General features: G+C 70.9%; 58 protein-coding genes, 2 tRNA genes and 1 pseudogene (1 of these 61 cut by a window edge). 23 read left to right on the top strand and 38 right to left on the bottom strand.

Features of this window, described 5'->3' with window-relative positions:
• Both GWK15_RS01650 and GWK15_RS01645 read right to left on the bottom strand, forming a co-directional pair.
• Positions 1-112, bottom strand: the beginning of a protein-coding gene (locus GWK15_RS01650; protein WP_168038421.1) for a Hint domain-containing protein. It extends 527 nt beyond the left edge of the window; only the first 112 of its 639 coding nucleotides appear in the window; it begins with the start codon at positions 110-112; the stop codon falls past the left edge of the window.
• 32 nt (positions 113-144) lie between these two features.
• Positions 145-1,242, bottom strand: coding sequence for a CapA family protein (locus GWK15_RS01645; protein ID WP_168038419.1), 1,098 nt, complete (start codon positions 1,240-1,242; stop codon positions 145-147).
• Between the two features lie 117 nt (positions 1,243-1,359).
• Between GWK15_RS01645 and GWK15_RS01640 the strand changes: the two genes are divergently transcribed.
• The gene (locus tag GWK15_RS01640) at positions 1,360-2,151 is read left to right on the top strand and encodes a class I SAM-dependent methyltransferase (protein ID WP_168038417.1); all 792 of its coding nucleotides are present in this window, start codon (positions 1,360-1,362) and stop codon (positions 2,149-2,151) included.
• Positions 2,152-2,160: 9 nt separating this feature from the next.
• Here GWK15_RS01640 and GWK15_RS01635 read toward each other — a convergent pair whose 3' ends face one another.
• Positions 2,161-3,588 carry a carbohydrate porin gene (locus tag GWK15_RS01635; protein ID WP_168038415.1) on the bottom strand — a complete coding sequence of 476 codons (1,428 nt, stop codon included), beginning with the start codon at positions 3,586-3,588 and terminating at the stop codon, positions 2,161-2,163.
• Positions 3,589-3,794: 206 nt separating this feature from the next.
• Here GWK15_RS01635 and GWK15_RS01630 point away from each other — a divergent pair, with 206 nt between their 5' ends.
• Positions 3,795-4,256 carry a hypothetical protein gene (locus GWK15_RS01630; RefSeq protein WP_168038413.1) on the top strand — a complete coding sequence of 154 codons (462 nt, stop codon included), beginning with the start codon at positions 3,795-3,797 and terminating at the stop codon, positions 4,254-4,256.
• A 92-nt stretch (positions 4,257-4,348) separates the two neighbouring features.
• Here the strand turns inward: GWK15_RS01630 and GWK15_RS01625 are convergent.
• The 5 genes from GWK15_RS01625 to GWK15_RS01605 form a co-directional block, all read right to left on the bottom strand.
• Positions 4,349-4,425 (bottom strand) — tRNA-Arg (locus GWK15_RS01625).
• 30 nt (positions 4,426-4,455) lie between these two features.
• The gene (locus tag GWK15_RS01620) at positions 4,456-4,779 is read right to left on the bottom strand and encodes an ETC complex I subunit (protein WP_168038411.1); all 324 of its coding nucleotides are present in this window, start codon (positions 4,777-4,779) and stop codon (positions 4,456-4,458) included.
• 23 nt (positions 4,780-4,802) lie between these two features.
• Positions 4,803-4,877, bottom strand: a tRNA-Pro gene (locus GWK15_RS01615).
• Positions 4,878-5,069: 192 nt separating this feature from the next.
• The gene (locus GWK15_RS01610) at positions 5,070-5,549 is read right to left on the bottom strand and encodes a DUF192 domain-containing protein (protein WP_168038409.1); all 480 of its coding nucleotides are present in this window, start codon (positions 5,547-5,549) and stop codon (positions 5,070-5,072) included.
• A gap of 8 nt (positions 5,550-5,557) precedes the next feature.
• A complete protein-coding gene (locus tag GWK15_RS01605) occupies positions 5,558-6,685 on the bottom strand; it encodes an acetoin utilization protein AcuC (RefSeq protein WP_168038407.1) in 1,128 nt (375 codons plus the stop codon).
• 156 nt (positions 6,686-6,841) lie between these two features.
• On the opposite strand from GWK15_RS01605, the gene GWK15_RS01600 reads away from it, so the two are divergent.
• Positions 6,842-8,257, top strand: coding sequence for an ATP-binding protein (locus tag GWK15_RS01600; protein ID WP_168038405.1), 1,416 nt, complete (start codon positions 6,842-6,844; stop codon positions 8,255-8,257).
• Positions 8,258-8,302: 45 nt separating this feature from the next.
• Here the strand turns inward: GWK15_RS01600 and GWK15_RS01595 are convergent, their stop codons facing one another.
• From GWK15_RS01595 to GWK15_RS01585, 3 genes are all read right to left on the bottom strand, one after another.
• On the bottom strand, positions 8,303-9,397 hold the full coding sequence (locus GWK15_RS01595; RefSeq protein ID WP_168038403.1) for an OmpA family protein: 1,095 nt from the start codon (positions 9,395-9,397) through the stop codon (positions 8,303-8,305).
• 173 nt (positions 9,398-9,570) lie between these two features.
• Positions 9,571-10,491, bottom strand: a complete 921-nt coding sequence (prpB, locus tag GWK15_RS01590; RefSeq protein WP_168038401.1) for a methylisocitrate lyase — start codon at positions 10,489-10,491, stop codon at positions 9,571-9,573.
• 10 nt (positions 10,492-10,501) lie between these two features.
• Positions 10,502-11,914, bottom strand: a complete 1,413-nt coding sequence (locus GWK15_RS01585; protein WP_168038399.1) for a sodium:proton antiporter — start codon at positions 11,912-11,914, stop codon at positions 10,502-10,504.
• A 147-nt stretch (positions 11,915-12,061) separates the two neighbouring features.
• Between GWK15_RS01585 and GWK15_RS01580 the strand changes: the two genes are divergently transcribed.
• The 6 genes from GWK15_RS01580 to GWK15_RS01555 all read left to right on the top strand — a co-directional run bounded on the left by GWK15_RS01580 (position 12,062) and on the right by GWK15_RS01555 (position 17,788).
• Positions 12,062-12,706 carry an SRPBCC family protein gene (locus GWK15_RS01580; protein WP_168038397.1) on the top strand — a complete coding sequence of 215 codons (645 nt, stop codon included), beginning with the start codon at positions 12,062-12,064 and terminating at the stop codon, positions 12,704-12,706.
• Positions 12,703-13,596: an AAA family ATPase gene (locus tag GWK15_RS01575; protein ID WP_168038395.1), complete on the top strand. Its 894-nt coding sequence runs from the start codon at positions 12,703-12,705 to the stop codon at positions 13,594-13,596. The genes GWK15_RS01580 and GWK15_RS01575 overlap by 4 nt, the downstream gene beginning before the upstream one ends.
• 217 nt (positions 13,597-13,813) lie before the next feature.
• Positions 13,814-15,073, top strand: a complete 1,260-nt coding sequence (locus tag GWK15_RS01570; RefSeq protein WP_245211381.1) for a vWA domain-containing protein — start codon at positions 13,814-13,816, stop codon at positions 15,071-15,073.
• Entirely contained in the window at positions 15,070-15,402 is a 333-nt protein-coding gene (locus GWK15_RS01565; protein WP_168038393.1) for an XdhC family protein, read from the top strand. The genes GWK15_RS01570 and GWK15_RS01565 overlap by 4 nt, the downstream gene beginning before the upstream one ends.
• Positions 15,399-16,139, top strand: a complete 741-nt coding sequence (locus GWK15_RS01560) for an XdhC family protein (RefSeq protein WP_168038391.1) — start codon at positions 15,399-15,401, stop codon at positions 16,137-16,139. Before GWK15_RS01565 ends, GWK15_RS01560 begins: the two co-directional genes overlap by 4 nt.
• The gene (locus tag GWK15_RS01555; protein ID WP_168038389.1) at positions 16,136-17,788 is read left to right on the top strand and encodes an NTP transferase domain-containing protein; all 1,653 of its coding nucleotides are present in this window, start codon (positions 16,136-16,138) and stop codon (positions 17,786-17,788) included. Before GWK15_RS01560 ends, GWK15_RS01555 begins: the two co-directional genes overlap by 4 nt.
• Here GWK15_RS01555 and GWK15_RS01550 read toward each other — a convergent pair.
• Positions 17,785-19,053, bottom strand: coding sequence for an amidase (locus tag GWK15_RS01550; protein ID WP_168038387.1), 1,269 nt, complete (start codon positions 19,051-19,053; stop codon positions 17,785-17,787). The genes GWK15_RS01555 and GWK15_RS01550 overlap by 4 nt on opposite strands.
• A gap of 82 nt (positions 19,054-19,135) precedes the next feature.
• Here GWK15_RS01550 and GWK15_RS01545 point away from each other — a divergent pair, with 82 nt between their 5' ends.
• The 8 genes from GWK15_RS01545 to GWK15_RS01510 all read left to right on the top strand — a co-directional run bounded on the left by GWK15_RS01545 (position 19,136) and on the right by GWK15_RS01510 (position 24,360).
• Positions 19,136-19,630, top strand: a complete 495-nt coding sequence (locus GWK15_RS01545; protein WP_245211380.1) for a hypothetical protein — start codon at positions 19,136-19,138, stop codon at positions 19,628-19,630.
• Positions 19,627-20,004, top strand: a complete 378-nt coding sequence (locus tag GWK15_RS01540; RefSeq protein ID WP_168038385.1) for a hypothetical protein — start codon at positions 19,627-19,629, stop codon at positions 20,002-20,004. Before GWK15_RS01545 ends, GWK15_RS01540 begins: the two co-directional genes overlap by 4 nt.
• Before the next feature lie 19 nt (positions 20,005-20,023).
• Positions 20,024-21,277, top strand: a complete 1,254-nt coding sequence (locus tag GWK15_RS01535; protein WP_168038383.1) for an MFS transporter — start codon at positions 20,024-20,026, stop codon at positions 21,275-21,277.
• A gap of 16 nt (positions 21,278-21,293) precedes the next feature.
• Complete coding sequence (locus GWK15_RS01530) at positions 21,294-22,277, top strand: Gfo/Idh/MocA family protein (RefSeq protein ID WP_245211379.1); 984 nt, start codon at positions 21,294-21,296, stop codon at positions 22,275-22,277.
• 83 nt (positions 22,278-22,360) lie between these two features.
• Positions 22,361-22,588, top strand: a complete 228-nt coding sequence (locus GWK15_RS01525; RefSeq protein ID WP_168038381.1) for a hypothetical protein — start codon at positions 22,361-22,363, stop codon at positions 22,586-22,588.
• A gap of 44 nt (positions 22,589-22,632) precedes the next feature.
• Positions 22,633-22,854 carry a hypothetical protein gene (locus GWK15_RS01520; RefSeq protein WP_168038379.1) on the top strand — a complete coding sequence of 74 codons (222 nt, stop codon included), beginning with the start codon at positions 22,633-22,635 and terminating at the stop codon, positions 22,852-22,854.
• An 87-nt stretch (positions 22,855-22,941) separates the two neighbouring features.
• On the top strand, positions 22,942-23,292 hold the full coding sequence (locus GWK15_RS01515) for a RidA family protein (protein ID WP_168038377.1): 351 nt from the start codon (positions 22,942-22,944) through the stop codon (positions 23,290-23,292).
• A 309-nt stretch (positions 23,293-23,601) separates the two neighbouring features.
• Entirely contained in the window at positions 23,602-24,360 is a 759-nt protein-coding gene (locus GWK15_RS01510) for a CHAP domain-containing protein (protein WP_168038375.1), read from the top strand.
• Positions 24,361-24,417: 57 nt separating this feature from the next.
• On the opposite strand, the gene GWK15_RS01505 is transcribed toward GWK15_RS01510, so the two are convergent.
• A complete protein-coding gene (locus GWK15_RS01505) occupies positions 24,418-25,008 on the bottom strand; it encodes a cysteine dioxygenase family protein (protein ID WP_168038373.1) in 591 nt (196 codons plus the stop codon).
• A 68-nt stretch (positions 25,009-25,076) separates the two neighbouring features.
• Here GWK15_RS01505 and GWK15_RS01500 point away from each other — a divergent pair, with 68 nt between their 5' ends.
• A complete protein-coding gene (locus tag GWK15_RS01500) occupies positions 25,077-25,580 on the top strand; it encodes a cupin domain-containing protein (RefSeq protein ID WP_168038371.1) in 504 nt (167 codons plus the stop codon).
• A 59-nt stretch (positions 25,581-25,639) separates the two neighbouring features.
• Here GWK15_RS01500 and GWK15_RS01495 read toward each other — a convergent pair whose 3' ends face one another.
• From GWK15_RS01495 to GWK15_RS01465, 7 genes are all read right to left on the bottom strand, one after another.
• A complete protein-coding gene (locus tag GWK15_RS01495) occupies positions 25,640-26,710 on the bottom strand; it encodes an alcohol dehydrogenase (protein ID WP_168038369.1) in 1,071 nt (356 codons plus the stop codon).
• Between the two features lie 81 nt (positions 26,711-26,791).
• Complete coding sequence (locus GWK15_RS01490) at positions 26,792-27,592, bottom strand: alpha/beta hydrolase (RefSeq protein ID WP_168038367.1); 801 nt, start codon at positions 27,590-27,592, stop codon at positions 26,792-26,794.
• Between the two features lie 4 nt (positions 27,593-27,596).
• The gene (locus GWK15_RS01485; protein ID WP_168038365.1) at positions 27,597-27,851 is read right to left on the bottom strand and encodes a YMGG-like glycine zipper-containing protein; all 255 of its coding nucleotides are present in this window, start codon (positions 27,849-27,851) and stop codon (positions 27,597-27,599) included.
• 44 nt (positions 27,852-27,895) lie between these two features.
• On the bottom strand, positions 27,896-28,354 hold the full coding sequence (locus tag GWK15_RS01480; RefSeq protein ID WP_168038363.1) for a hypothetical protein: 459 nt from the start codon (positions 28,352-28,354) through the stop codon (positions 27,896-27,898).
• 126 nt (positions 28,355-28,480) lie between these two features.
• The gene (locus GWK15_RS01475; RefSeq protein WP_168038361.1) at positions 28,481-29,107 is read right to left on the bottom strand and encodes a hypothetical protein; all 627 of its coding nucleotides are present in this window, start codon (positions 29,105-29,107) and stop codon (positions 28,481-28,483) included.
• Positions 29,104-29,820 (bottom strand): hypothetical protein, encoded by a 717-nt coding sequence (locus tag GWK15_RS01470; protein ID WP_168038359.1) that lies wholly within the window; start codon positions 29,818-29,820, stop codon positions 29,104-29,106. The genes GWK15_RS01475 and GWK15_RS01470 overlap by 4 nt, the downstream gene beginning before the upstream one ends.
• Complete coding sequence (locus tag GWK15_RS01465) at positions 29,817-29,975, bottom strand: hypothetical protein (protein ID WP_168038357.1); 159 nt, start codon at positions 29,973-29,975, stop codon at positions 29,817-29,819. The genes GWK15_RS01470 and GWK15_RS01465 overlap by 4 nt, the downstream gene beginning before the upstream one ends.
• A gap of 64 nt (positions 29,976-30,039) precedes the next feature.
• Here GWK15_RS01465 and GWK15_RS01460 point away from each other — a divergent pair, with 64 nt between their 5' ends.
• The gene (locus GWK15_RS01460) at positions 30,040-30,969 is read left to right on the top strand and encodes a 3-hydroxyacyl-CoA dehydrogenase (protein ID WP_168038355.1); all 930 of its coding nucleotides are present in this window, start codon (positions 30,040-30,042) and stop codon (positions 30,967-30,969) included.
• Positions 30,970-31,033: 64 nt separating this feature from the next.
• Positions 31,034-31,849 (top strand): DUF3592 domain-containing protein, encoded by an 816-nt coding sequence (locus tag GWK15_RS01455; RefSeq protein WP_168038353.1) that lies wholly within the window; start codon positions 31,034-31,036, stop codon positions 31,847-31,849.
• Here the strand turns inward: GWK15_RS01455 and GWK15_RS01450 are convergent, their stop codons facing one another.
• The 6 genes from GWK15_RS01450 to GWK15_RS01425 form a co-directional block, all read right to left on the bottom strand.
• The gene (locus GWK15_RS01450) at positions 31,850-32,563 is read right to left on the bottom strand and encodes a metallophosphoesterase (protein ID WP_168038351.1); all 714 of its coding nucleotides are present in this window, start codon (positions 32,561-32,563) and stop codon (positions 31,850-31,852) included.
• The gene (locus tag GWK15_RS01445) at positions 32,560-33,441 is read right to left on the bottom strand and encodes an ABC transporter permease (RefSeq protein WP_168038349.1); all 882 of its coding nucleotides are present in this window, start codon (positions 33,439-33,441) and stop codon (positions 32,560-32,562) included. The genes GWK15_RS01450 and GWK15_RS01445 overlap by 4 nt, the downstream gene beginning before the upstream one ends.
• Positions 33,442-33,611: 170 nt before the next feature.
• Positions 33,612-34,559: an ABC transporter permease gene (locus tag GWK15_RS01440; protein WP_168038347.1), complete on the bottom strand. Its 948-nt coding sequence runs from the start codon at positions 34,557-34,559 to the stop codon at positions 33,612-33,614.
• A gap of 1 nt (position 34,560) precedes the next feature.
• Positions 34,561-36,084 carry an ABC transporter substrate-binding protein gene (locus GWK15_RS01435; protein ID WP_168038345.1) on the bottom strand — a complete coding sequence of 508 codons (1,524 nt, stop codon included), beginning with the start codon at positions 36,082-36,084 and terminating at the stop codon, positions 34,561-34,563.
• The gene (locus GWK15_RS01430; protein ID WP_168038343.1) at positions 36,081-37,133 is read right to left on the bottom strand and encodes an ABC transporter ATP-binding protein; all 1,053 of its coding nucleotides are present in this window, start codon (positions 37,131-37,133) and stop codon (positions 36,081-36,083) included. The genes GWK15_RS01435 and GWK15_RS01430 overlap by 4 nt, the downstream gene beginning before the upstream one ends.
• Positions 37,130-38,113 (bottom strand): oligopeptide/dipeptide ABC transporter ATP-binding protein, encoded by a 984-nt coding sequence (locus GWK15_RS01425; RefSeq protein ID WP_168038341.1) that lies wholly within the window; start codon positions 38,111-38,113, stop codon positions 37,130-37,132. The genes GWK15_RS01430 and GWK15_RS01425 overlap by 4 nt, the downstream gene beginning before the upstream one ends.
• A gap of 216 nt (positions 38,114-38,329) precedes the next feature.
• On the opposite strand from GWK15_RS01425, the gene GWK15_RS01420 reads away from it, so the two are divergent.
• On the top strand, positions 38,330-38,665 hold the full coding sequence (locus GWK15_RS01420) for a hypothetical protein (RefSeq protein ID WP_168038339.1): 336 nt from the start codon (positions 38,330-38,332) through the stop codon (positions 38,663-38,665).
• 6 nt (positions 38,666-38,671) lie between these two features.
• On the opposite strand, the gene hppD is transcribed toward GWK15_RS01420, so the two are convergent.
• Entirely contained in the window at positions 38,672-39,772 is a 1,101-nt protein-coding gene (gene hppD / locus GWK15_RS01415; protein ID WP_209441967.1) for a 4-hydroxyphenylpyruvate dioxygenase, read from the bottom strand.
• Between the two features lie 113 nt (positions 39,773-39,885).
• Here hppD and GWK15_RS01410 point away from each other — a divergent pair, with 113 nt between their 5' ends.
• Together GWK15_RS01410 and GWK15_RS01405 are read left to right on the top strand one after the other, a co-directional pair.
• Positions 39,886-40,359 carry an Lrp/AsnC family transcriptional regulator gene (locus GWK15_RS01410; RefSeq protein WP_168038337.1) on the top strand — a complete coding sequence of 158 codons (474 nt, stop codon included), beginning with the start codon at positions 39,886-39,888 and terminating at the stop codon, positions 40,357-40,359.
• Between the two features lie 90 nt (positions 40,360-40,449).
• Entirely contained in the window at positions 40,450-41,421 is a 972-nt protein-coding gene (locus GWK15_RS01405; protein WP_168038335.1) for a tripartite tricarboxylate transporter substrate-binding protein, read from the top strand.
• A 131-nt stretch (positions 41,422-41,552) separates the two neighbouring features.
• Here GWK15_RS01405 and GWK15_RS01400 read toward each other — a convergent pair whose 3' ends face one another.
• From GWK15_RS01400 to tig, 11 genes and pseudogenes are all read right to left on the bottom strand, one after another.
• Positions 41,553-42,860, bottom strand: coding sequence for an NtaA/DmoA family FMN-dependent monooxygenase (locus GWK15_RS01400; RefSeq protein ID WP_168038333.1), 1,308 nt, complete (start codon positions 42,858-42,860; stop codon positions 41,553-41,555).
• Positions 42,861-42,943: 83 nt separating this feature from the next.
• Complete coding sequence (locus GWK15_RS01395) at positions 42,944-43,933, bottom strand: branched-chain amino acid ABC transporter permease (protein WP_168038331.1); 990 nt, start codon at positions 43,931-43,933, stop codon at positions 42,944-42,946.
• A gap of 3 nt (positions 43,934-43,936) precedes the next feature.
• Positions 43,937-44,821 carry a branched-chain amino acid ABC transporter permease gene (locus tag GWK15_RS01390; protein ID WP_168038329.1) on the bottom strand — a complete coding sequence of 295 codons (885 nt, stop codon included), beginning with the start codon at positions 44,819-44,821 and terminating at the stop codon, positions 43,937-43,939.
• 18 nt (positions 44,822-44,839) lie between these two features.
• Positions 44,840-46,048, bottom strand: coding sequence for an ABC transporter substrate-binding protein (locus GWK15_RS01385; RefSeq protein ID WP_456306823.1), 1,209 nt, complete (start codon positions 46,046-46,048; stop codon positions 44,840-44,842).
• A 66-nt stretch (positions 46,049-46,114) separates the two neighbouring features.
• Positions 46,115-47,338, bottom strand: coding sequence for an ABC transporter substrate-binding protein (locus GWK15_RS01380; protein ID WP_168038325.1), 1,224 nt, complete (start codon positions 47,336-47,338; stop codon positions 46,115-46,117).
• 80 nt (positions 47,339-47,418) lie between these two features.
• A complete protein-coding gene (locus tag GWK15_RS01375; RefSeq protein WP_209441966.1) occupies positions 47,419-48,657 on the bottom strand; it encodes an ABC transporter substrate-binding protein in 1,239 nt (412 codons plus the stop codon).
• Between the two features lie 65 nt (positions 48,658-48,722).
• Positions 48,723-49,967: an ABC transporter substrate-binding protein gene (locus tag GWK15_RS01370; protein WP_168038323.1), complete on the bottom strand. Its 1,245-nt coding sequence runs from the start codon at positions 49,965-49,967 to the stop codon at positions 48,723-48,725.
• A 35-nt stretch (positions 49,968-50,002) separates the two neighbouring features.
• A complete protein-coding gene (locus GWK15_RS01365) occupies positions 50,003-51,247 on the bottom strand; it encodes an ABC transporter substrate-binding protein (protein WP_168038321.1) in 1,245 nt (414 codons plus the stop codon).
• A gap of 53 nt (positions 51,248-51,300) precedes the next feature.
• Positions 51,301-52,047 (bottom strand): ABC transporter ATP-binding protein, encoded by a 747-nt coding sequence (locus GWK15_RS01360; RefSeq protein WP_168038319.1) that lies wholly within the window; start codon positions 52,045-52,047, stop codon positions 51,301-51,303.
• Positions 52,040-52,822, bottom strand: a complete 783-nt coding sequence (locus GWK15_RS01355; RefSeq protein ID WP_168038317.1) for an ATP-binding cassette domain-containing protein — start codon at positions 52,820-52,822, stop codon at positions 52,040-52,042. Before GWK15_RS01355 ends, GWK15_RS01360 begins: the two co-directional genes overlap by 8 nt.
• A gap of 198 nt (positions 52,823-53,020) precedes the next feature.
• Positions 53,021-53,803 (bottom strand): annotated as a pseudogene (gene tig, locus GWK15_RS26485) (trigger factor); the annotation flags it as partial.
• Positions 53,804-54,159: the final 356 nt, after the last annotated feature.

The following is a 54,159-nucleotide window of genomic DNA, read 5'->3' as shown; positions in this document are numbered from 1 at the left end:
GGGCCAGCGCCTCGACCGGCTGCTCCCCGGTCGGCGTCAGCACCGGGGTGCCGGCGGGCAGGCCGTGCTCGGGCACCGGCATCGGCGGCGCGTCGTCGTCGTCTTCGCTCATCGGGCGGCAGCATCGCCCAGCCATGGGCGGGGTCAACCGCCGGGCGGCGACAGGGGAACCTCGAGGCCCGCCGCGGTCTCCCGCACGGCGGTGCCGAGCCGGGCGCTGGCGCCGCGCAGCGCCGACAGGATGCGCTCCCGGTCCCGGCCACGGGCGATGCGCAGCGGCCAGGGCTGGGTCACCACCGGCACCAGGCGCAGCCGCCGCGCGCGCCCCTGCTCGATGTCCAGCAGGAAGACGCAGCCTTTGCGTTGCGGCACGGTCGGCACCGGCCAGTAGTCGTCGAGGGCATTGCCCGCGTCGTAGATGACGACACCCCGCGGCGTCGCCTCGACGCCGTGCAGCAGATGGGCCGAATGGCCGTGGATGACGTCGAAGCCCGCGGCGAGGGCGGCCTGGGCGAATTGGCGCGTGCCGTCGAAGGGCGTGCGCCGGAAGTTCGGTCCCCAATGCAGCGTCAGGACGTTGAGCTCCGCGCCACGCGCCCGCAGCGCCGCGGCTGCCGCGCCCAGCCGCGTGAGCGCGGGCGAATCCGGGCGCACCTCGATCCGGTGGGTGCCGGCCCGGTTCTCCCCCGCCGCATAGGCCTCGAGCGCATCGGTGGCGCCAACGAGGCCGAGGCGCAGCGAGGGCAGGTCGAGGATGGCGGGCTCGGCTGCCGCGGCCAGGTCCGGCCCGGCGCCGACCGCCAGGATCCGGGCCTCGGCCAGGATCTGCCGCGTCTCGGCCAGGCCCTCCTCGCCGAAGTCGAGAACGTGGTTGTTCGCGAGGCAGACCGCGCGCACGCGCGCCGCGCGCAGGATGGCGACGGCGGCCGGATCGGCGCGGAAATGGTGCCATTTCGGCGTGCGCGACTGCGGCAGCGCGGCCCGCGTCAACGGCCCTTCGAGGTTGGCGATCGTCGCATCCGCGCCCTGCAGCACCGGCAGCACGTCGCCCCAGAACCATTCGGGTGGATGCTGCCGCAGCGCCGCGCTGACATCCTGCCCGAGCATCACGTCGCCCAGGAAGGCGATCGTCGCGCGGCCGTCCTGCGCGCCCGCGCGCGACGCCGCGAGCCCCGGCAGCGCGGCAAGCAGGGTCCGGCGCGCGAGGGGCAGGCATCGGGGCTGGTCGCGACGCGTATCCATGAGTCCGCGTGCATGTTCGCCGCGGCTCCACGGCCGCACAAGCGGGGCCATCATAATCCTTACGGGTGCGGCATCTGTGGGCGTAGGGTCGCCGTTTCTCCTGCCGGAGACCGGGCGATGAGCGCACCCAGCCAGATCGTGTTCAACGACGGCGCAGGCTACGAGCGGTCCATGGGCGTCTGGAGCCGCCTGGCCGGGGAGGTCTTCCTCGATTGGCTCAGGCCGCCGCCGGGGCAGCGATGGATCGATGTCGGTTGCGGCAACGGCGCCTTCACCGAATTGCTGATGCAGCACTGCGCCCCGGCCGAGGCCATCGGCATCGACCCCTCCGAAGGCCAGCTCGCCTTCGCGCGCACCCGGCCCGGTGCGAACGGAGCGACCTTCCTCGAGGGAGACGCCATGGCCCTGCCCTTCGAGCAGGACCGCTTCGACGCCGCGACCATGGCGCTCGTGATCTTCTTCGTCCCCGACCCGGCGAAGGGCGTCGCGGAAATGGCCCGCGTGGTGCGACCGGGCGGCACGGCGGCCGCCTATGTCTGGGATTTCGAGAACGGGGGCTTTCCGTACGAGCCGGTCCAGGCACAGTTCCGGGCCATCGGCGCCACGCCGCCCCTGCCCCCGCGCCTCGAGACGGCGCGGCAGGATGTGCTCGCCGCGCTCTGGCACGACGCCGGCTTCACGGATGTGGAGACGCGGCGCATCACCGTCGAACGGTCATTCCCCGATTTCGAGGCGTTCTGGGAGAGCATCACGAGTTCGCCGAGCCTCCGCGCGCTCGTCGAGAGCGTCAGTCCTGCCCAGCGCGAGACCGTGCTGGCCCGCCTGCGGGAGGTGCTCCCCACCGACGCCACGGGCGCGATCCGCTATGCCGCTCACGCCAATGCGGTGCGGGGACGCCTGCCCGGCTGACCCGCGCGCTCAGAACGCGATGCGCAGGCGCGCGGACAGGATGCCGACGGGACCGCGATCGGCGTTGTAGGCCGGGTTCGCCACCAGCGTGCCGCCCAGCATAACGTTGAGGCCGGGCGCGACGCGCGCATCGTAATAGAGCTCGCTCGCCCATTCGGGCGCATAGGCCAGTCGCCCGTCGCCGGTGATGAAGCCGATGCCGCCACGCGCCAGGAAGTCCTGCCGCCCGCCCGAGATGAAGCCGAGATTGGTCCCGAGGCCGACTGTGTCCCGCGGCCGGTCCCAGCGCGCGCCGCTCACCTGCACGCCGAGGGAGACGGCGCGATCCTGCTCGGTGAACATCCAGTTCTGGCCTCGCCCGTCGTTCCAGGACAGCCGGGCGAAGACGCCGAGGTCGTCGGCGACCTCCTGTTCCCAGTTCAGCGCCAGCATGTTCTTGGTGCGGTAGCCCGCCGGGTTCTGGCTGGTATCGGCTAGGTCGCCGTCCAGCAGTTCATTCCAGTTCTGCGAGCGCGTGCGGCTGAAGCCATACAGGAGGCGGATCGCGCCGGGCCGCCCGCCAGCCTGGTAGAAGCGATCCGCCTGCAGCAGCAGCTGGTATCCGTTGAAGGGCTGCGGATCGAGCGACAGGGAGTTGATGTAGCGCGCCACCTGGAAGGCGCCGGCGCGGAACCCGCCCCAGGGCGCGTCGTATTCCACCGCGACGCCGTTGGTGTAGCCGCGCGCATCTGCCGCGAAGTCGAAGGCGCCGGCCGAGACCAGCCCCCAGGAGAGGAACTGGGTGCGTGGGTCGTGCGCGTAGCGGTTGTCGTCGAAGATGTCGAAGACCGACACCTTGCCCGCCGTGACGGTGATCCGCTCGGCCGGCAGCGGCCCGCGGAAGCGCAGCGGATCCTCGTCGTCGCCCGGCACCGTCGTAGCCGACAGCGCGATGGTCTGCCGCAGGAAGGCGCGCGGCACGTAGCCGACGAGGTTCTCGGTGCCGAGGCGGAAGGCCTCCCCATTCGGGAAGGATGCGACGCCCGTCGTGCCCGACAGGCCGAAGCCGCGGCTGACCTGGGTGTCGAGGATGAGCTCCGCACCGCGCCAGGGTCTGACGCCGAGCACGAGATCGGCCGACAGCGTGTTCCGCGCCTGGGCAGCGGGCGTGAGGCTGCCGGCCCCCTGATAGGGGGAGCGGAAGGCGGGGTGGCCCTGGAGAACGAAGGTCGCCTGCCCCCGCACCATGAAGCCCTGGGCCTCGAGCGCATCCTGGCGCTGTGCGAGGGCGGGGATCATTGCCTCCGCCGCGGGCGCCTCGGTGCGGGCGGCCGGGCTGCCGGCGGGCTCTGCCCGTGCCGTCGCGCCAAGCCCCCCGCCGCCCGCAAGCAGCGCCAGGGTCGCGGCGGCGTGCACGGCCCGACGGGCCGCCGGCCCAAAAGCGAGAACGCGGGACATGCGTCGCGCTTGCTAGTCGACCGATTGTGGCTCGGCAAGACGGACCGGCAGCGTCTCGAACACTTCATATCCCCTGCATGTCGCGATGCTGGAAACGGACAGGGTCCCTGTGATCCGTCTCACAGACGCGGTCCCCTTCGCTGCTACCGTGACAGCGTCGCAGGCTGTTCGCCGCGCGGCGCGAGGGATCGAAAGTATTACTCTATATGAATGACTTACCGTCCGTTCCGGTGGATCGCCTGTCACTGTACATGACCGTGGCGGAAGCTCCCGCAGGACGCGTGGTCTTCCTCGCCGACGCCCATGTCTTCGGCATCCGGTACGACAGCGGCGAACTGCCCGGCGTGGTCTATCTGAGCGGGGCCGAGGTCGGCCGCTTCCGCCTGACGCGCGAACTGCGCGGCGCGGCGATCGACGTGACCGACTTCGCGGAACTGCGCGTGAAGGTCGGCGTGGCGGGGGTGATGCCGCAACGTTCGGTCGGCCAGATCGTCGCCGTCCCGATCGGCGCGCCCGCCGAACTCTTCCTGCAATCCTACGTCCGCGACAGCGAAGGCGAGATCGCGCCCTTCGACCTGATCCCGCTGCGCGCCGGCCAGCCGCCGATCGCCGAGATGCCCTTCGGCAAGATCGCCGTCGGCTGCCCGGAGGTGACCTGGCGGGCCTGACCGCCTGGGCGATTTCCGAGCTTCGCCCGCTCACCCGCCGAGCAGGCCACCGTCACGATGCGTTGTCCGAATCGGTTCGAACGCCGAAGCGATGGCGCGCCCTGAGGGATTCGAACCCCCGACCCACGACTTAGAAGGTCGTTGCTCTATCCAACTGAGCTAAGGGCGCCCGGCGCCGTGATACCACGGCCGCCCGCGTTCAGTGCGACCAGTTCTCGAGGCGGCCGAAGCGGAAATTGTCCGCGTAGACCTTCGGCTTGATCGCGGCCGAAGGCGGCGTGGCCTCGACCTCGTAGGCGATGCCGTTGGCCGCCGCATAGGCGACCGCCTGCTCGCGCGACTCGAACTTCAGCCGCACCTGGCCGAGCATGTCGCCCGAGCCCACCCAGCCGGTCAGCGGGTCGAGCGCCTTGGCCTCGGACGGCTCGTATTCCAGCACCCAGCCCTGCGACTTCGCGCGGCCGGACTGCATCGCCGACTTCGGCGGCTGGAAGATACGGGCCAGGCCCTTCTGCTGCGGCATGCGCTTCGTCCTCGGAAATCCAATCGGGGCGGCGGGATTCGAACCCACGACCTCCTGTACCCAAAACAGGCGCGCTAGCCAGGCTGCGCCACGCCCCGTCGCGGCGCACCCTATGGAAGCGGCCCGCCGCGGGCAAGCCGCAGGCTCAGACACCGATTGAGAATGGCGGCACCGGCCCGCTCCCCCACCCGGCCACCCATCCAGGATACTGTCGTTGGGTGGCCGGGTGGGGGGAGCGGGCCGGTGCCGGACCTCAGAATGCGCCGTACGGCGCATTCTCAAACAGTCTCTCAGGGCGCGGTGCCGAACAGCCGGTGCAGCACCCGGTCCCCGGCGCGGATGTCGAGCTGTTCGGTGATGCCCGCCCGCAATTCCAGCGTCGCCCGCACCGGCCCGTTGGAGGAGACGGTCGCGAGCGACTGCGGCACCGTCCGTTCCGCGATGCGATGGATCCGCCCGTCCTCGGCGATGAAGACCATGTCAAGCGAGGCGATGGTGTTGCGCATCCACATGGTGCTCTCGCGCGGGACGCCCCAGTCGAACAGCATCCCCTCGTCCGGCTTCACCTCGGGGCGGAACATCAGGCCGATCATCTGCTGGTCGGGCTGGATGGCCATCTCGACGGTAAAGGGCAGCCGCCGCCCGTCGCGCGTGGCGATGACGAGCGGTTCGGTCGGCAGGCGCGGCTGGGGGCGGTCCACACCCGGCTGGGCCCGGGCCGCCACGGGCAGCGCGGCGGCGAGGAGCAGGAAGGATCGGCGGAGCGTCATGGCGATGGTCATGCCACGGCGGCCGGGGGCGCGGGAAGGTCCGCCCGCGCCGCCGCGGCGCGCCGGCGCACGATGGCGCGCACCACGCCCGGCCGCGGCGCGTCGACGAGGGTGGTGAACCAGTGCTCCGGCGGGTTGCGACCGGCGGCGCGATGGAAGGTCAGGGCGCGCAGCACGTTCTCGGCCTCGGCGTTCAGGCGCTCGGGCATCGTGTGGCCGTTCAGCGTGCCCCACACCCCGGCCCAGCAGCGCGCGACCGTCCATGGGTTGTAGCCGCCGCCGCCGAGCACGATCAGCCGCGGCGCCAGGCCCATCACGGCCGCGACGACCGCGCGGTGGGAATTGTTCGAAAGCGAGAGCCTTGCCAGCGGATCTTCCTCCAGCGCGTCGGCGCCGCACTGGACCATGATCGCCTGCGGCCGAAGGTGGCGGACGATGGGCAGGATCGCCTCGTGCAGCACCCAGGCCATCTCGCTGTCGTTGAAGCCGGCGGGCACGGGAATGTTGCGGGCATGGCCGCCGGCCCGGTCCTCCTCCGCGCCGGTGAAGGGCCAGCGGCCTTCCTCATGGACCGAAAGGGTGAAGACGCGGGGATCGTCGTGGAAGGCGTCCTGGACCCCGTCCCCGTGATGGGCATCGATGTCGAGGTAGAGGATGTTGGTCAGCCCCAGCCCAAGCCATTCCATCAGCCCGAGCACCGGGTCGTTCAGGTAGCAGAAGCCCGAGGCCCGGTCCGCCCGCCCGTGATGCGTGCCCCCGCCCGGCACATGCGCGATGCCGCCCCGCGCGGTCAGCCGCGCCGCCAGCATCGTCCCGCCCGCCGAGGTCGCGGGCCGGCGGAACACCTCCCGGTAGACCGGATTGCCGTCGGCGCCGATGCGGAAGCGCTCGCGGTCGGCGGGGCTCACCCCCTGCTCGGCCTCGGCCCGCATCAGGGCGGCGAGGTAGTCCGGGTGGTGGAAGCGCGACAGCGCGTCCGGCGTGGCCATCGGGCTGTCGTGGTAGCGCGCCGGATCCACCCAGCCGAGCGCCCTGATCAGGTCGAGCGTGGTCGAGACCCGCGGGATGGCGAGCGGATGCTTCGGGCCGTAGGTGGACCGGCGGTAGATCTCAGATCCGATCAGGATGGGCGTCATGGCGGCGGGCGTCACCTTGGGCCGGTCCCGGCGCGGCGCAAGCGGCCTCCGTCGCGATGGACCTCGCGCTACCGCGAGGTTACTATGTCTTAACTCCCCCCCACCCCGTCCGCGCTTCCCCCAGGGCGCGGAGAAACCGCCTTGGTGGAGGCCCATTTGCGTCTCAGTGACCTACTCGTCGCGCTCGACCTCGTGCCGCGTGCCGACGTCAACGAGGCTCTTGCCCAGCAGAGCCGCACCGGGCGGCCGCTCGGCGACGTGCTGGTCGAGATGGGCCTGCTCAGCGCCCGCCAGGTCAACGAACTGCAGGACGGGCTGCCGGCGCCGCCCGACACCCTCGCGCAGCTCGGGATCGAGCAGCGCATCATCCTCGACATCTTCTGCAAGTATCTCAGCACGGCCGGCCAGGGCACCACGGCCTCGATCGCCGAGACGCTCGCAATCTCGCGCCGCCTGTCGAGCTCGCTGATCGAGAGCGCGCGGGCGCAGAACATCGTCGAGATGAAGCCCGGCATCGTCGCCGGCGAACTGCGCGTGGAACTCACCCCACGCGGCCGTTCCATGGCCGTCGAGGCCTTCGCGAACAATTCCTACATCGGCCCCCTGCCCGTCTCGCTCGTCGACTACTCGGCGCGCGTTCTGAAGCAGACGATCCGCAGCGAGCAGATCCAGCCCAAGATCGTCGCCGGCGCGCTGCACCCGCTCGCGGTGCCGGACGACCTGCTCGCCAAGGTCGGCATCGCGGTGAACTCGGGCCGCTCGATCCTGCTCTACGGCGCGCCAGGCAACGGCAAGACCTCGATCGCCGAGCGCATGGTCCGCATGTTCGGCGCCATGGTGCTGGTGCCGCACTGCTTCGAGGTCGGCGGGCAGATCGTGAAGGTCTTCGACCCGTCCGTGCACCGCCGCCTCGGCATCGAGACGCAGTCGAGTTCCGTCGCGAGCCTGCTCGCCGACGAGTTCGACCCGCGCTGGGTGCCATGCCGGCGGCCTTTCGTCTCAGCGGGCGGCGAGCTCAGCCTCGACATGCTCGACCTCAAGTTCGAGACGACGGCGCGGTTCTACGAGGCGCCGCTGCACGTCAAGGCGATGAACGGCGTGCTGCTGATCGACGATTTCGGCCGCCAGCTTGCACGGCCCGAGGCGCTGCTGAACCGCTGGGTGGTGCCGATGGACCGGCGCATCGACTTCCTGAAGCTGCACACCGGCCAGTCCTTCCAGATCCCCTTCGACCAGCTGCTGGTCTTCTCGACCAACCTCTCGCCGCGGGACCTGATGGACCCGGCCTTCCTGCGCCGCCTGCCCTACAAGATCCACGTGCACGGGCCGGACGAGCACGAATTCGCGAAGATCCTGCTCGCCAGCGCGCGCGACCGCGGCATCGCCTATCCGGAAAGCGCGGTGCAACACACGATCAAGGCGATCGCGCAGAACGGCACGCCGCTCGCCTTCTACCAGGCGGTCGAGATTCCGCAGCAGATCGGGGAGCTCTGCGCCTTCGCCAACCGGCCGATGCTGGCCGATGAGGCGACGATCGGGTTCGCGCTGGGCAACATCCTGGTCCAGCAATAGGACGGGCAAAGGGGAACGCGTGGCGTTCCCCCGCCCCTGCGCCGGTCAGCGCAGGACGATTTCCACGCGGCGGTTCTGCGGCTCGCGGGTGTTGTCCGGGGTCGCGACGAGGAGCTGGCTCTCGCCGACGCCACGCGCGGTGATCTCGTTGCGCGGCACGCCAAGGCGCACCAATTCCGCGGCAACCGCGTTGGCGCGGCGCACCGACAGGCCCTGGTTGTACTGCGCCGAACCCGAGGTGTCGGTGTGGCCCGTGACGTCGATGCGCGTCACCTGCTGGCGGCTGCGCGCCTGCGCCGCCTCGGCGATGATCTGGCGCGCGCGGTCGGTCAGGTCGGCGCGGTTCCAGTCGAAGAACACCATGAAGGTGCGCGCCGGGGCCGGCGCCGCAGCAGGCACGGGGGCCGGCGCGGGGATGCGGCCGAAGTTGAACCGCACGCCGACCATGACATTGTGGTTCGAGGTCGCGACGGGGATCTGCTGGCTCCGCGCATAGCCCGGGCCGGTCACGGTGCCCGACAGCGACGGATTGTCGAAGGTGCCGAAGTAGCGGTACTCGGCCGTGATCGCGAGGCCCGGGACGGCCGGGATCGGGAAGGCCACGCCGGCGATGGCCTGGTAGGCCCAGGTGCCGTCCGACCCGTCGATGTTCAGCGCCGCGCTGCCCGCGCGTCCGCCGACGCTGGACCAGTCGGTCCACGCATAGCCAAGGCCGCCGCCGATATACGGGATCGCGACCGGGTTCGCCCCGCCGATCGCGAGGTCGTAGTAGACGTTCGCCATCAGGCCGTAGCTGTTCGCCGTCCCGCCAGTCGCCGGCCGGTTGAAGGCAAGGCCGCTCGCGGCGTCATTGACGCGGTAGAAGGCCTCGAGCTCACCGCGCAGGCCGCCGATGAGGCCGTAGCCGACATTCAGCACGCCGGCGAAGCCCGGGTCCCACTTGCGCTGGAAATAGTCCGACGGGGTCGAGAGATTGGCCGAGGCGGGCGGGAAGATCGGCGCGTTGGTGTCCGACAGCCAGGTGACGCCGGCCAGCCCCCCGACATAGAGGCCTTCGACCATCTGCGCGGCCGCGTCGCGCGGCGGCGCCATGACGGCGACGAAGGACAGGGCCGCAGAGGCCAGCAGAGCACGCTTCATGCGCCATTCCTTGGTTCTCGGGAATGGCGCCGAGCGCACGCACATTCCCGTTAATGAGACAAAGAACGGTTACACAGGCGCGTGATCATTGCCCAGGGGGCGTCGTCCGGCGCCCGCGATGCATTGCGGTGCCGGGTTGGAAATGTTGCCGAAATGACGCAGGTCCTACAGCCTCAGGTTTGAGGCATGCCCTCCGGCACAACCGTACGGATCAGCGTGGCGTCCAGCGCCTCGTAATCGTGGTAGCCGATCGTCTCGTAGAGCTGCGCCCGGGTCTGCATCCGCCCGACCATGTTCTGCGTGCCGCCATCCTTGCGGATCGCGACGTACAGATCCTCCATCGCGCGGGCGGCGATGCGCAGGTGGCTCACCGGCCAGATCACCATCGCGTAGCCCATCTCCTGGAACTCGGCGGCGGTGAAGAAGGGCGTGCGGCCGAACTCGGTCATGTTCGCGAGCAGCTTCACGCCGGGCATGCGCTTCGCGAACTCGACGAACATCTCACGCGTCGTCAGCGCCTCGGGGAAGATCGCGTCGGCGCCGGCTTCGAGATAGAGCCGCGCGCGGGCGACGGCGCCGTCGATCCCCTCGCTCGCCGCCGCATCGGTGCGGGCGATGATCACGAGGTTCTTCCGCGCCTTGCGGGCCGCTGCCACCTTCGCGGCCATGTCCTCGGCACCGGCGAGCTTCTTGTCGTTCAGGTGCCCGCACTTCTTGGGCAGCAGCTGGTCCTCGAGGTGCACGGCCCCTGCCCCCGCTTCCTCGAAGGTGCGCACCATGTGCATGACGTTCAGCGCCTCGCCATAACCGGTGTCGCCGTCGACGAGCACCGGCAGCGCCGAGGCGCGCACCACCTGGCGGACGTGCCAGGCGACGTCGTCCACCGTGATCATGCCGAGGTCGGGCAGGCCCATGGTCGCGGACATCGCCGCACCGGACATGTAGAGCGCCTCGAAGCCCTGCTTCTTCGCCAGCAGCGCGGAGATGCCGAGATGCGCGCCCGGCATCTGCAGGATCTGCGGCCGCTCGAGCAGGCGGCGGAAGCGCACGCCCGCGGGTTCGTCGGGGAGGTCGTCGGCGATCACGTAGGGCATCGGGCCCTCCTCAGAAGAAGATCAGCGTTATCAAAATAAACAGCGGCACCAGGAACACCAACGCCCAGGCGCAGTAGCCGAAGAAGGAGGGCATTCGCTCCCCGTTCTCCTCGACGATGGCCTTGACCATGAAGTTGGGCGCGTTGCCGATGTAGGAGTTGGCCCCCATGAAGACCGACCCGCAGGAGATCGCGGCGAGCGTCAGCGCCCCATCCGTCATCAGGTGGCCGGGATCCCCGCCCGCGAGGTTGAAGAACACCAGGTAGGTGGGCGCGTTGTCGAGGAAGGAGGACAGCGCGCCGGACAGCCAGAAATAGACGGCCGGGATCGGCTGCCCGGCGGTATCCGACGTCAGCGCGACCAGCGGGCCCGCCGCCCCGTCCACGCCCGCGCGCAGGATCGCCAGCACGGGCGCCATGGTGACGAAGATGGCCGCGAACAGCTTGGCGACCTCGAGGATCGCGCCCCAGGCGAAGCCGTTCTCCTCCCGCAGCGATGCCGGCGTCAGCTTCATGGACACGAAGGCGATGGCGACGAAGACCGCGATGCCGACCAGGCGCTCGGCGCCGATGTGCTGGCCGAGGATCGTCACCTCCCCCGGCTGCCAGTAGCCCTGCAGCAGCACCATCACGACGACGAGGCCGATCAGGCCGAGGTTGACCGTGCCTTCGACGCGCAGCGGTTCCCGCGCGCCAGTGTCCGGGGCGGCGGCCTTCTCCTTCGACCAGGCCCAGGAATCCAGGACGTAGTAGACGCCGAGCAGGATGACCGCGCAGGTGAGGAACTCGGCAAACAGGTGCGTCGTGGTCCAGAAGAAGGACACGCCCTTGAGGAAGCCGAGATAGAGCGGCGGATCCCCGAGCGGCGTCAGCGACCCGCCGATGTTGCTCACCAGGAAGATGAAGAAGACGAAGGTGTGCGTCTTGCGCGTGCGGAAGGCGTTGGCGCGCAGCACCGGGCGGATCAGCAGCATCGACGCGCCGGTCGTGCCCATCAGCGACGCGATGACGGTGCCGAGCGCGAGCAGCGCCGTGTTCGTCGCCGGCGTGCCGACGAGCGTTCCCTTCAGCAGCACCCCGCCGCCGGTGACATAGAGCGCGAGCAGCAGCGCGATGAACGGGACGTATTCCTGCAGGACGATGTGCCAGACCTCGGACGCCGCGGTTTCCGGCCCGAAGGCGATGGCGAAGGGAAGGACGAGCAGCACCGCCCAGCCCGCGGCGATCTTGCCGTAATGGTGGTGCCAGATATGGCCGGCCAGCAGCGGCATCAGGGCGATGGACAGCAGCATGCCCACGAAGGGGATGCCCCAGGCGAGGGAGAGGTCTGCCCCGGACACGCCGGCGGCCGCGGCCGGCCCGGTCCCGGCGAGGAAAAGGGCCGATCCCGCCAGGCAGGCGGAGAGGGCTCGGGCCAGGCGCATCGTCTCTCGGTCCCCCTGGTGCTGCCGGGGTCCCGCCCGGCGGTGATCCCCCGTCCTTGCAGGATGATCCCCCGGGCCACAAGGGGGGCACCCCTTTTCGCACCCGCCCCCCGGCCCTAGGTTGCCGCCCGGACAGGAGACCTTCCCATGGACATGACCGGCGAGCGCCGGATCCTCGCCCCGCGCCAGCGGGTGTGGGACGCGCTGAACGACCCCGAGATGCTCCGCGCCGCCATCCCGGGCTGCGAATCGGTCACGCGCACGGCCGAGGACGCCTTCGAGGCGAAGGTCGCGCTGAAGATCGGCCCGATGGCCGCGAAGTTCGGCGGCAAGGTGAAGCTCGAGAACATCAACGCCCCGGCGTCCTACACCATCACCGGCGAGGGCAATGGCGGTGCGATGGGCTTCGCCAAGGGCGGCGCGGACGTGGCGCTCGAGGAGATCGGCCCGTCCGAGACACTGCTGAAGTACACGGTGAAGGCGCAGGTCGGCGGCAAGATGGCGCAGCTCGGCGCGCGGCTGATCGACAGCACCGCGAAGCAGATGTCGGACCAGTTCTTCGATCGCTTCGCCGCCGCCGTCGCGCCGCCGCCGCCCGCCCCCGAGGTCGAGGCCGCCGCCGCGGCGCCCGCCGCAGCCGCCCGTGCGGAAGCCGGCCCCCGCGCGCCGATCACCGCGCCGGCGGGCATCTCGATCCTCGACCTGTTGCCCGAGGCGCCGATGGGCATCCCGCTGCTCGCCTGGATCGGCGGCGCCATCTGGCTCGTCATCCTCGCGCTGATGTTCCTGTGAGCCTCCCGGGCACGGTCAGCGACACGCAGGCGCTGCTGGCGGCGGGCGGCTACATCGCCGACCGCGCGCTGGCGACGACGGTGCATCTCGCACTGCGGATGGGCCGGCCGCTCTTCCTCGAGGGCGAGCCCGGCACCGGCAAGACCGAGATCGCCAAGGTGCTCGCGAAGATGCTGCCGCGCCACCTGGTGCGGCTGCAGTGCTACGACGGCCTCGACCTGTCCGCCGCGGCCTATGAGTGGAATCACGCGCGCCAGCTGATGGCGATCCGGCTCGCGGAAGCGGCCGGGGAGACGGACCGCGAGGCGCTGGAGCGCGGCATCTACGACCGCCGCTTCCTCCAGTCCCGCCCGCTGCTGCAGGCGCTCGAAGGCGAGCCCGCAGTGCTGCTGATCGACGAGCTCGACCGCGCCGACGAGCCCTTCGAGGCCTTCCTGCTCGAGATCCTGGGCGACTTCCAGATCACCATCCCGGAGCTGGGCACGGTGCGCGCGGCGACGCCGCCGGTCGTCATCATCACCTCGAACCGCACGCGCGAGGTGCATGACGCGGTGCGCCGGCGCTGCCTCTACCACTGGGTCGATTATCCCGACGCGGCGCGCGAACGCGCCATCCTGCGCGTGCGCGCGCCGGGGCTTCCCGAGAAGCTGTCCGCCCAGATCGTCGCCTTCGTGCAGAAGGTCCGCGATGGCGACTACTTCAAGCTGCCGGGCGTGGCCGAGACGATCGACTGGGCGCAGGCACTCGCAGCGCTGGATGCGAAGGAACTCGAGCCCGGCGCGGTGGATGAGACGCTCGGGGTGCTGCTCAAGTACCAGGACGACATCGCCAAGCTGAAGGGCGCGGAGGCGGCCAGGCTCGTTTCCGAGGCCGTCGCGGCAGCGGTGTGAGCGACGCACGCGCCAGGGAGGTCGTTGCCCTCCCCGGACCCCTCCCACCACGGGTGCCCATTGGCGTTGCTGTGCAACGCCAATGGGGTCCCATACAGGCCGAAAGGCCTTTGGAAACCGTCACCAAGGATGGGCCCGGCTGCCGCGAGGGGCGCCCATTGGTGACGGCCAAAGAAGGGAGGGGGTCCGGGGGAGGTTCCCCTCCCCCGGCCTGCCCATGGCCCTGACCCCCACCCGCGATGCCGCGGCGATCATCGGTGCCGCCCAAGCGCGCGCCGCGGGCGCGGCGATGGCCCCCGGTGGTCATCTCGCCGACAACCTGCTGGCCTTCACGCGCCTGCTGCGCCGCACCGGCCTACCGCTCGGGCCGGGCGAGGCCATCGCGGGCCTCGCCGCGCTGACAGAGATCGACATCGCAGATCGCCGCCAGGTCCATGCCGCGCTGCGCGCCGTCATGGTCCACAAGCGCGAGCATTTCGAGCTCTTCGACCAGGCCTTCCAGCTGTTCTGGCGCGACCCCGAGGCCGCCGCCCACGCCGCCGCCATGGCGCTGATGGACGGCAACAAGCCGAAGGACGAGAAGGCGCCGCCGGTCTCCCGCCGTCTCGCCGAGGCGATGCAGGAGAACAAGCCGAAGCCCAAGCCGCCCGAGGAACCTCCGCCGCAGCACGACATGACCTTCACGGTCAGCGAGCGCGAGCGCCTGCAGTCGATGGACTTCGAGGCCATGTCGGCCGCCGAGATCGCGCAGGCCAAGCAGGAGATCCGGCGCCTGGTGCTGCCGCTCGACGAACAGCGCACGCGTCGCTTCCGCCCGGATCCCTTCGGCCCGGTCGCCGACCTGCGCGCGACGGTGCGCGAAAGCCTGCGCACGGGGGGCGAGATCCTCGACCTCGAGCGCCGGCGCCGCATCACGCGCCCGCCGCCGCTGGTGGCGCTGTGCGACATCAGCGGAAGCATGTCGCGCTACGCGCAGGTCCTGTTGCATTTCCTGCATGCGGTCGCGAACGACCGGGACCGCGTGCACACCTTCCTGTTCGGCACGCGGCTGACCAACGTGACGCGGCAGCTGAAGCACCGCGATCCGGAAGTCGCCTTCGAAATGGTCTCGCACATCGTGCCGGACTGGTCGGGCGGGACGCGCATCGGGGAATCCATCGCGCTGTTCAACCGGCTCTGGGGCCGGCGCGTGCTGGGCCAGGGCGCGGTGGTGCTGCTGATCACGGATGGGCTCGACCGCGAAGGGGCGAAGGGGCTGGCGGAGGCGACCGAAAGGCTGCGCGGATCCTGCCGGCGGCTGATCTGGCTCAACCCGCTGTTGCGGTTCGACGGGTTCCAGCCCAAATCCCAGGGCATCCGGGCGATGCTTCCCCATGTGGACGATTTCCGCCCGGTGCATAATCTGAACAGCCTGCGCGAACTGGTCGCCACATTGTCGGGGCGCCAGGCCGCCCAGCGCGGGAGGATCGCCGCATGACCGCCGACACCACCCAGTCCGAGGACATCCTCGCCACCGCCGCCGCCTGGAAGGCCGCGGGCGAGCAGGTCGCGATCGCGACCGTGGTCGAGACCTGGGGCTCCTCGCCCCGCCCGGCCGGATCGCGCCTGGCCGTCACCGCCTCGGGCAAGTTGACGGGCTCGGTCTCGGGCGGCTGCATCGAAGGCGCCGTGGCCGACGCCGCGAAGCAGGCCATGGCGACCGGCGCGCCGCAGCTGCTCGACTTCGGCGTCTCGGATGAGCGCGCCTGGGAAGTCGGCCTGTCCTGCGGCGGCAAGGTGAAGGTCTTCGTGGAGCCGCTGACGTGAAGGCCGAGATCCTCGCGCGGCTGCAGGCCGAACGCGCCGCGCAGCGCCCCGTCGTGCTGCTGACGCGCATGTCGGACGGCGAACAGCACCTCTGGCCGCAGGAAGCCCTGCCCGGCGCGCTGGCCGAAGCCGCGCGCGACGCGCTGGGGCGCGAGAAGGCGACCAATGTCGACCTCGACGGCGAGACCTGGTTCGTCCATCCGCACAATCCGCCGCTGCGCATCATCGTCGTCGGCGCGGTCCATATCGCCCAGGCCATGGCGCCGATGGCGGCCCCGCTCGGCTTCGAGATGATCGTGGTCGACCCGCGCCGCGCCTTCGCCACCGAGGAACGCCTGCCCGGCGTCACGCTGCGCACCGACTGGCCGGACGAGGCGATGGCCGAGCTGAAGCCGGACGCGCGCAGCGCGGTGGTGACGCTGACCCACGACCCGAAGCTCGACGACCCCGCGCTGGATGCAGCGCTGCGCAGCCAGGCCTTCTACATCGGCGCGCTCGGCAGCCGGCGCACCCATGCGAAGCGCGTCGCGCGGCTGAAGGAGCTCGGTCACGGCGACGACGCGATCGCGCGCATCCACGCCCCGGTCGGCCTCGACATCGAGGCGGTGACGGCGCCCGAGATCGCTGTGTCGGTGATGGCCGAGATCGTCGCCGCCCGCCGCGGCGCCGCGCTCGGCGAACCGCGTCCCCTCCCCGCGCCCCAGGACGGCCGCGTCAGCATCGGCATCTCCGCATGATCTTCGGCCCGACCCCGCTCGAGGAGGCCAAGGGCGCCATCCTCGCCCATTCCCTCCGCCTGCCGGGCAAGGTGCTGAAGAAGGGCACGGTCCTGGACGAGGAGGCGATCGCCGCCATCCGCGACGGCGGCAAGCGGGAGGTGATCACCGCCCGCCTCGAAGCCGGCGACGTGCCCGAGAACGACGCCGCCGAGCGCCTGGCGGTGACGCTGACGGCGCCGCTCGTCGCGCGGTCGCGCGCCGCGACGGGCCGGGTGAACCTGCTGGCCGAGACCGCCGGCCTGCTGGTGATCGACGAGAAGCGCATCAACGCCATCAACGCGATCGACGAGAGCCTGACCGTCGCGACCCTGCCCAACTACACCCCCGTCGCGATCAAGGAGATGATCGCGACCATCAAGGTGATCCCCTTCGCCGTGCCGGGCCCCGTGCTCGGCGTGGTGGAAGCGGTCGCCAGGGGCGGCAAGGCGCCGCCCTTCGCGATCCACCCCTTCCGCCCGCTCAAGGTCGGGCTGGTGCTGACGGAACTGCCGGGCATCAAGGAAAGCGTGATGGAAGGCGCCGTGGAGGCGACCACCGCGCGCGTCGAGGACCTGCGCGGCACCATGCTCCCGGTCGAGCGTGTCCGGCACGAGGAAGCGCAGATCGCCGACGCGCTGAACCGGCTGAAGCGCGCCGGGGCGGAACTGCTGCTCGTCGCCGGCGCCTCGGCGGTGGTGGACCGGCGCGACGTCGGGCCTGCCGGCATCGTGCGCGCGGGCGGCGAGATCCTGCATTTCGGCATGCCGGTCGATCCGGGGAACCTGCTCTGCCTCGGCCGGATCGGGGAGATCCCGGCGATGGTGCTGCCCGGCTGCGCGCGCAGCCCCAAGCTCAACGGCTTCGACTGGGTGCTGCAACGGCTCTTCGCCGGCGTGCCGGTCACGGCCGCCGACGTGATGGGCATGGGCGTGGGCGGCCTGCTGAAGGAAATCGAGGTCCGCCCCCTGCCGCGAGAACAGGCGCCGCGCGTCGCACCCCCGGCGCTAGCCCCGCGCCGCGCCCGCACGGTCGCCGCGCTGATCCTCGCCGCCGGCCGGTCGCGCCGCATGGCGCCGCTGAACAAGCTGCTCGTCGCCGACACCCAAGGCATCCCGATGGTCGCGCGCGTGGTGGACAATGCGCTCGGCAGCCATGCCCGCCCGGTCATCGTCGTCACCGGGCATGAGCGCGACCGGGTGGAGGAAGCGCTGGCGGGCCGCCCCGTCCACTTCGCCCATGCCGAGGATTACGCCGAGGGCCTCTCGGCCTCGCTCAAGGCGGGCCTCGCCGCGCTGCCGCCAGAGGCGGAGGGCGTGGTGATCTGCCTGGGCGACATGCCGCTGGTCTCGGGGCCGATGCTCGACCGGCTGATCGCCGCCTTCGACCCGGAGGAAGGCCGCGCCATCGTCATGCCGACCTTCCGCGGCAAGCAGGGCAACCCGATGCTGTGGGCGCGGGAATTCCTGCCGGAGATGCTGTCGATCACCGGCGACGTCGGCGCCCGCCACCTGGTCGGCAAGCATGCCGACCGGATGGTCGAGGTCGAGATGGCCGACGACGCCGTGCTGCGCGACTTCGACACGATGGAGGCCCTGAAGGGCCTCCCGCTCGGCGCGAAGGCAGGCTAGCCGAGGGCGGCCTTCACCCAGGCCGCCCAGGACAGCACCGCCGCGTCGTCCCCGATGCGCCCGGCGAGTTGTACGCCGAGCGGCAGGCCGTTCGGCCCGCGCCCCGCCGGCACCGTCACGCAGGGCCCGTGCAGCAGCGTCCACAGCGTGTTGAAGGCCGGGTCCCCGGTCCAGGCGAGGCCCTTCGGCGCCTCGCCCGGCGCGGAGGGGCAAAGCACGGCGTCGAAGCCCTCGATCGCCGCCGGGAAAGCGGCGCGGGCGGCGGCGAAGGCGGCCCGACCCTCGATGAGCTTCGCGATCGGCTGGGCGCGGCCCCAATCCATCCTCTCGCGCAGCACCTCGGAGATCTGCGCCCGTGCATGGGCGAGTTCCCAGCCCAGCGCCTCCGCGCTTTCCATGTTCATCACATAGGGATGGGCGGCGTAGGCCTCGGCGAAGATGTCGGGCAGCGCGACGGGCGTAACGGTCGCGCCGGCCCGGCGGCAGGCCTCGGCGGCGCGTTCCATCAGCGCGATCGTCTCGGGCGCCGCCTGGTCGGCGGACGGGCCCATCACCAGCGCGAGGCGCGGCGCGCGCGGCGCCTTCGCGTCGGGCGCACCGAAGTCGAGGCCGCTCATCGCCGACATCGCCAGCGCGCAATCCGAGAGGCTGCGCGCCATGACGCCGATGGTGTCGAGGCTCTCGCTCATCACCTTCATCCCCGCCCGGTGCAGCGTGCCGTAGGACGGCTTGAAGCCCACCACGCCGCAGAAGGCCGCCGGGCGGACGATGCTGCCCGCCGTCTGGGTGCCGAAGGCGATCGGGAAGAAGCCCGCCCCGACCCCGGCAGCGGACCCCGAGGAGGACCCGCCCGGCGTATGCGCGGGATTGGCGGGGTTGGCGGTCGGGCCCGGATGGCGCGTGGCGAATTCGGTCGTCACGGTCTTGCCCATGACGAAGGCGCCGGCGGCCCGTGCCGCAGCGACACAGGCGGCATCGGACCGCGGCCGGTAGCCGGCCCAGGCGGGAGAACCATGCTGGGTCGGCAGGTCCGCCGTCTCGAGCACGTCCTTCACGCCGATCGGCATCCCGGCCAGCGGCCCCGAGCGGGACGCGGCGGCAGCATGGCGCGCCTGGGCGGCGTCGAACCAGGCGAAGGCGTTGATATCGGGCTCGCGCACGGCGATGCGGTCGAGGCAGGCCTCGGCATAGGTGGCGGCGGTCAGGCGCCCGGCGCGGATCGCGGCGAGGGCCTCGGTGGCGGTGAGCTCGGCGGTTTCGGTCATGCGCCAAGACTGCGCCAGGCGCAGGGCGGGTCAAGTCGTCGCGGCGGTGGCGCCGGGCGGCCCGCTGCCCCACATTGGGCACATGCCAACACCCATCCGGGTCGCGCGCGCCCCGGACGGGGTGCTCGCCTATGCCATCCCGATCCCGCCCGAGGGGCTGCCCCCGGTCGCGCCGCGCGACCTCGAAGCGGCCTGGGACCGCGCGCGCGCCGCCGCGGCCGCCGAACGCTGGGGCGCCCCGCGTCGCCTGCTGTTCCGCCGCCCGGACGGCTCGGCGCAGGAAATGCTCCTTGCCGACGCCGATGCCGCCTGCTGGGCCGAGGCGGTCGACGCCGCCCATGACCTCGGCACCATGGGGGGGCTGTCGCTGTGCCTGCGCCTGCTGGCGCTGGTCGAGGTCATGACGCGGGCGAGATGGCTGCGTGGCCTTTTCGCCATGACGTCGGAGGGGATCGAGATCGATCCAGCCCTGCTGCGGGCGGCGGCGGCGATGCCCCTGGACGCGGCGGCGCGGTTCGACGAAACGGGTCTCCGCCGGTTATTGTCACGCCCGATTCCGTCCGGAGTTTCCGCATGAACCGCATCGCCCCGGCGCTGCCAATCCTCGCCGTCCTGCTGCTCGGGGCCTGCGCGGAGCAGAACGCCCCGCGCTCGCTCCAGGCCGCGGAGGCCGGCGTCGGCCAGGATGCGGCGCTGCGCCGCCAGTGCGAGGCCGAGGCCGAGCGCGCGGTGAACTTCCGCGAACGCGGCCAGGCCGCGCGCGACGATGCCGCGATGCTGCAGGGCGACGCGACCAACAACATCCCGACGCTGCGGATCCAGGCCGATGCTTTCAACCGCCGCGTCCTGCGCGAGGACCTGATCCGCGAATGCGTGCGGGCCAACACCGCCGGCCCGCGTCCGCAGGATCCGCCGCCGCCGGCGACGACGACCCGCGGGCGGAGGAACTGAGGGCGCGGCAATCCGCGCCATGGCATCCTTCGGAACGCTCGGCCGCGCCCTTTCCCACCGCAACGCGAGGATCTTCTTCGGCGCCTCGCTGATGGCCTGGACGGGCCTGTGGATGCACCGCATCGCGGTGTCCTGGCTGGTCTGGGAACTGACCGGCAGCGCGTTCTGGGTCGGCGTCGTCGCCTTCTGCGACCTCGCGCCTGCCGTCATCGTCAGCCCCCTCGCCGGGGCGGTTGCGGACCGCGCCGACCGCGTGCGCATGACGATGCTGAGCCAGGCGGCGATCGGGCTGAACGCGGCACTGATCGGACTGCTGGTCGCGACTGGACAGGTGACCATCGGCGCGCTGCTGGTGCTCGAGGTGGTGGGCGGCGTCGCCGCATCCTTCGCCCAGCCGGCGCGCCAGTCGCTGATGCCGGGCCTGGTGCCGCGGGCGGACCTGCCGGCGGCCGTGGCGCTGAATTCGCTGACCTTCAACGTGGCGCGCTTCGTCGGGCCGGCACTCGCGGGGCCGCTGATCGCGGTGGCCGGCGTCTGGCCCGCGATCGCCTGCAACGCCTTCGCCTACCTGGTCGCGACGACGACGACGCCGATGCTCCGCGTGGAGGCCGCGCAGCGCCGCGGCCACGCCGCGACGGCGAGCCTGTTCGGGGAGATGCTGGACGGCGTGCGCTACGCCGCGCGGCATCCGGGCCTCGGGCCGATCCTCGGTTTCGCCGCGGTCGCGGCGCTGCTGCTCCGCGGCGTGCAGGAAATCCTGCCGCCCTATGTCGAGCGCGCCTATGGGCGCGGCGCCGAATCCCTCGCGCTGCTGACGGCGGCCTTCGGGATCGGCGCGCTGGTCTCGGGGCTGATGGTCGCCTCGCGCGGCAGGCTCGCGGGCACGACGCGGCTCGCCGTGCTCGGCGTCGGCGCGCTCGCGCTGGCGACGGCGGGCTTCGTCGCGACGGCCTGGTTTCCCTTCGGGCTGCTCTGCGCGGCGTTGATGGGTGCGGCGGGGTCGGTGCACGGCATCAGCGTGCAGACCCTGGCGCAGAGTGCCTCCGACCCGGCGATGCGCGGGCGCGTGCTGAGCCTCTGGGGGCTGATCACGCGAGCCTGCCCGGCGTTGGGGGCGCTGCTGCTGGGCGCGGCGGGCGAACATTTCGGGCTCCGCTGGCCGACGCTGGTCGCCGTCGCGCTGTCCCTTGGCGTCGTCGCCTGGGGCCTGTCGCGGCTGAACCGCATGGCCGAGACGCTCGAGGGCGGATCGCCCGACCATTCCAATCGTTGAGACGGACGAAGCGAGGATGACGATGCTGAACGCGGCCATCGTGGGCATGGGCAAGTGGGGCCAGACGCTGGTGAACAGCGTGCAGGGCAGCAACGAGGCCGGCATCCGCTTCGTCGCCGGCTGCACCGGCCGCCCCGAGCGCGCCGCGGAGTGGGCCGCGCAGCAGGGCATCCGGATCCTGCCCTCCTTTGATGCCGTGCTCGCCGATCCCGATGTGCAGGCGATCGCCATCGCCTCCCCGCACGGGATGCACGCCGACCAGGTCATCGCCGCGGCGCGCGCGGGCAAGCACGTCTTCGTCGAGAAGCCCTTCACCATGACCAAGGCGAGCGCGGAGGCCGCCGTCGTGGCCTGCCGCACGGCGGGCGTCGTGATGGCGCTCGGCCACAACCGGCGCTTCCTGCCCGCCGTCGCCGAGATGAAGGCGATGCTGGCCGACGGGCGCATCGGTACGCTGCTGCATGTCGAAGGGCAGTTCAGCGGGCCCGGCGCGCTCGCCTACAAGCCCGGCATGTGGCGCGCGAACCGCGCCGAGAGCCCGCTTGGCGGCATGGGCGGGATGGGCATCCACATGGTGGACATGTTCATCAACCTCGCCGGGCGCATCGCGGAGGTGACGGTGCAGTCCCATGCGCGCGTGCTGGAGAACGGGCTCGACGACACCACCGCGGGGCTGTTCCGCTTCGAAAGCGGCGTGACGGCGAATTTCGCGACGCTTGCCTTGGCCCCGCGCTTCTGGCGTGTCGGGCTGTTCGGCACCGATGCCTGGGCGGTGCTGCACGGGCATGAATCGCTGATCGTCTGCCGGCGCGATGGCACGCCGGAGGAAAAGGTCTTCCCGGTCACCGACATCGAGCGCGCGGAGCTGACCGCCTTCGCCGCCGCGGTTGCCGGCGGCCCCGCCTACCCGCTGCCGGTCGAGGATGCGATCCACGGCGTCGCGGTCTATGAGGCGATGATCGGGGCCGCGGCCTCGGGCAGCACCTACGCGGTCGCGTAGCGCGGGGCGGGAGCGCCGCGAAACGTCATTTCAACCACGGCGTGCGTCAGGATAGGCTTCACCAACCGGATTCAGGGTGCGCCATGATCCCACGCCGTCTCCTGCCCTTCGCCGTGCTGCCGCTGGCCGCGCTGCCGGACAGCGCCGGGCGCGCGGCGGCCGTGGCCGGCCCGACGCCGCCCGGGCGGAACTGCGGCGATCCCGGCGGGCGGCTGATCACCTGCCAGGCCTTGCAGGAGGCGCTGCCGCCGCCGAGCTGGACGCGCTGCCCGTTGTGCGGCGGACGCCACGCCGCGCCGTCGCTGCCCTGAAGCGTTTCATTCCCACGACCGCGGCGCGGATGGACGATGGCGCCATGACATCGCGCCGCCGTCTCGCCGCCTCCACCCTGCCGATGCTCCTTGCCGTCGCGGCCGCCCCCCGCGTGGCCTTCGCGAAATCGGCGGGCTCCGAACCTGTCCCGGCCTGCCGCGACGGTATTCCCTGCCATGCGGGCAAATCCGGCCTGCGCGCCGATGACGGCGGCGCGGGCCCCTGCCCGTTCTGCGCGGGTCTTGCAGCGGCCGGCAAGAAATAGCCGCCGCCCGGGTCATTCCCGCCCCGCCGTTCCTGTTCTAGAACCGCCGCGCGCCAAGGGCGCATCATTCGCGAAGGAGCGGCCGGTATGAGCAAGATCACCCGCCAGGGCACGAACCAGATCCTCTCGTCCTCTGTCGAGTACCACAACTTCGTCTACCTCGCGGGCATGACCGCCGACGACCTCTCCAAGGACGTGAAGGGCCAGACGGCCGAGGTGCTGGCGAAGATCGACGCCGCCCTCGAGGCGAACGGCACCGACAAGACGCGGCTGCTCTCGGCGCAGATCTGGCTGAAGGACATCCGCGACCGCGGCGCGATGAACGAGCTCTGGACGGGCTGGCTGCCGGCCGGCGGCGCCCCGGCCCGCGCCTGCGTCGAGGCGAACATGGCCGACCCGCGCCACCTGGTGGAGATCATGGTCACCGCCTGCCGCTGATGCGGCGCGGCCCCGGTTTGGGGTCGGACGGGAAACCATTCCTCGACTCAGACGTTGACGCCCGGGGCACATGCCCCGGGCGTTGTTGTTTTCGGGCCACCACACTGTGACCTCGCCCCAATCCTGCCCCATTTACAGGAAAATTCTCCCTATAACGGCTTCGGGAGCGGCGTCCCTTCGGCAAATCACTCCGCATTTCACCCGGTAACAGAGGTTCGGGTTGTCACACCCAGCAACGGGTTGTTACCGGAGTCACAGCACGGGCGGGGACACGGCCCGGCGCGGGGTACTGAGGGGCACAGGGGGCACATGAAGGCAAAGCGCGCGGCGATCGCCTTGGCGATTCTGTTCGGCGGCTTCGGCATGATGGCGCAGGACGCCACGGCCCGGACGACGGACACCCGAAACGGCAAGACATCGGCACGCGCCGCCTCGGCGCCCAGTTCCGCAAGGCCCGCGGCCAACGCCACGGCCCGTACCGGCGGCCAGCGCGGCCATGCCGTCGCCGCAGCCCACGCCGGCAACCGCCAGGCGGCGCGCCGCGGCGGCGGGCGTTCGGCCTATGCCGGCGCCTACGGCTACGGTGGCGGCGTCTCCTGCGTGCCGTATGCGCGCCAGGTCACGGGCATGACGATCAGCGGCAATGGCGGGCAGTGGTGGTACAACGCCGCCGGCCTCTATGCCCGCAGCAACCGCCCCGAGGTCGGCTCCATCCTCGCCTTCCCGGGTTCGGGCGGCATGCGCGCCGGCCACGTCGCCGTCGTGGAGCGCGTCGTCTCCCCGCGCGAGATCCTGATCCACCACGCCAATTGGGGCGGCCCGGGCATCCGCCGCGGCTCGATCATGCACGGCGTGTCGGTGATCGACGCCTCGCCGAACAATGACTGGACGCAGGTGCGCGTGCAGGTCGGCTACTCGAACGAGAATTACGGCCGCGTCTACGCGGCGCAGGGCTTCATCCACAACCGCCCGGACACCGGCGGCACAGTGTATGCGAGCGCGTCGCGCCAGGCCCTCGAGGAAGTGGCCGAGGCGCCGGCGAGCCGCGGGCGCAGCAACCGCCGCTGATCGCGCATCCCCTCGCGCAGCAAGGGCCGCCCTGGCGACGGGGCGGCCCTTTGCGTTTCAGGCCGCCGCCATCTCCTTGCTGCGGTCCCACAGGTTCGGCACCGCCGCGTTGTCGTAGCCGGAGATGAAGCGCTTCGTGGCCCCCGTCGTCGGATCGAAGACCGAGCGCGCGATCGCGCCGATGTTCCCGCCATAGACGTGGATCGAGATGCTCGCACGGTCCGCCAGCGCATTCTCGACCACATGGATGTCGTAGGTGTCGGCCGAGACGGCGACGACCTCCCCTTCCTTCAGGTGATCCACCTGGCCGGGCGTCATCGGCGCGCCGGGGCGCATCTCGGTCGAGATCTCCGCCCCGCGCAGCATGCCCACCAGGCCCCAGACGGTGTGGTTGTGCACCGGCGTCTTCTGGCCCGGGCCCCAGACGAAGGAGACGACGCAGAAGCGTTCCAGCGGATCGCAATGCAGCAGGTATTGCCGGTAGCGCGGACCGGCCGCGGCGCAATCCTCCGGCAGCCAGGCGTCGGTCGCGATCAGGCGACGCAGCAGCGCGGCACCCTCGGTCAGCCAGCGGGCCTCGCTCGCACCCTGCTCGGCCAGTTGGGTCATGTCGCGGATGAAGTCGCGCAGCGGCGCGATGTCGGTCATGCTGGCTGTTCTCCCCAGAGGTCGCGCATCATGGGGATGGACATTCCACGCGGCAAGGAAGGGACAGGATGCACGAGCACCGGAAGGACGGCGCGGAGTTGCTTTTCCTCCCTGCCGGGCCGGAGATCCCCAACAACCCGCGCCTGCCGGTGCTGCTCCATCGCGGCGTCGTGCCGCCGGGCGCGCCCGAGGCCGCCGAGGCGCTGTTCCGCGGCCATGGTTGGCGCCCGGCCTGGCGCAACGGCATCCACGCCTGGCACCACTATCATTCGAACGCGCATGAGGCGCTCGCGGTCGTCGCCGGTGAGGTGCGGGTGATGCTCGGCGGCGAGGGCGGCGTGACGCTCGATCTTACGGCCGGGGACGTCGCGGTGCTGCCCGCCGGGACCGGCCACCGGAACCTCGGAGCAAGCGAGGATCTCCTCGTCGTCGGTGCCTATCCGGAGGGCGCCGCGCCGCCCGACCAGCTGCACGGCGCGCCGGAGGAACGCCTGCGCGCCGAGCGCAGCATCGCCGCGACGCCGGACCCGGCGCGCGACCCGGTCACCGGCGCGGCCTATCCGTCGCGCTGAAACGACAACGGGGGGCCGAAGCCCCCCGTCCCGATCGTCGCGCCCAGAGGGCGCCGGTGTCAGGCGGCCGAGGCCGTCAGCACGATGCGCCCGACCACCTTGCCTTCCTTCAGCCGGTTCAGCGCGGCGTCGGCCTGGTTGAGCGGCATGTTGGTGATCGGGATCGCCGGCAGCTTGCCCGATTGCGCGATGCCCACCAGTTCGCGCAGCTCCTTCACGTTCCCGACATAGGAGCCCTGGATGGTGAGCGCGCGGATCGGCATCAGCGGCAGCGGGATGTTCATCTCGCCGCCGAACAGCCCGACCTGCACCAGCTTGCCGCCCTTGCGCAGCGCGTCGAAGGCGAAGCGCGAGGTATCGGTGCCGTTCACCAGGTCAACGATGGCGCCGACCTGGCCGCCCGCCGCCTCGACGATCTTCTTCGCCGTGTCGGGGCCGTCGGCGAGCACGGTGTCGGTGGCCCCTTCCTTCTTCGCCGCATCCAGCTTCGACTGCGCGACGTCGACCACGACGATGCGGCGATGCCCCTTCGCCTTCAGCACCGCGATGGCGTTGAGCCCGAGCCCGCCGGCGCCGACCAGCACGATCGGGTCATCGGGCGGCATCGGCATCACCTTGTTGATGGCGCTGAACACCGTGATGCCGGAACAGGCATAGGTCGCCGCGAGCGACGGATCGAGGTTGCCCAGCGGCACCAGGTGCCGCGGCTCGGGGGCCACGACATGCGTCGCGTAACCGCCATTCTGGTAGACGCCGAGCGAGGCCGGCTTAACCCGGCACATGTTGTCCTCATCCGCGAGGCATTCGGCGCATTTGCCGCAGCCGACCCAGGGGAAGACGATCATGTGGTCGCCGACCTTGAGACCCGCGGAATTCGCCTCGGCCCCCCACTTCAGCACCTTGCCGACGATCTCGTGGCCCATGGCGAGCGGCAGCACCACGCCGCGATCCGTCAGGCGCATCTTGCCGCGCGACCCGAGGTCGTACTCGCCTTCCCAGATGTGCAGGTCGGAATGGCAGACGCCGGCGTGGGTGATCTCGAGCAGCACCTGCTTGCCGGTCGGCTCGGGCGTCGGCAGTTCGATTTCCTTGAGCGGCTTTCCGGTTTCGACGACGGCCCAGGCCCGCATGGCACTTCCTCCGGTTGGTCTTGCAGAGGTGCCATCCGACCGCCTGGCGGCGGGCGGGTCAAGGTGCGCGCGATGCCCGTCTCAGTTGCGCGGGATCGTTGCGAGGAAGTCGAGCACGGCGCGCAGCCCCTGCCCGCTCGCATCGTTCAGCACGGCGGGATGCGCACCGCCGGGCAGCAGCAGCAGCCGTCCCCGGCCGGCCTCGGCCATCAGGCGCGCATGGGCGGCGGGCGTGATGCGGTCCTCCTCGGTCGCGATGACGAGCAGCGGCGCGCGCAGCCCCGCCACGCGCGGCAGGCTCTCGAAGCGATGCCGCAGCAGGTGGTCCGTCGGCACCAGCGGATACATCCCGCGCGCGATGTCGGCGATCGAGGTGAAGGGGCTTTCCAGCACCACCGCCGCGATGTCCCCGCGCCCTTCGGCAAGCCGCGTCACGACCGCCGTGCCGAGGCTCTCGCCCCAAAGGATAAGCCGCCGTCCCGAAAAGCGCGCCTGGACCCAGGCGAGGTAGGCGGCCGCATCGGCGGCGATGGCGGCTTCGCCCGGCCGGCCCGCATTGCCCCCGTAGCCCCGGTATTCCGCGAGGACGACGCCGAAGCCGAGGTTGCGCAGCACATCGCCGAGGTCGGCCCGGTCCGCTGCATTCCCGCCATTGCCGTGGAAATGCAGGATGACTGGACGGGCCGGCGATCCTTCCGCGGCGAGGAAGGCGAGGTCGGTGCCGTCCGGGGCGCGCAGCGTCTCGCGAGTCCATCCGGGCGAAGCGGCGATGACGCGGTCGTCCGGCAGGAAGATCATGCGCTCCTGCCCGAGCCAGAGCGCGCCGACCAGCAGCAGCGGGATGGCGGCGATGACGCCGAGCCATGTCAGCACGCGCCGCATCGCCTCATTCGCAGGGCTGCGCCGCGAGGGCCGCGCCGGCCAGGGCGCCGATCCCCGCCCCCACCAGCGCGCCGCGCCCGGCATCGGCCTGGGTCGACCCGGCGATCGCCCCGATGCCGGCGCCGAGCGCCGCGCCATAGGCGGCGCCCGTCGCCGGATCCTCGCAGACCGGCGCGGGCGGGATCGGCACGGGGACCGGCTGCACCACGACGCAGCCGCCGAGCGGCAGCAGCAGGACCAAGGCGCGAAGAGGCGTCATGGCGGGATGATGATGCGCCAATCGGGCCGGATCGTGTCCGCTTCTCAGCGGCGCGGCTGGCGTGGCTGTGGACCAGGGGCGAGGCCGGCCAGGGCAAGCATCGCGCTCGGCACCGCCGGCGGCGCGGAGAGCGCCGCCACGGTGCCCTCGGGCCCGAGCGTGAACAAGGACTGCGGCAGCGCGCGCGCCAGTTCCGCCGGATTGCTGTCCGTGATCGCAAAGGCCGCGCTCGCGAGCCCATTGATCACCGGCTGGGCAGGCGCGCGCTGCGGGATGCCAAGCGCCCGGCGCGCCTCGAAGCGCGCCTGCGCCAGCGCAGTCAGGGCCGTGGCATTGGCGGTTTGCCAGCGCGGATTGCTCGGCACCACGGCTGCCATCCATTCCAACTCGGCGATGGCCCGCGCCGCGGCCTCGGGCTGGCCGGGCTGCGGCGCGCGGAAGAACTCCGAAACCGACTGCCCGATCACCACGACCGGATCACGCGTAACGAGGCCGGGCTGCAAACTCAGTCCCGGCGGCAGTGTCGGGGGGGGCTCGACCGGACCGCATCCGGCCAAGCCCAGGATGAGAAGGCCCGCGGGAACACGAAGGTGCCTCAAGTGCATTCCTCCGAATCCGCCGTCTGGCGCCTAGCGGTTCGCGGCCCCTCCCGCGGCGAGCGCGTAAAGTGCGGCGCTCGCGCTCGGGATGCGGGGAGGCGTCGCGAGCCGACGAACCGTCTGCTCAGGCCCAGCCGTGAAGACATTGCGCGGCAACGCACGGGCCACGCCAGGACGGTCGTTGGCTTCGAGCGCCGTCGCGGCGGACATCAGCCCGTCGATGACGGCTTGCGCACCAGCCTGTGGCGCGATCCCGAGTGCCCTACGCGCCTCGTTGCGGGCCTGGGCGAGTTGAGTCGTCGCGTTCCCGCTCTGGCTCTGCCAGCGCGGGTCGGACGGCACGGCGCCGGCCAGGAACTCGATATCGGCGATGGCGCGCGCGGCCTCGGCCGGCTTGCCGGCCTGCGGCGACATGAAGAAGGCAGCCGCATTCTGCCGCGCGACGGTGATCGGGTCCGTGGTCACGGTCCCCGAGGGGCCGGCCGGCAAGGTCGGGGGCGGCGCGGCCGGGGCGCAGGCCGCGGCGGCAAGCACGGTGAGCAGGATGGAACGACGAAGCATGGCAACCTCCCAGCGCATCGGCGATGCGTAGCGACCTTTTAGCCTTCCCGATACGCCGGCGACTTGATCAGCGTCAATCGAATGGCGGGCGGTCACCCGAAGCCCTCGCCGCGCAGCCGGTCGCCCAGCACCTTCACCTGGACGGCGAGCGCCGCACTCTCCTCCTCCCGCAGGCGGGTGCGCAGGCTGGTCGCGGCGTCCTCCATCTCGGCGAGCAGCGCCGGGAGGCCGGGCGGTGGTTCGGCGCCGGCGGACAGGCGGGCGGCGATCCGCTCGAGCCCGTCGAGGTTCACGGCGAGGAAGCGCTTCGCCTCCGCGAGCCGTTCGGGACGGCGCTCGAACTCGTCCAGCACGGCGGCGATGGCGGCGGCCACCGGCAGGAGCCGCAGGCGCGGGAAATCCACGGCGACATCGCCGATGCGGGCGAGCCGCGCGCGGGCGTCGTCGAGCGGGCGCGGGCCGGGCGGCGGCGGGGGCTCGGCCGGGGCCGGCGCCTCCCGGATCTCGGCATACAGCAGGCTTGTGCCGCCCCAGGCGCCGAGGCCGAGGAGCACCGCCGCGATGGGGCCGGCCCCCGCGCCCAGTGCCGCGACGATCGCCGCCGCAGCGCCCATCGCGACCGCGGCGCGGGCCGCATCGCCCTTCCGCCCGCGCCGCATCAGCCAGGTCGCGAGCAGCGGCAGGAAGATGCCGAGCAGGCAGCCGAGCAGCGCCACCTCCCGCCCGGCGAACAGGTTGAACAGCGTCGCCGGCAGCAGCGGCAGCGCGCTGAAGGGCAGCAGCCAGCGCCGCCAGAAGGCCGAGATCATGTCGGCACCACCGCCATCACCGCGCGGAACAGGGCAAGCAGCCCCGCGATCCACATGGTGCCGGCGAGGAGGAAGAAGCCGATGAGCCGCGTGCCCACCGGCGGCGGGGCGGTCGGCGGCGCGACGGGGATGGGTGCGTTGCTCGGATCGCTCACGCGGCCTTAGATCGCCCGCGACGGCCGGCCGATCAAGCCGGGCACGAGGAAAGGACCAGGACGGATGGAACGGATTGCGGTGGTGGGCGCGGGGCTGATCGGCAGCGCCTGGTCGATGGTCTTCGCCCGGGCGGGGCATCAGGTGCGCATCTGGGACCCCGCGCCGGGCGCATCGGACGCCGCGATGGGGGTGATCCGGGCGCGGCTCGCGGACCTGTTCGCCGCCGGGCTGGTGAAGGAAGCCCCCGACGTCATCGCCGCGCGCGTCGCCGTCGCGCCGACGCTCGAGGACTGCCTCGCCGGCGCGGCGCATGTCCAGGAGAACGGGCCCGAACGCGTCGAGGTGAAGCGCGAGACCTTCGCGAAGCTCGACGCGCTGGCGAGGCCGGAGGTGGTGCTCGCCTCCTCGACCTCGGGCATTCCTGCGAGCGCCTTCACCGAGGGGCTGGCCGGGCGCGCCCGCTGCCTCGTCGCCCATCCGGTGAACCCGCCCTACCTGGTGCCGCTGGTCGAACTGGTCGGCGCGCCCTGGACCGATCCGGCGGTGGTGGCGCGCACCCGCGCGCTGATGGAGCGCGTCGGCCAGGTGCCCGTGACGGCCATGAAGGAGACGCGCGGCTTCGTGCTGAACCGCCTGCAGGCGGCCCTCGTCGCCGAGGCCTTCCGCATGGTCCGCGACGGGGTGATGTCCGTCGAGGACGTCGATGCCTGCGTGAAGGAGGGTCTCGGCCTGCGCTGGTCCTTCATGGGGCCCTTCGAGACCATCGACCTCAATGCGCCGGGGGGCGTCGCGGACTACGCGGCGCGCTTCGGCCCGCTGATGGGCGGCATCACCGAGGAACAGACGCCCTTCCTCTACGACGCCGAGACGGTCGCGAAGGTGGCCGCGGCGCGGCGCGGGATGCTGGCGAAGGACGCGATCGGCGATCGATCGGCCTGGCGCGACCGGCGGCTGATGGCGCTCGCGGTGCACAAGACGTCACAACCCGGCTGACCGCCCCCTCGCCTTCCCCGGCGCTTGCCGCCAGAGTGGCCGCCGGGGCGGAAGGGACGCGCCGATGCAGATCACGACCACCACCACGACGACGCGCACGCTGCGGCCGGGCAGCAAGGTGCCAAAGATCATCGGCAGCCTGCTGCTGCTGGTCGGGATCGGGCTGCTCGTCGGTTCCGGCTTCGCGATCTGGACCGAGGTGAAGTTCCGCCGCATCGCGGTGGAGACCGACGGGCGCGTGGTGGAGATGCTCCGCAGCAGCAGCCGCGACCGGGACGGCCGCAGTTCGGTCACCTACAAGCCGGTCTTCGTCTTCCGCCTGCCCGAGGGCAAGGAGATCCGGGTCGAGGGCGGCGTCTCCTCCAATCCGCCCTGCTGCCGCGTGGGCGACGTGGTGCGCGTGCGCTACGACCCGGCGCACCCGGACCACGCGCAGATGACCGGCTTCATGGAAAGCTGGTTCGTCGCGACGCTGCTCGGCGGCATGGGGCTGGTCTTCGCGCTGATCGCGAGCGTGGCGCTGCGGATCTCGGGCAAGGCGGGCGCGGTGGCGCTGCCAGGCACGGTGCCGGCGGCCGGGGGCAACATGATGACCTTCGCCGTCCCGCTGGTCGGGCTGCGGCGCGAAGGCGCGGGGCACGCGACGCAATGGATCCTCCAGGCGCGCTGGCAGGACCCGCGCAGCGGCGTGCCGCGCCTGTTCGAGAGCCCGCCTTTGCCCTTCGACCCGGTACCGCAGATGCGCCAGATGACGACGGTGAACATCCAGTTCGACCCGGGCGACCCGAACTCGCCTTACGCGATGGACCTGTCCTTCCTGCAGGCGCCCGGCGACGACCCCGACGCGACCATCGCGGTCGGGCCCGTGCGCCGCGGCTGATCAGGCCTGCAGGAAGCCGACGCGGTCGCCTTCGAACACGCCGCAGGTCAGCGGCCCGCCCGACCAGGCCGCGGTGTCGAGGCAGATGCGGTTGTCCCGCACCACCGGGTTGAAGCCCGCCGTGTGGCCATGGACGACGACGACGCCGTGGTCGCGCTCCGAGCCCAGGAAGTCGTGCCGGATGCGCAGAAGGTCCTCGCGCGACTGGTCCTCGAGCGGGATGCCGGGCCGGATGCCGGCATGGACGAACAGGTAGCCGCCTTCCTGGTGATGCAGGTGCAGCCGGCGCAGGAAGCGCATCTGCGGCGCGGTGAAGTGTTGTCCCCAGGCGTCGCGCGGGGCCTCGGGGTCGATGCCCCAGGATTCGAGCGTCGCCCGCCCCCCGCCCCACAGCCAGTCGGCGGCCGCCGCGCCGTCGCCCTCGAGCGCGGCGAGCATCGTCTCCTCGTGGTTGCCGGTGAGGTTCAGCATGTCGAGGCCGGGAACCGGGTCTTCCTCGATCAGGTAGTCGACCACGTCGCGGCTATGGGTGCCCTTGTCGACATAGTCGCCAAGGTGGAGCAGCAGCGCCGAGGCGACCGGGCGCGCGCGGAGGTCCTCGGCGATCCGCGCATGCAGGTCGCGCAGCCTGGCCGCGGTGCCGTGGATGTCGCCGATGGCGTAGATGCGGCGCCCGCGCGGAAGGGAGCCGGGCGCCTCGCGAAGTTCGATCATGTCTTGTCGGCGCGGGGGTCCAGCGCGTCCCGCAGCCCATCCCCCATCAGGTTGAAGGCCAGCACGACGATCATGATGGTGACGCCGGGAAAGATCGAGAGCCAGGGCGCCTGGGTCAGGAAGCGTTGCGATGAATTGAGCATCGACCCCCAGGACGGGTTCGGCGGCTGCATGCCGAGGCCGAGGAAGGACAGCGCGGCTTCCGCGATGATCGCCTCGGCGATGGCGAGCGACGCCTGCACGAGCAGTGGCGGGACGATGTTGGGCAGGACATGGACGAAGGCGGTGCGCCAGGGCGGGTTGCCGAGGGCTCGCGCGGCCTCGATCCAGTCGGTCGCCTTGGCATCCAGCGCCATGCCGCGCGACAGGCGCACGAAGACCGGGGATGCGGTGACGGCGATGGCGATCATCGCATTCTCGAGCGCCGGGCCGAGGAAGGCGGCGAGCGCGATGGCGAGGATCAGGAAGGGCACGGACAGCATCGCATCCGCGACGCGGGAGATCACCGCATCCACCCAGCCGCCGGCGAGCCCCGCGAGCAGCCCGAGCGGCACACCGATGGCGAGCGCCCCGAGCACCGAGATGACGCCCGCCATCATCGATGCGCGTGCCCCCCAGATGACGCGGGAGAGCACGTCGCGCCCGTTCTCGTCCGTGCCCATCCAATGGTCGAAGGAGGGCGGCTTGCGGATGCGCGACCAGGAGGTCTGGAGCGGGTCGTAGGGCGCGATCAGCGGGGCGAGGATCGCCACCGCCACGAACAGCACCACCACGACCAGGCCGAAGACGGCCAGGCGATGTCGCAGGAAGCGCTTGATGGCGCGCCGCGTCGGGCTTTCGGCGGCCGGCAGGGCCGTGGGCGCGGTGGAAGCGCTCATGCCGCCCTCCCCGACACTTCCTGGCGGCCCGATGCCCCGCATCGGGCCGGGAGCGCAAGGCGCGACCGCGCCCAGACCGCCCGCGTTCGCCGGCGTGCCAGTCCATGGCGCGCAAGCCAAGCCGCCGGATGGCGGCGCCGGCGCCTGAGGCCAAACGAAAACAACGCCATCTAGGCGTTCCTCAGCCGCGGATTGATGGCCATGTAGAGCAGGTCCGTCAGCAGCGAGAGCGTCACGAAGATCAGCGCCGTCGCCATCACCACCCCCTGCACCACCGGATAGTCGCGGTTGAACACCGCATCGACGATCAGCTTGCCGAAGCCCGGGATGGTGAAGATCTGCTCGGTCAGGACGGCGCCGGCCAGAAGGCGCCCGAACTCGATGGCGCCGAGCGTCACGACCGGGATCAGCGCGTTGCGCAGCGCGTGCTTCCAGATCACGACACGCTCCTTCAGCCCCTTCGCACGCGCGGTGCGGACATAGTCCTGCGACAACGCCGTCAGCATCGCCGCGCGGGTGTGGCGCATCAGAACCGAGGCGACGCCCGTGCCGAGCACGAAGGCCGGCATGATGGTGGTCGAGAGCGACTGCACCGGGTCCTCGAACAGCGGTACGTAGCCCGAGGGCGGCAGCCAGCCGAGTTCCACGCTGAACAGCAGGATCATCATGATCCCGAGCCAGAAGTTCGGCGTGGAGACGCCGAACAGTGCTGCGCCGTTGGCGGCCCAGTCCGACGGCGTGTCCTTGCGCACCGCGGAGAGGATGCCGAGCGGCACGCCGATCAGGATGGCGATGATGAAGGCCATCGACGCCAGCTGGAAGGTCACCGGCAGCTTGGTGAGGATGAGTTCGGACACCGGCACGCGGATGCGCCAGGAGAAGCCGAAATCCCCAGTCAGCACCTTGCCCATCCACAGCAGGTATTGCTGCCAGATCGGCCGGTCGAGGCCGAGCTCGGCGCGGATCTGCGCGAGCACGGCGGGGTCGCCGCGTTCCTCCCCGGCCAGGATCACGGCCGGGTCGCCGGGCATGAGCTGCTGCAGCCCGAAGATCAGGATCGACAGGATCAGGAGGGTGGGGATCACCTGCCCCACCCGGCGCAGCAGCCAGATGCCCATCCTACTGCAGCCGCATGCCCTGCAGGCGGATCATGCCGTCGGCGATCGGCCGGTAGCCCGTCAGCCGCGCGCTGTGCGCCATGATGTTCTTGCGGTGCCAGAGGTAGATGCGGCCGACATCCTGCCCGAAGGCGATGCGCACCGCCTGGGCATAAAGGTCGCGGCGCTTCGCGACGTCCAGTTCAACCCGCGCGGCGTCGAGCAGGCGGTCGACCTCGGGGTTCGAGTAGCGGCCGTCGTTCTGGCCGCCGCCGGTCCGGCTGAAGGTGGTGATGTTGCCGTCCGGATCGACGCGACCGGACCAGCCGACCAGGTAGGTCTGGAACTCCCCGCGCGTCGCCGCCTGCAGGGAGGACGCGAATTCCATCGCCCGCAGCGTGACGGCGAAGCCGGCCTCGGCGGCCATGGACTGGATGACCTCGCCGACCTGGCGCAGGTCGGGGTTGTTCGGGACGGTCATCTCGACCGCGAGGGGCGTGGTGACGCCGGCCTCGCGCAGCAGGGCGCGGGCGCGGGCGACGTCGCGCTGGGTCGGCGGGAAGTCGCGCACATGGAAGGGGTTGGCCGGCGGGAAAGGCTGCCGCGTCGGCGTGTACATCCCCTCATAGACGACCTGGTTGATGGCGGCGCGGTCGATCGACAGCTCGAAGGCCTGGCGCACCCGCGCATCGCGGCCGAGCGGGGTGTTCGCGCGTTCCCCGTTGCCGATGTTGATGGTGATGCCCTGGTAGCCGAGCTCGTCCACCGCGACGGCGCGCAGGTTGCGCGCGCGCTGGATGGTCTTCATGTCGTCGGGCTCCATGCGCTCGACGAACTCGACCGCGCCGGACTGTAGGTTGGCGAGGCGCACGGTATTGTCCGGGATGGGCAGGTAGGTGACGCGGTCGAAGTGGATGTTCGCCGCATCCCAGTATTCGCGGAAGCGCTCGACGACGATGCGTTCCTGCGCGACGCGCTCTACGAAGCGGAAGGGGCCGGCGCAGACGGGCCGCGTGCCGAAGTTGCGCCCCAGCGCCTCGGCCGCCTTGGGACTGACGATCATGCCGGCGCGGTCGGTCAGCGCCGAAAGGAAGGAAGCGGACGGCGACTTCAGCACGATGCGCACGGTCCGCGGATCGACCACCTCGACGCGGTCGACCTCCGAGATCTCGGAGCGGCGGAAGGAGCCCTGCATCGTCAGGTGGCGGTCGATGGAATAGCGCACCGCCTCGGCGTCCATCACCTCGCCGTCGTGGAAGCGCACGCCCTCGCGCAGCGTGATGATGAGGGTCGTCGGGTTCTCCCAGCGATAGCCGGTGGCGAGCTGGGGCACGACCTCGAGCCGTTCGTTGATGTCGAACAGCTTGTCGCACAGCGCCATGTAGACGATGCGCCCGACATAGGTGCGCGACAGGGTCGGGTCGAGGATGTCGGGATCCTCGCGCAGGCCGATGCGCAGGTTCTGCGCGCTGGCGGGCGCGACGGTGGCGAGCACGGGGATGACCGCCGCGGCCGCGGCCAGGATGGCCTTGATCGTCGTTCTCATGCTGGTGCTCCCGGAAGCGGGCCTGGGGCCCGGAAGAAGGATTGCAGGCGGCGCAGGCGCTCGCCGCCGGCGAGGCGGTCGGGGCGCGTCGCGGGTGGCGGCAGGCTATCCGCGAGGTGGCAGGCGACGCGGTGCAGGCCGTCCCCGAGGGCCGGCTGGTCGGTCCGGCAGCGCTCGACCGCGAAGGGGCAGCGCGTGTGGAAGCGGCAGCCCGGCGGCGGCGCGATGGGGGACGGCACGTCGCCCTCGATCGGCGGAGCCTTGGCGCCATGGCCCGGCACGGCGGCGAGCAGCGCGCGGGTGTAGGGATGCTTCGGCGCCGAGAGAACGTCTTCCGCCGGCCCCTGTTCCACGATGCGGCCGAGATACATCACCGCCACCCGGTCCGCGACGTGGCGCACCACGCCGAGGTCGTGGCTGATCAGCACGAAGGTCAGGCCGAGGTCGCGGATCAGGTCCGACAGCAGGTTCACCACCTGCGCCTGCACGCTGACGTCGAGCGCGCTGACCGGCTCGTCGCCGATGATCAGCTTCGGCTGGGAGGCGAGCGCGCGGGCGATGGCGATGCGCTGCCGCTGCCCGCCCGAGAATTCGTGCGGCCAGCGCCGCGCGAGTTCCGGCCGCAGCCCGACGCGGGACAGCAGTTCCGCCACGCGGTCGCGTTCCTGCGCCCGCGGCACGATGCGGTGCAGGCGCAGCGGCTCGGCCACCGCCTGTTCCACCGTCATGCGCGGATCGAGGCTCGCGAAGGGATCCTGGAAGATCAGCTGCATGTCGCGCCGACGGGCGCGCAGCGCGGAGGCAGAGAGCCGCGTGAGGTCATCCCCGGAGAAGCGCACCGTGCCGGCATCGGGCGTGATCAGGTTCAGCAGCAGGCGCCCGAGCGTGGACTTGCCGCAGCCGGACTCGCCGACGATGCCGAGGACCTCGCCCTGAGCGACGCTCAGCGAGACGCCGTCGACCGCATGCACGGCCCCCGCCCGCCGCCCGAGCGCGTCGCGCACCGGGAAGCGCTTGACTAGGCCCTCGGCTTCGAGGAGCGCGCTCATGCCGCCGCCAGTACGCCGTCGAGCGGCGCGCGCCAGCAGGCCGAGACGTGGCCGGGCGCAACCTCGGCGAGCGGCGGTGCCTCGTTGTGGCAGTGCACGATCGCGAAGGGGCAGCGCGGCGCGAAGCGGCAGCCGGGCGGCGGGTTGCGCAGGTCGGGCACGGTGCCCTCGATGCTGGCGAGGCGCTCGCCGCGCGCCCCCTCCCCCGGCGCTGCGCCGAGCAGGCCGGCGGTGTAGGGATGCTCGGGCGAGGCGAAGAGCGTTGCGGCCGCTGCCTGCTCCGCGATGCGGCCGGCATACATGACCGCGACCTCGTCCGCGTGGTCGGCGACGACGCCGAGGTCATGCGTCACCAGGATCACCGCCGTGCCCGTCTCGCGCTTCATCTCATCGAGCAGCGACAGGATCTGCGCCTGCACGGTGACGTCGAGCGCGGTGGTGGGCTCGTCCGCGATCAGCAGGCGCGGGCGGCAGGCGAGCGCCATCGCGATCATCACGCGCTGGCGCATCCCGCCCGAGAGCTGGTGCGGATACTGCCGGGCGCGTCGCGCCGCGTCCGGGATGCGGACGCGATCGAGCATCCGCACCGCCTCCGCGAAGGCCGCCCCCTGGTCGAGGCCCTGGTGCAGGCGCAGCGCCTCGGCCACCTGCTCGCCCGCGGTGAAGGCGGGGTTCAGGCTGGTCATCGGCTCCTGGAAGATCATCGCCATCTCGCCGCCGCGGAGCTTCCGGCGCTCCTCGGCCGACAGCGCGGTGAGTTCACGCCCGCCGAGCCGGATGGCGCCCCCGACCCGTGCCGTGCCGGGCAGCAGACCCATCACGGCGAGCGAGGTGACCGACTTGCCGCAGCCGGATTCGCCGACGATGGCGAGCGTCCGCCCGGCCTCGACGCGGAAGGACACGCCGTCGAGCACGCGCAGGTTCCGCCCATCCTGGCGGAAGTCGAGCGTCAGGCCCGAGACCTCGAGAACCGTGGTCACCGGGCGCCTCCGGCGGCGGCTGGCATGGACGACCTCATGGGCAGAAGAAGCCCCGTTCGCCCCGGCGGCGCAAGACCCCGGAGGGCGGCTTCCGGCCCGCGGCGGGCGTGCACTGCACAACCCGCCTCCACCCCTGCCCGCGGATCGTGCAGCGCGGCATCCGGTTTCCGCGGGCAGGCCTGGCGCGTTAGGCTGGGGATCACGACGGAGATCCCCATGCGACACACCCTGGCTGCCCTGCTGCTTGCCGCCGCCTGCGGCATCGCGCCGGCCATGGCGCAGACGCTGCCGACCCCGCGCAGCGAGCGCGAGCCGAACCCGGCCGCGGTGCAGCAGCGCGAGCGCGCCCTCGGCATCGCGCCCGGCCAGGCGCAGCAGCGACAGGACGACCAGACGCTGAACCAGGTCTTCCGCGACCTGACGGGGCAGAACCCGAACGCGCCGACTTCGGCCGCCCCGCCACCGCCGGCCAACACCCCGGCGCAGGATGCGCAGACAGAGAACCGGCTCTATCGCGACCTGACCGGGCAGAACCCGGCGACGTCGCGCTGAGGTCGGTTATTCCGCCGCCGGCTTCAGCACGCCGCGGCGGACCTGGTCGAGCTCGATGGATTCGAACAGGGCGCGGAAGTTGCCCTCGCCGAAGCCCTGGTCGCCCTTGCGCTGGATGAGCTCGAAGAAGATCGGCCCGATCACCGTGCCGGTGAAGATCTGAAGCAGCCGCCCGCCCGAGGGCGAGCCGTCCATCAGGATGCGGTTGGCCGCGAGCCGCGCCATGTCCTCCCCGGTGTCCGGCAGGCGCTGCGGCAGCAGCTCGTAATAGGTGTCGGGCGTGTCGAGGAAGCGGACGCCCTTGTCGCGCAGCGCCTCGACCGAGGCGTGGATGTCGTGCGCGCCCATGGCGATGTGCTGGATGCCCTCGCCGTTGTAGGCACGCAGGTATTCCTCGATCTGCGACCTGTCGTCGCTGCTCTCGTTGATCGGGATGCGGATCTGGCCGCAGGGACTGGTCATGGCCTTGGACTTCAGGCCGGTCAGTTTGCCCTCGATGTCGAAGTAGCGGATCTCGCGGAAATTGAAGAGCCGTTCGTAGAAGCCGGCCCAGGCATCCATGCGGCCGCGATGGACGTTGTGCGTCAGGTGGTCGATCACCGTCAGGCCCGCGCCCTTCGGGTTCGGATCCGCGCCGGGGATAGGACGGAAATCGACATCCCAGATCGAGCCCTTCGGCCCGTAGCGGTCGACGAAGTAGATCAGGCTGCCGCCGATGCCCTCGATGGCCGGGATGTTCAGTTCCATCGGCCCGACGCGGCCATGGAAGGGCCGTGCGCCGAGGGTCACGGCCCGCTGGAAGGCCGCGGAGGCATCGGCGACGCGGAAGGCGATGGCGCAGCAGGACGCCCCGTGCACACGCGCGAAGCCCTGGGCGAAGGAGGTCGGCTCGGCGTTCAGGACGAAGTTCACCTCCCCCTGTCGCCACAGCGTCACCTGCTTCGAGCGGTGCCGCGCGACCGGGGCGAATCCCATGGCGGCGAAGACGCCTTCCAGCTGCGCGATGTCGGGGCCGGTGAACTCGACGAACTCGAAGCCGTCGGTGCCCATCGGGTTGGCGTCCGAGATCGTTCCGGCGATCGCGGTGCGGTCGGGCGGGATGTCCATGGATCGTGCCTCCTGTTCCGCGACAGGATCGCCTCGCTGGGCGGAGGGTTTCCGGCGAAGTGTGGCCCGATTCGGGGCATGATGAGTGAATTCCACCCGGATCAGGGCTCATCATGGCGGATACCACCACGGCACTCGATGCGACCGACCGCAGGCTGCTGCGGGAGGTCCAGCGCGACGGCCGCGCCAGCATCGTCGCATTGGCCGAGCGCGTCGGGCTTTCCCCCACCCCCTGCCAGCGGCGCCTCAAGCGGATGGAAGAGGACGGCGTCATCGCCGGCTATGCGGCCGTGCTCGACGCCGCGCGGCTCGGCTTGGGGCTGACGGCCTTCGTGCAGGTCAGCCTCGCCTCGCGATCCGAGGAAACGGTCGAGGCCTTCCACGCCGCCATCGGCCGCATGCCGGAAGTCCTCGCCGCCTGGGCAATGAGCGGGGAGACCGACTACCTGCTGCAGGTCGTCGCGACGGACCTCGAGGCCTATGGCGAATTCGCCACCCGCCGCCTGCTGCGCCTGCCTGGCGTGAAGGACACGAAGAGCGCCTTCGTGCTCCGCACCGTGAAGCCGCCCGCCGGCCTGCCGGTCTGACCGAGGCGTGACGCCGGCGCCGATCCCGGCAAGGATGCCCGCGTGAAACGGACGCGGCCCGCCAAGACGGCCGCGCAGGAGGACACAAGAATGATCATCCGCCGGACCCTGCTCGCTGCGGCCGCGTTAGGCCTCGCGAGCGCCCTGCCCGCCCGGGCGCAGGACTACCCGTCCCGTACCATCACCATCGTCGCGGGTGCCGCCGCGGGCGGGCCGACCGACGTCATCACGCGCCTGGTCGCCGAGGCGATGGCGAAGCACCTGCCCCAGCCCGTGGTGGTCGAGAACATCGGCCCCGCCCACGTCGGCGCCCAGCGCGTCGCGCAGGCGCGGCCGGACGGCTACACGCTGCTGATGACGAATGTCGGCATGGCCGCCGGCGCGACGCTGTTCCGGCGCCTGTCCTTCGATACGCTGAACGGCTTCGCGCCGCTCGGCCTCGTCTCCGATGCCGCGATGACCATCATCGCGAAGCCCGGCTTCCCCGCCGAGAACCTCGCCGGCCTGGTCGAGCAGGTGCGCCAGCGGGGCGAGGCGCTGAACCTCGGCACCGCGGGGCTCGGCTCGGCGGCCAATCTGTGCGGGCTGCTGCTGCAGCAGGCGGCGGGGAACCGCGTGACGATCGTCGGCTTCCGCGGCACGGCGCCGGCGATCACCGAACTCATGGCCGGGCGGCTCGACCTGCTCTGCGACCAGGCGACCAACACCGTGCCCTTCATCCGCGAGAACCGCGTGCGCGCCTATGGCGTGACGAGCCCGGCCCGCCTGCCCGGGCTGCCCGACATCCCGACCACGGCCGAGGCCGGCGTGCCGGCGATCACGATGAGCACCTGGCACGGGCTCTACGCGCCGGCCGGCACGCCGGAGGAGGTGCAGCAGCGCATCAACGCCGCCCTGCTGCTGGCGATGCAGGACGAACGCCTGCGCACGCGCTTCGCGGAACTGGTGACCGACCCGGCGACGCCGGAACGCGCGAGCCTCGCCTTCCACCGGCGCTACCACGCGGAGGAAATCGCGCGCTGGCGGCCGATCATCCAGGCGGCCGGGTCCTACGCGGATTGATCGAAGGCGGGACCGAGAGGGGCGCCGTTTGACGGAAGGGCCTGCGAGGATCGGCACCAGGTGCCTGCGGTCCAGGGGTCCGCAGGCCCCTGGCGGGGTGGTCCGGAGGGACGGCGCCCCTCCGTTCGCCGTCAGAAGGCTCGCAGATTATCCCTGAACATCGCGTGGTCGTAGGCCTTCCGCGCCAGGCCGCGCTGCTGCAGCTCCGGCACGAGACCATCGCAGATCTCGGCGATCGTTCGCCGCGTCGTATCCGCCATCGAGACCAGGAAGCCGTCGCCGCCGATCTCCTCCATCGCCGCGCCCATCTGCTCGGCGACCTGGGCCGGCGTGCCGATCAGCGGGATCGAGCCGGCATCCGAGTAGATCTCGGCCGCCTCCCGCAGCGTCTTGTTCCCCGCCTTCTTGAGGAACTCGTCGAGCGATTGCTGGTGACCGTTGGTGGTCAGCGACCCCAGCGGCTTGTCGAGCGGCAGCGCGCCGAAATCGAGGTTGGTGATCTTGGACAGGTGCGCGAGGCGCTTGGCGATCTGCTCCTCGGACGTCGCGAGCTTCCGCCTGTGGCGCGCGCGCGCCTCCTCCTCCGTATCACCCAGGACCGGCGAGACGAGGAACAGCACCTTGCAGTCGTCCGGGTTGCGCCCCTGCGCGGCCATCCGCGCGCGGACGTCGTCGCGATAGGCCTTCATCCCCGCCGTGCCCTTCACCATCGCGACGATGGTATCGGCATGCTTCGCGGCGAATTGCCGCCCGCGCGGGGATCCGCCGGCCTGGGCGATGACCGGCTGGCCCTGGACGCAGGGGCCTGAATTCAGCGGTCCGCGCACCTTGAAGTAGGTGCCCTGATGGTTGATCGCATGAACCTTGGTGTGGTCGACCAGCACGCCGCTCTCGCGGTCCGCGACGATGGCGCCTGGCTCCCAGGACCCCCAGAGCGCGCGCACCACGTCCATATACTCGTCGGCGATGTCGTAGCGCGTGTCGTGCGGCGGCATCCCGTCCAGGCCGAAGTTGCGCGCCGCGAAGTCCGACGACCCCGTGACCGCGTTCCAGCCGATGCGCCCGGAAGACACCTGGTCGAGGCTCGCGATCTGCCGCGCCAGCAGATAGGGCGGATAGGCGAAGGTGCCGAGCGTGGTGACGATGCCGATGCGCTTCGTCTCCCGCGCCAGCAGCGCGGCGACGATGGACGGGTCCTGCCGCGGCACGGACAGGCCGTGATGCAGGTAGATCTCCCGCGACCCGCCGTAGGATTCGCCGATGTAGGAGGAATCCTCGAGCAGTACGTAGTCGAAGCAGGCGCGCTCGAGGTTGCGCGTCATCTCGATGAAGAACTCCGGCACCATCCAGTCGGTGCCGATGTTGCCCGTCCAGGGCTCCCCCCAGGATTGGACCGAGGAACCCTGGAGGAACCACCCGAGATGGAATTTGCGCGCCATGCCCGCCCCGCTGCGATTGCTGCGCTGCAGCGTCGCGCGGGGCGGGGCGATGCGCAAGCCGGGGGGCCGAGGCCCCCCTGCCCTTACAGCTTCACGCGGAAGAGGTTGCCGATCTCGCCCACGACGCCGCGCCGGAAGGCGAGCACCACGGCGACGAAGATGCCGCCCTGGATCACCGTGACCCAGGCGCCCATCTCGGCCAGGTAGTTCTGCATGGTCACGATGACCGCCGCACCGACCACCGGCCCGAACACCGTGCCGAGGCCGCCCACCAGCGTCATCAGCACCACCTCGCCGGACATCGACCAGTGCACGTCGGTCAGCGTCGCGATGCCGAACACCAGCGACTTCGTCGCCCCGGCGACGCCCGCGAGCGTCGCAGAGAGGATGAAGGCCACCAGCTTGTAGTCGTCGGTGCGGTAGCCGAGCGAGGTCGCGCGCGGCTCGTTCTCGCGGATCGCCTTCAGCACCTGGCCGTAGGGCGAATGGATGATGCGGTGGATCATCAGGAAGCCGCAGAGGAAGACCCCCGCGACGAACCAGTACATCGCCATGTCGTTGGCCAGGCTGATCGAGCCGAACAGGTTGCCGCGCGGGATCGCCTGGATGCCGTCCTCGCCGCCCGTGAAGGGAGCCTGCACGCAGAGGAAGTAGATCATCTGCGCGAGCGCGAGGGTGATCATGGCGAAGTAGATGCCCTGCCGGCGGATCGCGATCCAGCCGAAGATCCATCCCTGGAACCCTGCGACGAGCGCGCCGGCGATGACCGCGACCTCGGGCGTCAGGCCCCAGACCTTCGCCGCATGGCCGGCGATGTAGCCGCCCATGCCGAAATAGGCGGCGTGGCCGAAGGAGAGCAGCCCGACATAGCCGATCAGCAGGTTGAACGCGCAGGCGAACAACGCGAAGCAGAGCAGCTTCATCAGGAAGACGGGGTAGAGGAAGAACGGCCCGATCGCGAGGAAGGCGACCAGCAGGGCCAGCGCCGTCAGCTGCGCCTTGGTGAAGCCCCAGATCCCGTGGCCTTCATGCGCGCCCGCCGGGATCGCGCCGGCAGTGGTTTCAGATGCCATGGATCAGGCCCTCCCGAACAGGCCGGCCGGCCGCGTCAGCAGCACGATCGCCATGATGACGAAGATGACGGTGGACGACGCCTCGGGCCAGAACACCTTGGTCATGCCCTCGACGATGCCGAGGCCGAAGCCGGTGATGACCGAGCCCAGGATCGAGCCCATGCCGCCGATCACCACCACCGCGAAGACGATGATGATCAGGTTGGTGCCCATCTGCGGGTTCACCGAGTAGATCGGCGCGGCCAGCACCCCCGCCAGTGCCGCGAGTGCGACGCCCGCGCCGTAGGTCAGGGTGATCATGCGCGGCACGTTCACGCCGAAGGCCTGCACCAGGGCCGCATTCTCGGTCGCGGCGCGCAGATAGGCGCCGAGGCGCGTCTTCTCGATCACCAGCCAGGTCGCGAGGCAGCAGGCGAGCGCGAAGACCACCACCCAGCCGCGATAGATCGGCATGAACATGAAGCCGAGGTCCCACGCGCCCTGGAGCTCGTTCGGGATGCGGTAGGGCAGGCCCGAGGAGCCGAACTCGTTGCGGAACACGCCCTCGATCATCAGGCCGATGCCGAAGGTCAGGAGCAGCCCATAGAGGTGGTCGAGCTTGTACAATCGACTGATCATCAATCGTTCGATGATCACGCCCGTCGCGCCGACGATGAGCGGCGCGAGCAGCAGGGCCCACCAGTAGCCGAGCCCCGCCCAGGCGAGCAGCATCCACGCCACGAAGGCCCCCATCATGAACTGGGACCCGTGGGTGAAGTTGATGATGTTGAGCAGCCCGAAGATCACCGCGAGGCCAAGTGACAGCATCGCGTAGAAGGCGCCGTTGATGAGTCCAAGCAGCAACTGCCCGAAGAGCAGCGGTGCCGGTATGCCGAATATCTCGTCCATGCGGTGATCAGGCTCCTGTCAGGAACGCACGAGGGAGCAGCCGCCCTCGGCCAGGGGGCGGAACGCTTCGTCCCCCGGCGTGGTGGCGGCGACCTTGTAGTAGTCGAACGGGCCCCGCGATTCCGAGGGGCTTTTGACTTCGAAGAGGAAGACGGGATGCAGCTTGCGCCCGTCCTCGCGGATGCGCCCCGGTCCGAAGGCGTCGTCGTCGGTGGGCATCGCCTTCATGCGCGCGACCGCGGCCCGGCCATCGGCCTTGGCGGCGGCCGCCCCCATGTCGGCGGCGGCCTTGAGGTAGTGCAGCGCCGCGCCGTAGCAGCCGGCCGGCACCATCGCGGGCGGGCGGTTCTGGTTCGCCGCGCGCACGCGCTGCGTCAGCGCCCGCGTCCGGTCGTTGAGGTCCCAGTAGAAGGATTCCGTCAGCATCAGCCCCTGCGCGGATTCGAGGCCCAGGGCGTGGATGTCCATCACCCCCATCAGCAGGGCGGCGAACTTCATCGACCGGTGCAGGCCGAATTCCCGCGCCGCCTTGATGGTGTTGACGGTGTCGGTGGACGCATTGGCCATGCCGAGCACCTTGGCCCGCGAGGCCTGGGCCTGCACGACGAAGGCGGAGAAATCCGTCGTCGCGGGGAACGGGTAGCGCACCTGCCCCAGCACGCGCCCGCCCGCCGCGCGGACGAAGTTCGCCGTGTCGCGTTCGAGCGCATGGCCGAAGGCGTAGTCGGCCGTGATGAAGAACCAGCTGTCCCCGCCGGTCCGCACGATCGCCCCGCCGGTGCCCTTGGCGAGCATGTAGGTGTCGTAGGTCCAGTGCACCGTGTTCGGGCTGCACTGCGATCCCGTCAGGTCCGAGGTCGCGGCGCCGGAATTGAGGAAGACCTTGTTCTTCTCGCGCGCGATCTGGTTGACCGCGAGCGCCACCGAGGAAGTCGGTACGTCGAGGATGACGTCCACCCCCTGGTCGTACCATTGCCGCGCGATATTGGCGCCGACGTCGGGCTTGTTCTGATGGTCCGCGGAAAGGACCTCGACATTGAAGCCGCGGTTGCCGAATTCGGACGCCGCCGCCTGAGTCAGCACGACGCTGCCCGGTCCGGTGGTGTCGCGATACGGCCCCGACATGTCGGTCAGCACACCGAGGCGAAGCGTGGTCGCCTGCGCGCGAGCGCGGGAGAGCGGGGCGGCCACGGCCGCTGCTCCGGCGAGTAGGCTACGGCGATTCATCTCCATAGACTGTCCTCCCTACGCGTGATGTCGGGGGCGACGCGGTCGCGCCGCCCCGTGATTCTGTCAGGTCCTGACCAGCGGGCAGCCGCCTTCGGAGAGGGGCCGGAAGGCCTCGTCCGCCGGCGTCGTCTGCAGCAGCTTGTAGAAGTCCCAGGGACCGCGGCTTTCGGCCGGCGCCTTCACCTCGAACAGGAAGGAGGGGATCAGCCGGCGCCCGTCCTGGCGGATCGTGCCGCGGCCGAAGCAGTCGTCCTCGGACGGCATCGCCTTCATCCGGTTGACCAGGTCGAGCCCCGAGGCCTTGGCCGCCGGCACGCCCATGGCGGCGACGGTCTTGAGGAAATGCAGCGCGGCCGAATAGCACCCGGCATGGATCATGTTCGGGTAGTTGGTCGGCGTGCGGCGCACGACGCGCTGCGTCCAGGCGCGGGTCTTGTCGTTGGTGTCCCAGTAGAAGGATTCCGTGCAGACGAGGCCCTGCGCCGTCTGCAGGCCGATCCCGTTGACGTCGTTCACGAAGAGCAGCAGCGCGGCGAGCTTGATGCCCCGCCGGGTGATGCCGAACTCGGCGGCCTGCTTGACGCAGTTCGCCGTATCGCCGCCGGCATTGGCGAGGCCAATCACCTTCGGCCGCGCGGCCGCCGCCTGCACCAGGAAGGAGGAGAAATCCGTCGTCCCCGGGAAGGGCGTGCGCACCGACCCCAGCACGCGGCCGCCGGCCGCGCGCACGAAATTCGCGTTGTCACGCTCGAGGGCGTGGCCGAAGGCGTAGTCGGCGGTGATGAAGAACCAGCTGTCCCCGCCCGCGCGCACCATCGCCCCGCCGGTCGACTTCGCCAGCATGTAGGTGTCATAGGCCCAGTGCAGCGTCGTCGCGCCGCATTGCGGACCCGTCAGGTCCGCCGTCGCCGATCCGACGTTGATGTAGGCCTTGTTCTTCTCCTTCGCGATCTGGTTGACCGCGAGACCGACCGAGGAGGTCGGCACGTCAAGAATCAGGTCGACGCCCTGGTCGTACCACTGCCTGGCGATATTGGAGCCGACATCGGGGCGGTTCTGGTGGTCGGCCTCCAGCACCTCGATGGTGAAGCCATGGCTGGTGCCGAACTCGGCAACCGCCTCGCGCGTCGAGGCGACCGAGGTCGGGCCGGTATTGTCGCGATAGGTGCCCGACATGTCGGTCAGGACGCCGATGCGGATCGTGTTCGCTTGCGCGCGAGCGCGCGAGAGCGGCGCGATCGCGGCGGCGGTGCCCGCGGCAAGCAGGCTGCGGCGATTCAACTCCATCCAGACGTCCTCCGTTCTGTTCCCTGTCGTCGTTCTTGGTGCAACCGGGCGGGGTCGTTGCCCCGCCCGGGGTCGTCAGGTCAGCTGCGGACCAGCGGGCACCCGCCATCGGCGAGCGGCCGGAAGGCCTCGTCCGCGGGCGTCGTCTGCAGCAGCTTCAGGTAGTCCCAGGGGCCGGTCGATTCCGACGGCTTCTTCACCTCGAAGAGGTAGGAGGGGATGAGCATCCGTCCGTCCTGGCGCAGGGTGCCGCGGCCGAAGGCCTCGTCCTCCACCGGCATGGCCTTCATGCGGTTCATCACCTCGACGCCCGGCCCCTTGGCCGCGGCCGCGCCCATGTCGGCGACCGCCTTCAGGTAGTGCAGCGTCGCCGAGTAGTTGCCGGCCGTCACCATGTTCGGCATCGCGCGCTGATTCAGGCGCGGCTGAACCCGTCGTGCGAAGGCGCGCGTGCGGTCATTGAGATCCCAATAGAAGGATTCCGTCATCACCAGCCCCTGCCCCTGCTCGAGACCGAGGGCATGGACGTCGGCGATGAACATCAGCAGCGCGGCGATCTTCACGCCGCGGCGCGTCAGCCCGAATTCCGCCGCCTGCTTGATCGAGTTGATCGTGTCCTGGCCAGCGTTGCACAGGCCGATCACCTCGGCGCGCGAGGCCTGCGCCTGGAGCAGGAAGGAGGAGAAGTCGGTCGTCGCCGGGAAGGGATAGCGCACGGACCCTGCCACCGAGCCGCCGGCGGCCCGCACGAAATTCGTGGTGTCGCGTTCCAGGGCATGGCCGAAGGCGTAGTCGGCGGTGATGAAGAACCACCGCTTGCCGCCTGCGCGCACCATGGCGCCGCCGGTCGACTTCGCGAGCATGTAGGTGTCGTAGACCCAGTGCGCGGTCACCGGCGTGCACTGCGGGCCCGTCAGGTCGGCTGTCGCGGCGCCGACATTGATGTAGACCTTGTTCTTCTCCTTCGCGACCTGGTTGACCGCGAGCCCGACCGAGGAGGTCGGCACGTCGAGGATCATGTCGACGCCCTGGTCGTACCACTGCCGCGCCAGGTTGGCGCCGACATCGGGCTTGTTCTGGTGATCGGCGCCGATCACCTCGACGGTGAAGCCGCGGTTGCCGAATTCCTGGGCCGCAATCTGGGCCATGATGACGCCGTTCGGACCGCCGATGTCGCGGTAGGGACCGGACTGGTCGTTCATCACGCCAATCTTGATGGTGTTCGCCGCCTGGGCACGGGCCGATCGAAACGGCAGAGCGCCGAATGACGCGGCAGCGGCAGTGCCCATCAGAAGGCCGCGGCGGGTAGTGTCGATCATGCAGTCGTCCTTTCACTCCAGGTGAGGCGCGGCGCCGGCAGCGTCGTCGCGCCCCGTTGCGAAACTCAGCTTCGGATCAGCGAGCAGCCGCCCTCGCTCACGGGCCGGAAGGCTTCGTCGGCCGGGGTGGTCTGCAACAGCTTGTAGTAGTCCCAGGGACCGCGGCTCTCGGCCGGGGTCTTCACCTCGAACAGGTAGGAGGGATGGATCTTGCGGCCGTCGGCGCGGATGGTGCCGGCGCCGAAGCAGTCGTCGTCGGTCGGCATGGCCTTCATGCGCTCGACCGCCGCGACGCCCGAGGCCTTCGCCGCCGTCACGCCCATGTCCTGCACCGCCTTGAGGTAGTGCAGCACGCCGGCATAGCAGCCCGCATGGGTCATGCAGGGCATGTTCGGCGCCATGGCGGCGCGCACGCGGTCGGTGAAGCGCCGGGTGCGGTCGTTCAGGTCCCAGTAGAACGTCTCGGTGCAGACGAGGCCCTGGGCCGTTTGCAGCCCCAGCGCATGCACGTCGTTGAGGAACATCAGCAGCGAGGCGATCTTGATGCCGCGACGCGTCAGCCCGAACTCCGCCGCCTGCTTGATGCAGTTGGTGGTGTCGGACCCGGCATTCGCCAACCCGATCACCTTCGCCCGCGACGCCTGCGCCTGCACCAGGAAGGAGGAGAAATCCGTCGTCCCCGGGAAGGGCGTCCGCACCTGGCCGAGCACCCGCCCGCCCGCCGCGCGAACGAAGCCGCCCGTGTCGCGTTCCAGCGCATGGCCGAAGGCGTAGTCGGCGGTGATGAAGAACCAGGTGTCGCCGCCCGCGCGCACCATCGCGCCGCCGGTCGACTTCGCCAGCATCCAGGTGTCGTAGGTCCAGTGGATGGTGTTCGGCGTGCAGGCACGGCCCGTGAGGTCCGAGGTCGCGGCGCTGCTGTTCAGGTGGACCTTGTTCTTCTCGCGGCAGATGTCGTTGACCGCGAGCGCGACCGAGGAGGTCGTGACGTCGAGCAGCACGTCGACGCCGTCGCGGTCGATCCACTGCCGTGCGATGTTCGACCCCACGTCAGGCTTGTTCTGGTGATCGGCGACCAGCACCTCGACGTTAAAGCCGCGGGCGCCGAAATCCGCCACGGCCTGCCGGGCGCAGGCCGCGGCCGTCGGGCCGGAGATGTCGCGATACATCCCCGAACCGTCGTTCAGCACGCCGATCTTGATGGTGTTCGCCGCCTGGGCGCTCGCCTTTCGGTAAGGAAGGGCGCCCCAGGCCGCCGTCGCCGCCGCGCCGGCGATCACACTGCGTCTGCTCGTCGTGCCGATGCTCATGGGTGGTTCGTTTCCTGCCGTGTCGTTCTTGGTGTTCAGCTGCGGACCAGGGAGCAGCCGCCCTCGTTCAGCGGGCGGAAGGCGTCCTCGGGCGAGCTGGTCTGCAGCAGCTTGTAGTAGTCGTGCTGGCCGCGGCTCTCCGCCGGCGTCTTCACCTCGAAGAGGTAGACCGGATGGATCTTGCGCCCGTCGGGACGGATGGAACCGGCGCCGAAGGCGTTGTCCTGGGTCGGCATCGCCTTCATGCGCGCAACGACGGCGCGGCCGTCGGCCTTGGCGGCGGGCACGCCCATGTCGAGCACGGCCTTGAGGTAGTGCAGCGTGCCGGAATAGTCGCCCGCATGGCTCATCGCGACCGGCGTGTCGCCGCCGGCGATGGCGCGCACGCGCCGCGCCACGTCGCGCGTCTGGTCGTTCATGTCCCAGTAGTAGGAGGCGCTGCAAACGAGCCCCTGCGCCGTCTCGAGCCCCAGCGCATGCACGTCAGTGATGAACATCAGCATCGAGGCGAGCTTGATGCCGCGCCGCGTGAGGCCGAACTCCGCCGCCTGCTTGATGCAGTTGGTCGTGTCCGTGCCCGCGTTCGCAAGGCCGATCACCTTCGCGCGCGAGGCCTGCGCCTGCAGCAGGAAGGAGGAGAAGTCGGTCGTCCCCGGGAAGGGCGTGCGCGCCGAGCCCACGATCCGCCCGCCCGCGTTGCGCACGAAGGTCGAGGTGTCGCGCTCGAGCGCATGGCCAAAGGCGTAGTCGGCGGTGATGAAGAACCAGGTGTCCCCGCCCGCGCGCACCATCGCCGAGCCCGTGGACTTCGCGAGCATGTAGGTGTCGTACACCCAGTGGATCGTGTTCGCGTTGCAGGCCCGTCCGGTGAGGTCCGACGTCGCGGTCGAGGTCGCGATCATCACCTTGTTCTTCTCGCGCGCCAGGTCCGACACCGCGAGCGCGACGGAGGAGGCGGCAAGGTTCAGCACCATGTCGACGCCGTCGCGGTCGAACCACTGGCGCGCGATGTTCACGCCCACGTCCGGGCGGTTCTGGTGGTCGGCCACGACGAGATCGAGGGTCAGCCCGCGCGGCGCCATCTCCTGCATCGCAAGGCGCGCGGCCGCGATGCTGTTCGGCCCGTTGAGGTCGCGATACGGCCCCGACATGTCGGACAGCAGCCCGATCTTGATGGTGTTCGCCGCCTGCGCCCGCGCGCCGCGCGGCGCCGCCAGTCCGGACAGGACCGGCAGCGCCGCCGCGCCGGCAAGGAGTCCACGTCTGCTCGTCTCGTTCATCCTGGTGCTTCTCCCTTGTTGGTTCGTGTCTTGCGCTGGCCTTCTGTCGGGCCTCAGACGCGCAGGTACTCGTCGATCCGGCTGCGCGAGGCCTCGACGTCCTCGTTGCGGACCATGTCCACGACCTTGCCGTGTTCCATCACGTAGTGACGGTCGGCGACGGTCTGGGCGAAGTGGAAGTTCTGCTCGACCAGCAGTACGGTGAAGCCGCGCTGCTTCAGCGCGCGGATGGTGCGCCCGATCTGTTGCACGATGACGGGAGCAAGGCCCTCCGACGGCTCGTCGAGCAGCAGCAGCTTCGCCCCCGTGCGCAGGATGCGCGCGATGGCGAGCATCTGCTGCTCGCCGCCCGACAGCTTGGTGCCCTGGCTGCGCGCCCGTTCCTTGAGGTTCGGGAACAGCTCGTAGATCTCGTCGAGCGGCAGCCCGCCGGGACGCACGATCGGCGGCAGCATCAGGTTCTCGGTCACGTCGAGGGACGCGAAGATGCCGCGTTCCTCGGGGCAGTAGGCGATGCCGGCGCGGGCGATGACGTCGGGCCGCGCCCCGATCAGCTCCCGCCCTGCATAGTGCAGCGACCCGGAACGCTTCGGCACCAGGCCCATGATCGAGCGCAGGGTCGAGGTCTTGCCCGCGCCGTTGCGGCCGAGCAGCGTGACGACCTCGCCCTCGTGGATCTCGAGGTTCACGCCGTGCAGCACGTGGCTTTCGCCGTACCAGGCCTCGAGGCCACGCACGACCATCAGGGGCGATCCGCCTTCCTGCGCGGCGATCGGGAGTTCGGCGAGGGCGTCAGCCATGGGCGGCCTCCGTCGCGGCAGCGGGTGGGGCTTCGGTGCCGAGATAGGCGGCGATCACGTCCGGGTTGCGCGCGACCGTGGTGTAGTCGCCTTCCGCCAGCACGCGCCCGCGCGCGAGCACGGTGATCGCGTCGCACAGGCCCGAGACGACCGTCAGGTTGTGTTCCACGAGCAGCACGGTCCGGCCGGCCGAGACGCGGCGGATCAGGGAGACGATGCGCCCCACGTCGTCATGCGTCATGCCTGCCGTCGGCTCATCGAGCAGCATCATCACCGGGTCGAGCGCGAGCGTCGTCGCGATCTCGAGCGCGCGCTTGCGGCCGTAGGGCAGTTCCCCCGCCGTGAGGTTGGCATAGGCCGACAGGCCCACATCCTCGAGCAGTTCGCGCGCGCGATCGTCGTACTGGCGCAGCAGGCCTTCGCCCCGCCAGAAGTCGAAGGACCCGCCGCGCTGCCGCTGCAGCGCGACGCGGACATTCTCAAGCACCGACAGGTGCGGGAAGACGGCGGAGATCTGGAAGGAGCGCACCAGGCCGAGCCGCGCGACCTCGGCCGGCTTCATGCCGGTGATGTCGCGGCCGTCGTAACGGATCGTGCCGCGCGTCGGCTGGAGGAACTTCGTCAACAGGTTGAAGCACGTCGTCTTGCCGGCGCCGTTCGGGCCGATCAGACCATGGATCGTGCCGCGGCGGACTGACAGGTCGACGTCGTTCACGGCCACGAAGCCGCGGAACTCCTTCGTCAGACCCTTCGTTTCCAGGATGGCGTCGGACACCCTTGAAGCGCTCCCTTCTCATGCTGGCGGCCTGGACGGCCGCTCGTTGATCTCTGTCGCATCTACGCAAGGCACTGGGCCCCGCGCAAGCGGGACTCTCTGAAAACACATGATTTTCGCAGCAGATTCCAGGCGCTGCATGAAAAAGGGGCAGCCGGTCACCCGGCTGCCCCAAGCGAACCGAACGGTTCCCTGCGGTCAGGCCGCGGCGGTCAGTTCTTCGGGCGCCACCTGGCGCTCGGTGACCTTCGCCAGCTCGAGCATGAAGTCGACGACCTTCTCCTCGAACAGCGGCGCGCGGAGGTTCTCCGCCGCCTGCGGATTCTTGCGGAAGAACTCGAGGACCTGCTGCTCCTGGCCCGGATAGCGCGAGGCTTCCTGGTAGACAGCGCGCGTCATCTCCTCCTGGCCGACCTGGACGTTGTTCGCCCGACCGATCTCGGAGAGCATCAGGCCCAGGCGGATGCGGCGCTCGGCGATGGTGCGGTATTCGTTCCGCAGCGTCGCCTCGTCCTTGCCCTTGTCCTCGTCGTCGAGGCGGCCGGCCTTCAGGTCGGCCTCCACGCGCTGCCAGATCTGGTTGAACTCGGCATCCACCATGCCGTCCGGCACCGCGAAGCTGGCCCGGTCGGCGAGGCTGTCGAGCAGCGCACGCTTCACCTTCAGGCGCGACAGCGCATCGTATTCGCGCTGCAGCGACCCGCGGATCGCCTCCTTCAGCGCGCCGAGGTCGGCCATGCCGACCGCCTTGGCCAGCTCGTCGTCGACCGCGCGCGGCGTGCGGGTCTTGAGCGCCTTCGCCGCGATGGTGAAGCGCGCATGCTTGCCCGCGAGCTCCGCCGAGCCGTAGTCGGCCGGGAAGGTCACGTCGATGTCGCGCGATTCGCCCGGGGCGAGGCCTTCCATCTGCTCGGTGAAGCCGGGGATGAAGCCGGCGCCGCCGACCTCGATCGGCATGTCGCTGGCGGTGCCGCCGGCGAAGATGCGCGCCTCGGGCTCCTCGGCGCCGGCATAGAGCCGCGCGGGGCCGATGCGCAGCGTCAGGTCCACCGCCGCGCCGGCCGGGATCGCGACCTCGATCACCGGGCGCACGAAGGCGAGGCCCGCAGCGTCCGACAGCGTCAGCGTGACGCGGTCGCCATGGGCATTCAGCGAGGCATTGGCGCGCGCGACGCCGAGCGCCGCATCGGCCGAACGCTCCTCGAGGCCGAAGCTCGCCGCCGCGCCGGACGGAAGGGCGCCGGCCGCGACATGGGCGACGATGGACAGCGTGAAGACGGCGCCGGGCTTCGCCGCCACCGCCTCGGCGACGTCGATGCGGATCGCGCCGGCTTCAT

It is taken from the genome of Neoroseomonas oryzicola, from assembly GCF_012163135.1.
GTDB classification, from domain to species: domain Bacteria; phylum Pseudomonadota; class Alphaproteobacteria; order Acetobacterales; family Acetobacteraceae; genus Neoroseomonas; species Neoroseomonas oryzicola.
The sequence above is the reverse complement of the archived record's forward strand: the minus strand, read 5'-3'. Positions and strand labels throughout refer to the sequence as shown.

Bases quoted from the DNA above. Each gene is read 5' to 3' on its own strand.
- GWK15_RS01645 (WP_168038419.1), bottom strand. From the start codon at position 1,242: ATGGATACGCGTCGCGACCAGCCCCGATGCCTGCCCCTCGCGCGCCGG.
- GWK15_RS01640 (WP_168038417.1), top strand. From the start codon at position 1,360: ATGAGCGCACCCAGCCAGATCGTGTTCAACGACGGCGCAGGCTACGAG.
- GWK15_RS01635 (WP_168038415.1), bottom strand. From the start codon at position 3,588: ATGTCCCGCGTTCTCGCTTTTGGGCCGGCGGCCCGTCGGGCCGTGCAC.
- GWK15_RS01630 (WP_168038413.1), top strand. From the start codon at position 3,795: ATGAATGACTTACCGTCCGTTCCGGTGGATCGCCTGTCACTGTACATG.
- GWK15_RS01620 (WP_168038411.1), bottom strand. From the start codon at position 4,779: ATGCCGCAGCAGAAGGGCCTGGCCCGTATCTTCCAGCCGCCGAAGTCG.
- GWK15_RS01610 (WP_168038409.1), bottom strand. From the start codon at position 5,549: ATGACGCTCCGCCGATCCTTCCTGCTCCTCGCCGCCGCGCTGCCCGTG.
- GWK15_RS01605 (WP_168038407.1), bottom strand. From the start codon at position 6,685: ATGACGCCCATCCTGATCGGATCTGAGATCTACCGCCGGTCCACCTAC.
- GWK15_RS01595 (WP_168038403.1), bottom strand. From the start codon at position 9,397: ATGAAGCGTGCTCTGCTGGCCTCTGCGGCCCTGTCCTTCGTCGCCGTC.
- prpB (WP_168038401.1), bottom strand. From the start codon at position 10,491: ATGCCCTACGTGATCGCCGACGACCTCCCCGACGAACCCGCGGGCGTG.
- GWK15_RS01585 (WP_168038399.1), bottom strand. From the start codon at position 11,914: ATGCGCCTGGCCCGAGCCCTCTCCGCCTGCCTGGCGGGATCGGCCCTT.
- GWK15_RS01580 (WP_168038397.1), top strand. From the start codon at position 12,062: ATGGACATGACCGGCGAGCGCCGGATCCTCGCCCCGCGCCAGCGGGTG.
- GWK15_RS01570 (WP_245211381.1), top strand. From the start codon at position 13,814: ATGGCCCTGACCCCCACCCGCGATGCCGCGGCGATCATCGGTGCCGCC.
- GWK15_RS01565 (WP_168038393.1), top strand. From the start codon at position 15,070: ATGACCGCCGACACCACCCAGTCCGAGGACATCCTCGCCACCGCCGCC.
- GWK15_RS01555 (WP_168038389.1), top strand. From the start codon at position 16,136: ATGATCTTCGGCCCGACCCCGCTCGAGGAGGCCAAGGGCGCCATCCTC.
- GWK15_RS01550 (WP_168038387.1), bottom strand. From the start codon at position 19,053: ATGACCGAAACCGCCGAGCTCACCGCCACCGAGGCCCTCGCCGCGATC.
- GWK15_RS01545 (WP_245211380.1), top strand. From the start codon at position 19,136: ATGCCAACACCCATCCGGGTCGCGCGCGCCCCGGACGGGGTGCTCGCC.
- GWK15_RS01540 (WP_168038385.1), top strand. From the start codon at position 19,627: ATGAACCGCATCGCCCCGGCGCTGCCAATCCTCGCCGTCCTGCTGCTC.
- GWK15_RS01535 (WP_168038383.1), top strand. From the start codon at position 20,024: ATGGCATCCTTCGGAACGCTCGGCCGCGCCCTTTCCCACCGCAACGCG.
- GWK15_RS01530 (WP_245211379.1), top strand. From the start codon at position 21,294: ATGACGATGCTGAACGCGGCCATCGTGGGCATGGGCAAGTGGGGCCAG.
- GWK15_RS01525 (WP_168038381.1), top strand. From the start codon at position 22,361: ATGATCCCACGCCGTCTCCTGCCCTTCGCCGTGCTGCCGCTGGCCGCG.
- GWK15_RS01520 (WP_168038379.1), top strand. From the start codon at position 22,633: ATGACATCGCGCCGCCGTCTCGCCGCCTCCACCCTGCCGATGCTCCTT.
- GWK15_RS01515 (WP_168038377.1), top strand. From the start codon at position 22,942: ATGAGCAAGATCACCCGCCAGGGCACGAACCAGATCCTCTCGTCCTCT.
- GWK15_RS01510 (WP_168038375.1), top strand. From the start codon at position 23,602: ATGAAGGCAAAGCGCGCGGCGATCGCCTTGGCGATTCTGTTCGGCGGC.
- GWK15_RS01505 (WP_168038373.1), bottom strand. From the start codon at position 25,008: ATGACCGACATCGCGCCGCTGCGCGACTTCATCCGCGACATGACCCAA.
- GWK15_RS01500 (WP_168038371.1), top strand. From the start codon at position 25,077: ATGCACGAGCACCGGAAGGACGGCGCGGAGTTGCTTTTCCTCCCTGCC.
- GWK15_RS01495 (WP_168038369.1), bottom strand. From the start codon at position 26,710: ATGCGGGCCTGGGCCGTCGTCGAAACCGGAAAGCCGCTCAAGGAAATC.
- GWK15_RS01490 (WP_168038367.1), bottom strand. From the start codon at position 27,592: ATGCGGCGCGTGCTGACATGGCTCGGCGTCATCGCCGCCATCCCGCTG.
- GWK15_RS01485 (WP_168038365.1), bottom strand. From the start codon at position 27,851: ATGACGCCTCTTCGCGCCTTGGTCCTGCTGCTGCCGCTCGGCGGCTGC.
- GWK15_RS01470 (WP_168038359.1), bottom strand. From the start codon at position 29,820: ATGATCTCGGCCTTCTGGCGGCGCTGGCTGCTGCCCTTCAGCGCGCTG.
- GWK15_RS01460 (WP_168038355.1), top strand. From the start codon at position 30,040: ATGGAACGGATTGCGGTGGTGGGCGCGGGGCTGATCGGCAGCGCCTGG.
- GWK15_RS01455 (WP_168038353.1), top strand. From the start codon at position 31,034: ATGCAGATCACGACCACCACCACGACGACGCGCACGCTGCGGCCGGGC.
- GWK15_RS01450 (WP_168038351.1), bottom strand. From the start codon at position 32,563: ATGATCGAACTTCGCGAGGCGCCCGGCTCCCTTCCGCGCGGGCGCCGC.
- GWK15_RS01445 (WP_168038349.1), bottom strand. From the start codon at position 33,441: ATGAGCGCTTCCACCGCGCCCACGGCCCTGCCGGCCGCCGAAAGCCCG.
- GWK15_RS01440 (WP_168038347.1), bottom strand. From the start codon at position 34,559: ATGGGCATCTGGCTGCTGCGCCGGGTGGGGCAGGTGATCCCCACCCTC.
- GWK15_RS01435 (WP_168038345.1), bottom strand. From the start codon at position 36,084: ATGAGAACGACGATCAAGGCCATCCTGGCCGCGGCCGCGGCGGTCATC.
- GWK15_RS01430 (WP_168038343.1), bottom strand. From the start codon at position 37,133: ATGAGCGCGCTCCTCGAAGCCGAGGGCCTAGTCAAGCGCTTCCCGGTG.
- GWK15_RS01420 (WP_168038339.1), top strand. From the start codon at position 38,330: ATGCGACACACCCTGGCTGCCCTGCTGCTTGCCGCCGCCTGCGGCATC.
- hppD (WP_209441967.1), bottom strand. From the start codon at position 39,772: ATGGACATCCCGCCCGACCGCACCGCGATCGCCGGAACGATCTCGGAC.
- GWK15_RS01410 (WP_168038337.1), top strand. From the start codon at position 39,886: ATGGCGGATACCACCACGGCACTCGATGCGACCGACCGCAGGCTGCTG.
- GWK15_RS01405 (WP_168038335.1), top strand. From the start codon at position 40,450: ATGATCATCCGCCGGACCCTGCTCGCTGCGGCCGCGTTAGGCCTCGCG.
- GWK15_RS01400 (WP_168038333.1), bottom strand. From the start codon at position 42,860: ATGGCGCGCAAATTCCATCTCGGGTGGTTCCTCCAGGGTTCCTCGGTC.
- GWK15_RS01395 (WP_168038331.1), bottom strand. From the start codon at position 43,933: ATGGCATCTGAAACCACTGCCGGCGCGATCCCGGCGGGCGCGCATGAA.
- GWK15_RS01390 (WP_168038329.1), bottom strand. From the start codon at position 44,821: ATGGACGAGATATTCGGCATACCGGCACCGCTGCTCTTCGGGCAGTTG.
- GWK15_RS01385 (WP_456306823.1), bottom strand. From the start codon at position 46,048: ATGAATCGCCGTAGCCTACTCGCCGGAGCAGCGGCCGTGGCCGCCCCG.
- GWK15_RS01380 (WP_168038325.1), bottom strand. From the start codon at position 47,338: ATGGAGTTGAATCGCCGCAGCCTGCTTGCCGCGGGCACCGCCGCCGCG.
- GWK15_RS01375 (WP_209441966.1), bottom strand. From the start codon at position 48,657: ATGATCGACACTACCCGCCGCGGCCTTCTGATGGGCACTGCCGCTGCC.
- GWK15_RS01370 (WP_168038323.1), bottom strand. From the start codon at position 49,967: ATGAGCATCGGCACGACGAGCAGACGCAGTGTGATCGCCGGCGCGGCG.
- GWK15_RS01365 (WP_168038321.1), bottom strand. From the start codon at position 51,247: ATGAACGAGACGAGCAGACGTGGACTCCTTGCCGGCGCGGCGGCGCTG.
- GWK15_RS01360 (WP_168038319.1), bottom strand. From the start codon at position 52,047: ATGGCTGACGCCCTCGCCGAACTCCCGATCGCCGCGCAGGAAGGCGGA.